General features: G+C 63.4%; 64 protein-coding genes and 3 pseudogenes (1 of these 67 only partly in view). 46 read left to right on the top strand and 21 right to left on the bottom strand.

Annotated features, from left to right (window positions below; translation table 11 throughout):
• On the bottom strand, positions 1-585 hold the 5' portion of the coding sequence (locus ABE459_RS03890) for a LexA family transcriptional regulator (protein WP_346647954.1). 303 nt of this gene lie to the left of the window's left edge; only the first 585 of its 888 coding nucleotides appear in the window; it begins with the start codon at positions 583-585; its stop codon lies off the left edge, out of view.
• A gap of 104 nt (positions 586-689) precedes the next feature.
• Here ABE459_RS03890 and ABE459_RS03885 point away from each other — a divergent pair, with 104 nt between their 5' ends.
• From ABE459_RS03885 to ABE459_RS03700, 38 genes are all read left to right on the top strand, one after another.
• Positions 690-914 (top strand): Cro/CI family transcriptional regulator, encoded by a 225-nt coding sequence (locus ABE459_RS03885; protein ID WP_346647953.1) that lies wholly within the window; start codon positions 690-692, stop codon positions 912-914.
• A gap of 303 nt (positions 915-1217) precedes the next feature.
• Positions 1218-2039, top strand: coding sequence for a replication protein (locus ABE459_RS03880; protein ID WP_346647952.1), 822 nt, complete (start codon positions 1218-1220; stop codon positions 2037-2039).
• Positions 2036-3433, top strand: a complete 1398-nt coding sequence (locus tag ABE459_RS03875) for a DnaB-like helicase C-terminal domain-containing protein (protein WP_346647951.1) — start codon at positions 2036-2038, stop codon at positions 3431-3433. Before ABE459_RS03880 ends, ABE459_RS03875 begins: the two co-directional genes overlap by 4 nt.
• Positions 3433-3636, top strand: coding sequence for a hypothetical protein (locus ABE459_RS03870; protein ID WP_346647950.1), 204 nt, complete (start codon positions 3433-3435; stop codon positions 3634-3636). Before ABE459_RS03875 ends, ABE459_RS03870 begins: the two co-directional genes overlap by 1 nt.
• A complete protein-coding gene (locus ABE459_RS03865) occupies positions 3618-3914 on the top strand; it encodes a DUF1364 domain-containing protein (RefSeq protein ID WP_346647949.1) in 297 nt (98 codons plus the stop codon). The genes ABE459_RS03870 and ABE459_RS03865 overlap by 19 nt, the downstream gene beginning before the upstream one ends.
• Positions 3911-5197: a site-specific integrase gene (locus tag ABE459_RS03860; protein WP_346647948.1), complete on the top strand. Its 1287-nt coding sequence runs from the start codon at positions 3911-3913 to the stop codon at positions 5195-5197. Before ABE459_RS03865 ends, ABE459_RS03860 begins: the two co-directional genes overlap by 4 nt.
• Positions 5194-5514, top strand: coding sequence for a hypothetical protein (locus ABE459_RS03855; RefSeq protein WP_346647947.1), 321 nt, complete (start codon positions 5194-5196; stop codon positions 5512-5514). The genes ABE459_RS03860 and ABE459_RS03855 overlap by 4 nt, the downstream gene beginning before the upstream one ends.
• An 11-nt stretch (positions 5515-5525) precedes the next feature.
• Positions 5526-6212 carry a hypothetical protein gene (locus tag ABE459_RS03850; RefSeq protein ID WP_346647946.1) on the top strand — a complete coding sequence of 229 codons (687 nt, stop codon included), beginning with the start codon at positions 5526-5528 and terminating at the stop codon, positions 6210-6212.
• Between the two features lie 205 nt (positions 6213-6417).
• Entirely contained in the window at positions 6418-6921 is a 504-nt protein-coding gene (locus ABE459_RS03845; RefSeq protein ID WP_346647945.1) for an SHOCT domain-containing protein, read from the top strand.
• Between the two features lie 91 nt (positions 6922-7012).
• Positions 7013-7336 carry a phage holin, lambda family gene (locus tag ABE459_RS03840; protein WP_346647944.1) on the top strand — a complete coding sequence of 108 codons (324 nt, stop codon included), beginning with the start codon at positions 7013-7015 and terminating at the stop codon, positions 7334-7336.
• Positions 7337-7339: 3 nt separating this feature from the next.
• Positions 7340-7660, top strand: coding sequence for an HNH endonuclease signature motif containing protein (locus ABE459_RS03835; RefSeq protein WP_346647943.1), 321 nt, complete (start codon positions 7340-7342; stop codon positions 7658-7660).
• A 295-nt stretch (positions 7661-7955) separates the two neighbouring features.
• Positions 7956-8264, top strand: a complete 309-nt coding sequence (locus ABE459_RS03830; RefSeq protein ID WP_279846451.1) for a phage terminase small subunit P27 family — start codon at positions 7956-7958, stop codon at positions 8262-8264.
• Complete coding sequence (locus ABE459_RS03825) at positions 8224-10032, top strand: terminase TerL endonuclease subunit (protein ID WP_346647942.1); 1809 nt, start codon at positions 8224-8226, stop codon at positions 10030-10032. Before ABE459_RS03830 ends, ABE459_RS03825 begins: the two co-directional genes overlap by 41 nt.
• Positions 10029-10217 (top strand): hypothetical protein, encoded by a 189-nt coding sequence (locus ABE459_RS03820; protein ID WP_346647941.1) that lies wholly within the window; start codon positions 10029-10031, stop codon positions 10215-10217. The genes ABE459_RS03825 and ABE459_RS03820 overlap by 4 nt, the downstream gene beginning before the upstream one ends.
• A gap of 104 nt (positions 10218-10321) precedes the next feature.
• Positions 10322-11491 (top strand): phage portal protein, encoded by a 1170-nt coding sequence (locus tag ABE459_RS03815; protein WP_346647940.1) that lies wholly within the window; start codon positions 10322-10324, stop codon positions 11489-11491.
• On the top strand, positions 11488-12459 hold the full coding sequence (locus ABE459_RS03810; protein WP_346647939.1) for a S49 family peptidase: 972 nt from the start codon (positions 11488-11490) through the stop codon (positions 12457-12459). The genes ABE459_RS03815 and ABE459_RS03810 overlap by 4 nt, the downstream gene beginning before the upstream one ends.
• 61 nt (positions 12460-12520) lie before the next feature.
• Positions 12521-13834: a phage major capsid protein gene (locus tag ABE459_RS03805; RefSeq protein WP_346647938.1), complete on the top strand. Its 1314-nt coding sequence runs from the start codon at positions 12521-12523 to the stop codon at positions 13832-13834.
• A 53-nt stretch (positions 13835-13887) separates the two neighbouring features.
• Positions 13888-14142: a hypothetical protein gene (locus ABE459_RS03800; protein WP_346647937.1), complete on the top strand. Its 255-nt coding sequence runs from the start codon at positions 13888-13890 to the stop codon at positions 14140-14142.
• Positions 14143-14144: 2 nt separating this feature from the next.
• Positions 14145-14696 (top strand): hypothetical protein, encoded by a 552-nt coding sequence (locus tag ABE459_RS03795; protein WP_346647936.1) that lies wholly within the window; start codon positions 14145-14147, stop codon positions 14694-14696.
• A 26-nt stretch (positions 14697-14722) separates the two neighbouring features.
• Positions 14723-15100 (top strand): phage head closure protein, encoded by a 378-nt coding sequence (locus ABE459_RS03790; RefSeq protein ID WP_346647935.1) that lies wholly within the window; start codon positions 14723-14725, stop codon positions 15098-15100.
• Positions 15078-15605 carry a hypothetical protein gene (locus ABE459_RS03785; protein ID WP_346647934.1) on the top strand — a complete coding sequence of 176 codons (528 nt, stop codon included), beginning with the start codon at positions 15078-15080 and terminating at the stop codon, positions 15603-15605. Before ABE459_RS03790 ends, ABE459_RS03785 begins: the two co-directional genes overlap by 23 nt.
• Before the next feature lie 7 nt (positions 15606-15612).
• Positions 15613-16209 (top strand): hypothetical protein, encoded by a 597-nt coding sequence (locus ABE459_RS03780; RefSeq protein ID WP_346647933.1) that lies wholly within the window; start codon positions 15613-15615, stop codon positions 16207-16209.
• Positions 16206-16397: a DUF2635 domain-containing protein gene (locus tag ABE459_RS03775; RefSeq protein ID WP_346647932.1), complete on the top strand. Its 192-nt coding sequence runs from the start codon at positions 16206-16208 to the stop codon at positions 16395-16397. Before ABE459_RS03780 ends, ABE459_RS03775 begins: the two co-directional genes overlap by 4 nt.
• Entirely contained in the window at positions 16394-17899 is a 1506-nt protein-coding gene (locus ABE459_RS03770) for a phage tail sheath subtilisin-like domain-containing protein (protein ID WP_346647931.1), read from the top strand. Before ABE459_RS03775 ends, ABE459_RS03770 begins: the two co-directional genes overlap by 4 nt.
• Before the next feature lie 57 nt (positions 17900-17956).
• Positions 17957-18304, top strand: a complete 348-nt coding sequence (locus ABE459_RS03765) for a phage tail tube protein (RefSeq protein ID WP_346647930.1) — start codon at positions 17957-17959, stop codon at positions 18302-18304.
• The gene (locus ABE459_RS03760) at positions 18304-18615 is read left to right on the top strand and encodes a phage tail assembly protein (RefSeq protein WP_346647929.1); all 312 of its coding nucleotides are present in this window, start codon (positions 18304-18306) and stop codon (positions 18613-18615) included. Before ABE459_RS03765 ends, ABE459_RS03760 begins: the two co-directional genes overlap by 1 nt.
• Before the next feature lie 129 nt (positions 18616-18744).
• The gene (locus ABE459_RS03755; protein ID WP_346647928.1) at positions 18745-20712 is read left to right on the top strand and encodes a phage tail tape measure protein; all 1968 of its coding nucleotides are present in this window, start codon (positions 18745-18747) and stop codon (positions 20710-20712) included.
• Between the two features lie 3 nt (positions 20713-20715).
• Positions 20716-21987, top strand: a complete 1272-nt coding sequence (locus ABE459_RS03750; RefSeq protein WP_346647927.1) for a DNA circularization N-terminal domain-containing protein — start codon at positions 20716-20718, stop codon at positions 21985-21987.
• 3 nt (positions 21988-21990) lie between these two features.
• Positions 21991-23097: a phage baseplate assembly protein gene (locus tag ABE459_RS03745; protein ID WP_346647926.1), complete on the top strand. Its 1107-nt coding sequence runs from the start codon at positions 21991-21993 to the stop codon at positions 23095-23097.
• A 5-nt stretch (positions 23098-23102) separates the two neighbouring features.
• Positions 23103-23705, top strand: a complete 603-nt coding sequence (locus ABE459_RS03740) for a phage baseplate assembly protein V (protein WP_346647983.1) — start codon at positions 23103-23105, stop codon at positions 23703-23705.
• Positions 23706-23708: 3 nt separating this feature from the next.
• Complete coding sequence (locus ABE459_RS03735) at positions 23709-24104, top strand: phage GP46 family protein (protein ID WP_346647982.1); 396 nt, start codon at positions 23709-23711, stop codon at positions 24102-24104.
• A complete protein-coding gene (locus ABE459_RS03730; protein ID WP_346647925.1) occupies positions 24094-25122 on the top strand; it encodes a baseplate J/gp47 family protein in 1029 nt (342 codons plus the stop codon). Before ABE459_RS03735 ends, ABE459_RS03730 begins: the two co-directional genes overlap by 11 nt.
• Positions 25113-25712, top strand: a complete 600-nt coding sequence (locus tag ABE459_RS03725) for a putative phage tail protein (protein ID WP_346647924.1) — start codon at positions 25113-25115, stop codon at positions 25710-25712. Before ABE459_RS03730 ends, ABE459_RS03725 begins: the two co-directional genes overlap by 10 nt.
• 4 nt (positions 25713-25716) lie before the next feature.
• Positions 25717-27189 (top strand): tail fiber protein, encoded by a 1473-nt coding sequence (locus tag ABE459_RS03720; RefSeq protein ID WP_346647923.1) that lies wholly within the window; start codon positions 25717-25719, stop codon positions 27187-27189.
• Positions 27186-27584: a phage tail assembly chaperone gene (locus tag ABE459_RS03715; protein ID WP_323831013.1), complete on the top strand. Its 399-nt coding sequence runs from the start codon at positions 27186-27188 to the stop codon at positions 27582-27584. The genes ABE459_RS03720 and ABE459_RS03715 overlap by 4 nt, the downstream gene beginning before the upstream one ends.
• A 40-nt stretch (positions 27585-27624) precedes the next feature.
• The gene (locus ABE459_RS03710; RefSeq protein ID WP_323831014.1) at positions 27625-28254 is read left to right on the top strand and encodes a glycoside hydrolase family 19 protein; all 630 of its coding nucleotides are present in this window, start codon (positions 27625-27627) and stop codon (positions 28252-28254) included.
• Between the two features lie 11 nt (positions 28255-28265).
• The gene (locus ABE459_RS03705) at positions 28266-28748 is read left to right on the top strand and encodes a DUF2514 domain-containing protein (RefSeq protein WP_323831049.1); all 483 of its coding nucleotides are present in this window, start codon (positions 28266-28268) and stop codon (positions 28746-28748) included.
• Between the two features lie 272 nt (positions 28749-29020).
• The gene (locus ABE459_RS03700; protein WP_323831050.1) at positions 29021-30058 is read left to right on the top strand and encodes a sensor domain-containing diguanylate cyclase; all 1038 of its coding nucleotides are present in this window, start codon (positions 29021-29023) and stop codon (positions 30056-30058) included.
• A gap of 297 nt (positions 30059-30355) precedes the next feature.
• On the opposite strand, the gene ABE459_RS03695 is transcribed toward ABE459_RS03700, so the two are convergent.
• The 3 genes from ABE459_RS03695 to ABE459_RS03685 all read right to left on the bottom strand — a co-directional run bounded on the left by ABE459_RS03695 (position 30356) and on the right by ABE459_RS03685 (position 32926).
• Positions 30356-31096 carry a hypothetical protein gene (locus tag ABE459_RS03695; RefSeq protein WP_346647922.1) on the bottom strand — a complete coding sequence of 247 codons (741 nt, stop codon included), beginning with the start codon at positions 31094-31096 and terminating at the stop codon, positions 30356-30358.
• A 218-nt stretch (positions 31097-31314) separates the two neighbouring features.
• Positions 31315-31767 (bottom strand): hypothetical protein, encoded by a 453-nt coding sequence (locus ABE459_RS03690; RefSeq protein ID WP_258704309.1) that lies wholly within the window; start codon positions 31765-31767, stop codon positions 31315-31317.
• Positions 31768-32077: 310 nt separating this feature from the next.
• Positions 32078-32926, bottom strand: a complete 849-nt coding sequence (locus tag ABE459_RS03685; RefSeq protein WP_323831015.1) for a hypothetical protein — start codon at positions 32924-32926, stop codon at positions 32078-32080.
• A 380-nt stretch (positions 32927-33306) separates the two neighbouring features.
• Here ABE459_RS03685 and ABE459_RS03680 point away from each other — a divergent pair, with 380 nt between their 5' ends.
• Entirely contained in the window at positions 33307-33516 is a 210-nt protein-coding gene (locus tag ABE459_RS03680; RefSeq protein WP_258704307.1) for a hypothetical protein, read from the top strand.
• Positions 33517-33534: 18 nt separating this feature from the next.
• The gene (locus tag ABE459_RS03675) at positions 33535-33744 is read left to right on the top strand and encodes a hypothetical protein (RefSeq protein WP_346647921.1); all 210 of its coding nucleotides are present in this window, start codon (positions 33535-33537) and stop codon (positions 33742-33744) included.
• A 576-nt stretch (positions 33745-34320) separates the two neighbouring features.
• Here the strand turns inward: ABE459_RS03675 and ABE459_RS03670 are convergent.
• A pseudogene (locus tag ABE459_RS03670) lies at positions 34321-34741 on the bottom strand (integrase).
• A gap of 898 nt (positions 34742-35639) precedes the next feature.
• Between ABE459_RS03670 and ABE459_RS03665 the strand changes: the two are divergent.
• Entirely contained in the window at positions 35640-35912 is a 273-nt protein-coding gene (locus tag ABE459_RS03665) for a hypothetical protein (protein ID WP_258704302.1), read from the top strand.
• A gap of 193 nt (positions 35913-36105) precedes the next feature.
• Here the strand turns inward: ABE459_RS03665 and ABE459_RS03660 are convergent, their stop codons facing one another.
• The 5 genes from ABE459_RS03660 to ABE459_RS03640 form a co-directional block, all read right to left on the bottom strand.
• On the bottom strand, positions 36106-36804 hold the full coding sequence (locus tag ABE459_RS03660; RefSeq protein WP_125464162.1) for an anti-sigma factor: 699 nt from the start codon (positions 36802-36804) through the stop codon (positions 36106-36108).
• Positions 36801-37349 carry a sigma-70 family RNA polymerase sigma factor gene (locus tag ABE459_RS03655; RefSeq protein ID WP_258704301.1) on the bottom strand — a complete coding sequence of 183 codons (549 nt, stop codon included), beginning with the start codon at positions 37347-37349 and terminating at the stop codon, positions 36801-36803. Before ABE459_RS03655 ends, ABE459_RS03660 begins: the two co-directional genes overlap by 4 nt.
• Positions 37350-37452: 103 nt before the next feature.
• Positions 37453-37980 carry a DUF3455 domain-containing protein gene (locus ABE459_RS03650; RefSeq protein WP_323831017.1) on the bottom strand — a complete coding sequence of 176 codons (528 nt, stop codon included), beginning with the start codon at positions 37978-37980 and terminating at the stop codon, positions 37453-37455.
• Between the two features lie 219 nt (positions 37981-38199).
• Positions 38200-38616: a hypothetical protein gene (locus ABE459_RS03645; RefSeq protein ID WP_125464159.1), complete on the bottom strand. Its 417-nt coding sequence runs from the start codon at positions 38614-38616 to the stop codon at positions 38200-38202.
• Between the two features lie 74 nt (positions 38617-38690).
• Complete coding sequence (locus ABE459_RS03640; RefSeq protein ID WP_323831018.1) at positions 38691-38897, bottom strand: hypothetical protein; 207 nt, start codon at positions 38895-38897, stop codon at positions 38691-38693.
• A gap of 265 nt (positions 38898-39162) precedes the next feature.
• Here ABE459_RS03640 and ABE459_RS03635 point away from each other — a divergent pair, with 265 nt between their 5' ends.
• Positions 39163-39519: a hypothetical protein gene (locus ABE459_RS03635; protein ID WP_125464157.1), complete on the top strand. Its 357-nt coding sequence runs from the start codon at positions 39163-39165 to the stop codon at positions 39517-39519.
• A 94-nt stretch (positions 39520-39613) separates the two neighbouring features.
• Complete coding sequence (locus ABE459_RS03630) at positions 39614-40117, top strand: methylated-DNA--[protein]-cysteine S-methyltransferase (RefSeq protein WP_346647920.1); 504 nt, start codon at positions 39614-39616, stop codon at positions 40115-40117.
• A gap of 6 nt (positions 40118-40123) precedes the next feature.
• Here ABE459_RS03630 and ABE459_RS03625 read toward each other — a convergent pair whose 3' ends face one another.
• Complete coding sequence (locus ABE459_RS03625) at positions 40124-40366, bottom strand: hypothetical protein (RefSeq protein WP_125464155.1); 243 nt, start codon at positions 40364-40366, stop codon at positions 40124-40126.
• A 136-nt stretch (positions 40367-40502) separates the two neighbouring features.
• On the opposite strand from ABE459_RS03625, the gene ABE459_RS03620 reads away from it, so the two are divergent.
• Positions 40503-41012 (top strand): DUF2867 domain-containing protein, encoded by a 510-nt coding sequence (locus ABE459_RS03620; RefSeq protein WP_323831019.1) that lies wholly within the window; start codon positions 40503-40505, stop codon positions 41010-41012.
• Positions 41013-41015: 3 nt separating this feature from the next.
• Here ABE459_RS03620 and ABE459_RS03615 read toward each other — a convergent pair whose 3' ends face one another.
• On the bottom strand, positions 41016-41528 hold the full coding sequence (locus tag ABE459_RS03615) for a DUF3016 domain-containing protein (protein WP_323831020.1): 513 nt from the start codon (positions 41526-41528) through the stop codon (positions 41016-41018).
• Between the two features lie 75 nt (positions 41529-41603).
• Between ABE459_RS03615 and ABE459_RS03610 the strand changes: the two are divergent.
• A pseudogene (locus tag ABE459_RS03610) lies at positions 41604-42293 on the top strand (metallophosphoesterase); the annotation flags it as partial.
• Here ABE459_RS03610 and ABE459_RS03605 read toward each other — a convergent pair.
• On the bottom strand, positions 42277-42897 hold the full coding sequence (locus ABE459_RS03605; RefSeq protein ID WP_346647919.1) for a LysE family translocator: 621 nt from the start codon (positions 42895-42897) through the stop codon (positions 42277-42279). The pseudogene ABE459_RS03610 and the gene ABE459_RS03605 overlap by 17 nt on opposite strands.
• A gap of 62 nt (positions 42898-42959) precedes the next feature.
• Positions 42960-43775 carry an AraC family transcriptional regulator gene (locus tag ABE459_RS03600; protein WP_258704296.1) on the bottom strand — a complete coding sequence of 272 codons (816 nt, stop codon included), beginning with the start codon at positions 43773-43775 and terminating at the stop codon, positions 42960-42962.
• A 309-nt stretch (positions 43776-44084) separates the two neighbouring features.
• Between ABE459_RS03600 and ABE459_RS03595 the strand changes: the two genes are divergently transcribed.
• Positions 44085-44708, top strand: a complete 624-nt coding sequence (locus ABE459_RS03595; protein WP_125464150.1) for a LysE family translocator — start codon at positions 44085-44087, stop codon at positions 44706-44708.
• Here the strand turns inward: ABE459_RS03595 and ABE459_RS03590 are convergent.
• From ABE459_RS03590 to ABE459_RS03560, 7 genes and pseudogenes are all read right to left on the bottom strand, one after another.
• Positions 44705-47142, bottom strand: a pseudogene (locus tag ABE459_RS03590) (autotransporter outer membrane beta-barrel domain-containing protein). The gene ABE459_RS03595 and the pseudogene ABE459_RS03590 overlap by 4 nt on opposite strands.
• Before the next feature lie 130 nt (positions 47143-47272).
• Positions 47273-47548, bottom strand: a complete 276-nt coding sequence (locus ABE459_RS03585) for a peptidylprolyl isomerase (protein WP_110994954.1) — start codon at positions 47546-47548, stop codon at positions 47273-47275.
• A gap of 36 nt (positions 47549-47584) precedes the next feature.
• A complete protein-coding gene (locus tag ABE459_RS03580) occupies positions 47585-49543 on the bottom strand; it encodes an acetoacetate--CoA ligase (RefSeq protein WP_323831022.1) in 1959 nt (652 codons plus the stop codon).
• A 76-nt stretch (positions 49544-49619) separates the two neighbouring features.
• Positions 49620-50099, bottom strand: a complete 480-nt coding sequence (gene eco, locus ABE459_RS03575) for a serine protease inhibitor ecotin (RefSeq protein WP_323831023.1) — start codon at positions 50097-50099, stop codon at positions 49620-49622.
• A 55-nt stretch (positions 50100-50154) separates the two neighbouring features.
• The gene (gene hbdH / locus ABE459_RS03570; RefSeq protein ID WP_323831024.1) at positions 50155-50925 is read right to left on the bottom strand and encodes a 3-hydroxybutyrate dehydrogenase; all 771 of its coding nucleotides are present in this window, start codon (positions 50923-50925) and stop codon (positions 50155-50157) included.
• A gap of 10 nt (positions 50926-50935) precedes the next feature.
• The gene (locus ABE459_RS03565; protein WP_125464145.1) at positions 50936-52327 is read right to left on the bottom strand and encodes a GntP family permease; all 1392 of its coding nucleotides are present in this window, start codon (positions 52325-52327) and stop codon (positions 50936-50938) included.
• Between the two features lie 322 nt (positions 52328-52649).
• Positions 52650-54035: a sigma 54-interacting transcriptional regulator gene (locus ABE459_RS03560; protein WP_323831025.1), complete on the bottom strand. Its 1386-nt coding sequence runs from the start codon at positions 54033-54035 to the stop codon at positions 52650-52652.
• Between the last annotated feature and the right edge of the window lie 130 nt (positions 54036-54165).

Raw genomic sequence — 54165 nt, 5'->3', positions numbered from 1 at the left:
TTTCTCGCGCAGCACCTCTTCTCGGATGACCACATTCCTGATGACTTCGCTGTACTCAGCCGGCACTTGGCCATGGCCCATGGCTGCTCGGATGTCGTACTGGGGAATGGAAATATCGCCATGGCCTGGCGTGACCATGATCGCAGCCTGGCTGGTGGCCACTAAAGGAGTCGAGGCTTCGGATAGGCTGTCAGCGACCGCTTTCGCAATCTTATCCTGAGCTGTGGCATCCAATGACTTGCCGCCATGCTTGCGCAGCATCTCCAAGACCTTTTCAGCCGCGGTGCTCCGGGAGCCTTCAGCGCTCTTCACCTGGGCGCCCTGCATTTGTGCGAGCTCAGCAGCCAGCCGAGGACTGAATCGATCCACAGGTTCTTGAAGCAGCCTGGACAGTACTACGGCGAATTTCGCATTCAGGGGGTTGGTGCCATTCAGGTACATGGCTACGCCGGCCGGGGAGATGTCAGCAGCCTCGGCCACCTTTGCCTGCGTCAGGCCAAGCGCATTCTTCTTCTGAGTGAACAGCCTTTTGGCTGCCTCGCACTCGGCCTTCAGTTCGGGGGAGAGATCTTTCTTTTTCGTCATGCGCGGAATTTAACCGGAGGTTAATTTAACTGCCTCAACCGCCGGTATTGAAGAATTACTAACCGGCGGTTAACATCGTGCGCATTCACCACTGAGGCAATGCCATGAACCGAACACTGCTGCCTGAGCTTGTTGAGCGAATCGGCCAGACCGCTGTCGCCAAGGGGCTTGATGTGAGCGCTCCAGCCATCGCCAAGGCGATGAAGGCTGGTCGGGTGATTTTTGTCATCGAGAACGAGGACGGGACGTTGACGGGGGAGGAGGTGCGTCCGTTTCCGAGTCGCCCTGTACTGCACCGCCCAGCTCCTGACGAGGCGAACTATGCGTGATCTGGCGCTGCGCCAGTAGATGGTTGAAACACCTGCGAATCCATCCAGTAGTCGAATCGCAGACGAAAAAAAACCGCCTGGCAGGGCGGCTTCTCTACATCAAAAATCGAGGTCGATTATGCACTCTGCAATGGATGCAAGCAACACCGCACCCTTGGCCGTTTCGCACCAGAAAGCCTACCACCAGTCCGCCGCACTCCATGCCGCGCGAATGATTCGCCTCCAATACGCAGCCTCCTCGAAGTCCGCACTCCGTCGCGAGTGTGTCGAGCACCTGCGGGCATCGCTGTGCGGAGGTGAGGCGTGAGCACCGTCACCCACATCCAATCGAAAAGCGGATTCACCCGAATGGACAACGACCTGTACGAGGCCCTGATCGGGGCTGAGCTGTCAGGCCGCGAGCTTCGTGTCGCCCTGGCAATCCACCGCCAAACCGCTGGCTATAACCTGGAGAGCGCCTGCATTGCGGCGTCCTACATCGCCCAGATGTCAGGCATTCGTCGCGAAGACGTGTCCCGCGCTATCTCCGAACTGATCCGCCAGGGCGTGATTTACCGCGATGGCGGCAGCCGCAGCCCGATCGGTTTTTCACCTGTCAGCGAGTGGAAGATCGACAAGAAAAACACCCATCCGAACAAGCCAAAAGAAGTGCCACAGTGTGGCGTTTCCGACACGTCCAATGTGGCGTTTCTACCACACAATAAAGACAGAAATACAAATACCAATGCTAACGCATTGGTTGTCGACGCATCCGCATCGACCGCCGGCGAGGAAGGTCGTCACGGCAACGGCAAGGCCGCTACTCCACCTGACCAGGCTAAGGCAGTCAGGGCTGAGAAGATCCCGTATTCCCGGATCGTCGAAATCTACAACCAAACCTGCGGACATGCGCTCCCGCAGTGCCTGAAACTCAACGACAAGCGCAAAACCAACATCCGTGGCTGCTGGAACCTGAAGATCAACGGCGTCCAGCCATTCCGTGCGAGCGAGTTCTGGGTGGCGTACTTCCGTGATTGCCTGGCCGTGAAGCACTACGTGGGCGATAACGACCGCAGCTGGAAGGCGGATATCGAGTTCCTGACTCGCGAATCCACCGTGCTCAAGGTGCTGGAGGCGCAGCAATGATCGCCACTCGCCCGCTCGTTGCCGAGGAAGCCGAGTTCGGCGTCATCGGATCACTGATGATTCGCCCGGAACTCACCGAGTCAATCGGTGCAAAAGTATCCCCTCAGCACTTCTACCATCAGGATCTCGCCGAGCTGTACAGCATGATCCTCGCCGCCCGCTCTGCTGGTCGCCCCGCTGACCCCGTCTCGCTGGCTGACATCCGTGCCGAGCTGTGCAGTGGCGAACTCACCCTCATCCGCGCAGCAGAAATTATGCGCAACACGCCCAGCGCGGCCAACGCCCATGAGTACGCCAGGATCGTGGTGGAGCGCTCCAAGGCGCGGACCATCAACGAGCTCGGCCAATCCATCATCGACCTTGCGTCCCACGCCCGCCCTGTTGCAGAGATCATCGCCGAGGTTCAGGAAGCGGCGCTGTCACTGAACAGCGAAGACGACGAGCCAGACGTGATCACCCTTGCCGAAGCGCTTGGCCCTGTCATCGACGAGATGGACGACCGATTCAATGGGCGCGGTATCAACGGCCTGTCCACCGGACTGGTCGATCTGGATGGGCTTGTTCAGGGCCTGCGCGGTTCGCACGTCATCATCGTCGCCGGCCGCCCAGGCACTGGCAAAACCACCTTAGGCCTTGGCATTGCCGAGCATCTGACTATTCGCGAGGGCAAGTCCGCCCTGGTGTTCTCGCTGGAGATGGCCGGTAAGGAACTGGCCAAGCGCAGCCTTTCTTCGGCCTCGTCGGTTACCACTGGCAGCATCGACACCGGCAAGGCCATGGGCGATGGCGAGCAGATCCAGAAGATCACCGCCGCCGTCAGCCGCATGCGTAACGCCGACCTGCGAATCTGCCAGAAGGGCGGCCTCCCACTGAGCCGCATTCGCAACATCGCCCGGTTCCAGCACAAGGCCAAGCCGCTCGACCTGATCGTCATCGACTACATCGGCCTGATCGCGGCAGAGCCAGGCAGCCGCCAACAGAACCGAAATCTCGAACTGGGTGCTATCAGTCGCGGACTCAAGGCCATGGCCAAGGAGCTGGACGTGCCGGTAATCGTCCTGGCCCAGCTGAATCGAGGCATCGAGACGCGCTCTGCCAAGAAGCCCCAGATGTCCGACCTTCGCGACTCCGGCGAGATTGAGCAAGACGCCGACATCATCCTGATCGCGCATCGCGATGCCGACTCAGACCTTGGTCAGAGCGGCGTTACCGAGATCGATGCGGTCAAGCATCGGCATGCACCTGTCGGGCACTGCCTACTGCAGCACCAGGGCGAGTTCGCCCGGTTTTCCAACTACGCAGGATCCCGCGAGCAGCAACAGGCTGCCGCCCGGCCTCCGCGCCAGTCGTCGCGCTCCCTGCTAAACACCTTCAGCCCAACGGAGCGATTCTGATGCTGCCACCAGATCCCGCCGAGTACCGCTATGCCCTGTACTGCCGTGGCGACCTGCTTGGCCTGGCCATTTCGCAGCAACCACCCATTGCGCTCTACCGCGACGAGGCCTCGGCAATCGCCCACGGCCAGCTCATGTGGCCGAGCGCTTACAGCGTCATTGACCTTCATGGAGAAGACAGCCCATGCGGCAGACCAAACTGACCAAGGCCGCCCGCGGCCGGGAGTGCCAAGTGCGTATCCCAGGCGTCTGCAACGGCAACCCCGAAACCACGGTGCTCGCACACTATCGCCTGGCCGGCACCTGCGGCGTTGGCAAGAAGCCGCACGACCTGCAGGGCGCCTGGTGCTGTAGCGCCTGCCATGACGCCTGCGACGGTCGTAGTCGGGTCATCGACCGCGACACCGCACGCCAATACCACGCCGAGGGCGTGATGCGCACCCAGGCCGCCCTGCTCAACGAAGGGGTGCTGGTTGCATGACTTCGGTTATCGCATTCTCCGACGCCGAGCTGCGCCGCCGTGGTGACGACCTTTCCGCCGTGCTGCTCCGCGATCCGCGCTATCCCGGCCTGCGCTTCCGGTTCACCGAGGCCCGCCCGCGCGGCACCTGGTACCTGGTGGTGCGTAAGCGCTGGCACCGGATCGGCGCTTACCCCGACCAGTCCGCCAAGGTGGTGCTGGCCGCGCTGCCGGAGATCCGCCAGCGCCTGGCCGCCGATAGCGTGGCCACTGTGTCGGGCTGGGAGCAGGTGGGCGAGCTGCTGGCCTGGTTCGCCGATCGCCTGGAGCGCACCCGCAGCCTGTCGACCAAGCGCAAGGCCACGTCCAAGTCGGCTATCACCCGCCACCTGATCCCGCGCCTTGGTGGCATGGCTCTGGCCGATGTGAGCCGCAGCACCCTGGACCGCGATCTGGTGTGGCCGCTGCAGGAGCAGCTGTCGCTTGAGTACGTGCGCCTGGTGTTCGGCCTGCTGGCCGATGCGTTCAAGAAGGCCCAGGCCCTGGGGATGATCGCCACCAACCCTATGGCGGGGATGCGCTTCGGTGACTTCACCAAAGCGCGCATCAAGCCCAAGGCCGCCCGCCTGCGCGCTGAGCAGATCGAGCACCTGCTGACCTTGCTGGCCGAGGCCAACGCCCAGGCGCCCGCCGATGCCATGCTCGCCCTGCTGATGCTGTGCCATGGCAACCGTGTCGGCGAGACCCGCATGGCGCAGTGGCCGCACATCAGCCTGGCTGCCCGCCGCTGGTACCTGCCTGCAGAAAACACCAAGACCCGGGTGGAGCACTCGCTGCCGCTGACCGACCAGGTGTGCGCATTGCTGAGCGGGTACCGCGAGTTCCAGCAGGCCCAGGGCTACACCGGCCGCTTCCTGTTCCCGGGCAGGTCCGGCCGCTGCCTGAGCGAGAAGCAGGCCGCCGAGGTGTTCACCCGCCTGGGGCAGGGCGAGTGGACCAGTCACGACCTGCGCAAGCTGGCACGGGGCTGCTGGGCAGACCAGGGCATCGACTTCCTGATAGGCGAGCTGCTGATCAACCACGCCATGGGCCACAACGTGCAGGTGTACATCCAGACCACCGCCGAGGAGCGCAAGCGCGATGCCCTGGAGCAGTGGCATGCGTTTCTCGACACCAAGGGTTTCGAGCGCATCCACGGGAAGAAGGAGGGTAGAAACGCAGATTCGGGTAATGGCCCACAAGCCACACAGCACAAGGGCTGCGACGGGATTCAGGAAACAACCATAGGCGAGGATTCGAAATGACAGGGAAGAGCCACGGGCCGTCCTTCAAGAAGCACATGATCAAGCTTGGCGAGTGCCCTGCCTGCAATGGTCGCGGGGTGGTGCAGGGAGTCTTTTACGAACTGGATTGCGGTGCCTGCAGCGCTTCCGGCTGGATTGACCCATGGCTCGGCCAGCCCCTTCCACTGGAAGAGTTGGCGGCACAGCTGGGCATGAACCTGCGGGCCGCGCTGAAGAGGATCGAGCAATTGAAGACCCCTCGGGCCACTGGGCCGGAGGCGCAGTATCAGGAAGGCAACCGGCTGGGCGCCGGGAGCAGCAACTACACCGGGGATTGAGGGGAAAGGACATGGTTTACAGCAGCGTATCGGGTGCAGTAGTTGCCGCTCTGGCGGCGGGCGAGAAGGGATCGGCGAAGGCCCAGGCCTGGCAGAAGCTTTACAAGTCGGCAGAGGAGGAGGGTGGTTGCCTGGCGTCACTGGGTGGCCGCTCTGGCGGTATCGACCGCACCCAGGTCGATTACTGGCTGTCGGCCCGCCTGCACCGCATGCTCAAGGGGCGGCACTGGGATGCCTTGGTCGCCAAATACAGCACCAACAAGGCGAAGAAGGTTCAGGCCATTACGCTGGTCCGGCCACTGATCGCGAGCCCGGCGCCGACACTCTTCATCTACAAGGCTGTAACTGCCTGGGCTATTCCGAAGCTCAAGGGTGTGCGCCGCAAGGCCCCGCAATCTGTTTCGGTGAACATCCCGCTGGATGCGTCGCCGTGGCGGCGCGAGGCCACCGTGAATGCTGCGGTCGCCGCCGGCCATGCCGCAAAGAAGCGCATCGAGGCGCTCGAACAGGATGTGATCATCCTGCCGGACAGCTTCTACGACATGAACACCTGGGATCTCGATGCCACGCCCGAGCCGACGCGCCGACGTTGGAGACAGGGTATCAACGAGAAGCTCGACGGCATGATCGACGACGCCCTGGCGGAGGTACGGGTGATTTTGGAGGCAGAAGGGCTGCTGATGAGTGAGGCCGCATGATTGCCTGTTGACATCAGTGAGCGACTGAGCGAGATTATCCCCATCCTGTCATTCCTGCGCGTGTTGAGGAGTGACCACCGAAAGCCCGGCCAATGTGTCGGGCTTTTTGTTTTTCTCACCGCTATTTCCGAGATGGCATTTGGCTGGTACGCCAAGTGCCTGTTGGCTATGATCCGCCCGATAGCCAACCATAAGGAGCGTCGAAGTGGCTGCAGAATCGAAGCACGTTACAAAATTCAGAGCCAAGCACCTCAAGCAAGGTGAGCAGGTAGTTGCTTGGGGTGAGGGATACATCGGCGAGATGATGGGTAGTGGCAAGAAGGCTCAGCAAAACGGCGCATTGATTGTCACTGGTGGCCGTGTCGCTTTTTATCGAAAGGGCTTCTTTGGTGAAGTAATTGAGACCATCCCTCTCAAGGCGATCACTTCAATTGAGCGCAAGTCCTTCATGGGGCACCGCTCCATTAGGCTTCACACTTCTCATGACGCCTTAGAGTTCAAGTCTTTTAAGAAGGAGCAGGACCAGGCCTTGGTCGACGCGATCGAGGATGGCCGACACGGCGGAGCGCAGCCCGTTGCAGCAGTGGCTGCAGCGCCTGAGGGTGACGCCATGGCTGCACTGGCCAAGCTTGGTGAGCTCAAGGCTGCCGGTGTTCTCACTGAAGAAGAGTTTTCCACGAAGAAGAGCGAGCTTTTGGCGCGTCTCTAAAGCCCCAGGCGTGAACGCCCCTAAAAATCCTTGAAGCCCCGGCATTTGCTGGGGCTTTTTATTTGCGCTCCCTGCAATGGGAGGAATCGAGATGCCCTCTATGCAGGAAAAGGACCCAACGCTATGGGCTGCGGCACTGGCCTGGCTGGTGGCGCACCAGCCCCAGCTTTACACCGGCGGTATCGCTGCTGCCGTGGCAATGTGCCGCGTGATCTATGGTGGTGGCCGAGGTCGCAAAGTGGTGCTTGAGGGCGCCATCTGCGGCCTGATCGCAATTAGCTTGCTGCCCGTTCTGGAGTATTTTGCGCTGCCGCCCAACCTGTCGGTCTTCGCTGGCTGCATGGTTGGTTTCATGGGCGTCGAGAAGTTGCGTGAGTATTCGGACCGCTTCATGAGCAAGAAGGCGGAGGGCTAACGCATGGCCCTCGTAGATCAAGCCAAGGCTCCGAGTCCTTATGGCTATCGCTGGCAGCAGGCCCGCAAAGGCTGGCTTCGCAAGCACCCGCTCTGCATTCGCTGCAAGCAGGCAGGTATCAACAAGCCAGCCAACGTCGTCGACCACATCCAGCCACACCGCGGCGACATGACTCTGTTCTGGGATCGGACCAACTGGCAGTCGCTGTGCACCAATTGCCACAGCTCCTACAAGCAGCGCCTGGAGAAGTCAGGGCGTGAAGCAGGGTGCGACGTCAGCGGCAGGCCGCTGGACCCACGGCACCACTGGAATCGGCCCTCCTGAGGGCCTTGTGGGCGCTGCAGGGCCTCATCCCAGAGGGTAGGGGGGGGGAAATGTTTTTCGCGATACCTTTCCTGACCAATCGCCCTTCTCTGTGCGCATACCCGCGAAATGAAAAGATTTTTTTTGAGAGCAAAAAATGGCCGGGAGAAGACCCACTCCGACAGAGCTGAAGCTTGTCAGAGGGAACCCCGGCAAGCGCGCTATTAACAAGAAAGAACCCCAACCAGCCAGGCGCATCCCCAGCGCCCCGGCACATTTGACTTGTGAAGGGCAGGTGGCCTGGGGGCGCCTGACGGTGCTGCTTGACCGTATGGGGGTGCTCACCGAGGCAGATGGTTTTGCCTTGGAGCGACTCTGCGACTGCTACGCCGAAATCCTCGCTCTGCGTGAAACGGTCGATGCTCAGGGGCGCACCTACGAGACGACCAGCACACAAGGTGAGCTTGTCCTCAAGGCAAACCCTGCCGTTGCAATGCTCGCCGACGTTGACCGTCGCTTCAAAAGCTACTTGGTCGAGTTCGGCCTAACTCCAGCCGCCCGATCCAAGGTCCAGGTCAAAACGAATGACGACGAAGAAGACCCGCTCGCGGAGCACTTCGGTTGACGATCCTGCGACCCAATACGCGAGAGAAGTGCACTCAGGCAAGCGAATTGCCGGCCCCGACATCCGAAACGCATGCGCTCGCCATCTACGAGACCTAGAGGAGGGCCCAAAGCGTGGTCTGTTCTGGGATCTTGAGGAGGCCAACAAGGCCATACGTTTCTACCGCGCCGTGCTGAAACTCAACGGTGGGGAGTTCGAAGGGCAGCCCTTCGAGCTACTGCCCTGGCAGAAATTCATCGTCGGCAGCATTTTCGGCTGGAAGGGTAGTGACGGTTACCGCCGTTTTCGCGTGGTCTACGTCGAGAGCGGCAAGGGGTCAGGTAAGTCGCCACTGGCCGCTGGTGTCGGCCTGAAAGGCCTGGTCGGTGATGGCGAGGCTCGCGCCGAAATCTACGCTGCTGCAACCAAAAAGGATCAGGCCATGATCCTGTTCCGCGACGCTGTCGCGATGGTGCAGCAGTCGCCGGAGCTGACCAAGCGCCTTGCCTGCAGCGGTACCGGCCAGAACATCTGGAACCTGGCGTACCTGAAAGCGGGCTCGTTCTTCCGTCCAATCAGTTCGGATGACGGTCAGTCCGGCCCACGGCCTCACATGGCCCTGATTGACGAGGTTCATGAGCACAAGACCAACCTGGTCGTGGAGATGATGCGCGCCGGCACCAAGAGCCGGAAACAGGCGCTGATCTTCATGATCACTAACAGTGGCTCCAACAAGCGCGGCCCCTGCTGGGAATACCACGAGTACGGCTCTCGGGTGGCTTCGGGTGCGCTCACCGATGACGGCTTCTTCGCCTACATCTGCTCGCTGGATGAAGGTGATGACCCCATCCAGGACGAGAGCTGCTGGTTCAAATCCAACCCCTCATTGCAGGACGCTGACCTGCCGGGCATCAAGTACCTGCGTGAGCAGGTGACCGAGGCCAGGGGCATGCCGAGCAAAGAGGCGATGGTGCGCCGGCTGAACTTCTGCGAGTGGACCGGTGCCGAGTCGCCATGGATTTCGTGGGATGTCTGGAGCCAAGCCGAAGAGCGCGTACCCATGTCGCTGCTCAAGAATAGGTCCTGCGTCGGCGGCTTGGACCTGTCCAGCACAACCGACCTCACGGCCTTCGTCCTGCTGTTCTATCCGACCTACGAGGATCCGCACTGGCGGCTGTTGCCGTACTTCTGGATTCCCGATCATGAGCTGGACAAGCGCGAGGCGCGCGACAAGGTGCCCTACGCAGCCTGGATCAAGTCGCGTGAACTTGAAACAACGCCGGGGCGTGCCATCAGCAAGCTGCATGTGCTGCGGAGGATGCAGACCATTTGCCACTTCTTCCAGGTGGACAAGATTGCCTTCGACCGCTGGCGGATCGAAGACATGCGTCAGTTGATGAGCGAGTACGACATCACGCTGCCGGAACTGGTCGAGTTCGGGCAGGGCTTCAAGGATATGGGGCCGGCAGTGGACGAGTTTGAGCGGCGCCTGCTCGGCATGGTCCAGTCCGCTGATGAAGGCAGCGGTGCATCCGCCGAGCTCTTTGACGATGCGCGCTCAGTGGAGGCGGTGGAATCGCTGCGTCATGACGGCAACCCCGTGATGACCTGGTGCGCCGGTAACGCCGTGATCGTTTCCGACCCGGCGAATAACCGCAAGGCCGACAAGGCAAAGGCAACAGGCCGGATCGACGGCATCATCGCCGGGCTCATGGCTACCGGCATCAGCGGCGCTGTTTCAGCCGGCAATAGCGGCACATCCATTTACGACGAAGGAGTCGGGGTTTGAACAAGATCGCAGTCGCTGCGTGGGTTGCCGGCTTGGCTGGCTTCGGCTTGCTGGTCACCGGCATTGCCCTGATCCATACCCCCAGTGCTTTCATCACGGCGGGCTTCGGCTTGATCGGCTGGGCCTGGCTTGCTGACAAAGCGGCAGCCCGCATCCCGCCCAAACGTAATCCCGAAGGGGGGTGAGCATGTTTTTCAGCAATTTGCTCGGCGCCAATGAGGGCTTGGTCTCTGATGGCAGCAGCGGGTTTTGGCGCGGCCTGATTGGTTCTGGCCGCTCAGCGGCAGGCATGACAGTCACCCCGGACAGCGCCCTGGCGATTACGGTGCTGCAGAACTGCGTCACGCTCCTGGCGGAAAGCGTGGGCCAACTGCCACTCGACTTGTATCGCCGCTTGGGCGACGGCAAGCGCGAACTCGCGACAGCTCACCCGCTCTACGATGTGCTGCGCTATCAGCCAAACCCGTGGCAGACACCCTACGAATACCGCGAGTCCTGCCAGCTCGCTTTGGGCTTGCGCGGCAACTGCTACAGCTACATCGAGCGCAGTGACGACGGTTCGGTCAAAGCGCTGTACCCGATGCACAACGACAAAATCACGGTGCTCAAGGGCGGCGACCTGCGCCCTGTGTACCGCATTGGTGCTCATGAGCCACTGCCCATGCGGCTGATCCATCACGTGCGCTGGCACACCAAGAATCACTACACCGGACTTTCACCCATTGAGCTGCATGCGGATGCGGTGGGCCTGGCGCAGGCGGTCAGGCAGTACGCAGGCAAATCATTTGCAAACGGCACGGCTGTCAGTGGTGTCATCGAGCGCCCGAAGGATGCGCCGCCGATCAAGGAGCAAGCGAGCATTGATCGCATCCTCGATCAGTGGGGCAACAAGTTCTCGGGCATCGACAATGCCAAGAAGGTCGCCATGCTGCAGGAGGGCATGGTCTTCAAGCCGGTTTCGATGAACAACGTGGACGCCGAGCTGCTGGGCATCCTCAAGGCCACTGGCCTGGACCTGGCGCGGATTTACAAGATCCCCCCGCACATGGTCAACGATCTGGAGAAGGCCAGCTACAACAGCCTTGAGCAACTGCTGATTCAGTACGTGATCTTTGCCCTGATGCCGTGGGTAAAGCGTCACGAGCAGGCCATGATGCGCGACTTCCTGCTGCCGACCGAGCGCCGCGACTACTTCATCGAGTTCAACCTCTCCGGTCTGCTGCGCGGCGACCAGAAAAGCCGCTACGACGCTTACGCAATTGGCCGGCAATGGGGGTGGCTGTCGATCAACGACATCCGTCGTCTGGAAAACATGCCGCCCGTGGCCAACGGCGACAGCTACCTGCAACCGCTGAACATGACCGACGTGGCGCACGGCCTGCCCGACATGAACAACCCCAACGTCCGCGCCCAGCTGGAGCAGCAGCGCGACGACATCCTGAGGATGCTTGCCGCATGAAACGACATCTGCGTGCTGCCAGCCTGCTGTTCAATCAGCCGCTGCTGACAACACCCGACATGCTGGACCTGGCGGTACGCTGGGCCAATCAGACCATGAGCCTCAACATCGTCAATCTCAGCATGGGTGGTGCGACAGCCAATCCCTCGATGTACTACGACGATGACGATTACCAGGCGGAGCAGGATCGCCGCGAAGAGCAGCGGCGTGCTGCCATCGCGCTAACCGGCGTGGAAGTGATTGCGGTGCATGGCGTTCTCGTCAGCCGCGGCAGTCACCTGAATGCCTGCGAGACGATGACCAGCTATGAAGGGCTGCGTGCCGCTCTTAGCCAGGCCATCGCCGACCCGATGGTCGAACACATCGTGCTCGACATCGACAGCCCAGGCGGCAGCGCGGTTGGCGCCTTCGAGCTGGCAGCGGACATCCGCGCCGCGACCAAGATCAAGCCCATCACCGGGCTGGTCAACTTCATGGCTTACTCCGGGGGCTACTTGATTGCGTCGGCCTGCACCGAGGTCGTCGTCAGCCTGACCTCGGGCGTGGGCTCCATCGGCGTGGTGGCCAGTCACATGGACCGCTCGAAGATGATCGAAGGCATGGGGGTCAAGGTCACCACGGTCTACGCCGGGGCGCACAAGAACGACCTGAGCCCAAACGAGCCGCTTACCGAACAATCCCTGCAGGTGCTCAACGACGTCGTGCAGGAGAGCTATCAGCTCTTCACCACTCACGTTGCCGAGTACCGCGGCCGCGATGTGACAGACATCATCGCCACGGAAGCCGCCTGCTACCGTGGCGCATCCGCCATTGCCATTGGCCTGGCTGATCGCCTGGAATCGCCGCAGCTCGCGGTAGACAACCTTTCGCGGGCGGTTGCCCTCAGTCGTGCACAGCGCCAAGGCGCACAGCCACAGCAGCGCATCAGCGTGCGGGCTTCGGCCTTCGCCATTCAGTCTCAACTCTGACCGCGTTCGCGGCAGTGATCCCAACCGCCTGATGGCGGTTTTTTTATGCCCAGGAGGCAGCATGTCCCTCGTAACTCAATTGCGTAGCGAACGCGCCACTATCAATGGTCAGATCCAGGCGCTGGCCCAGCTCGAAGCGGCGGGCACCTCGCTCAGCGCCGAACAGCTGGCCCAGTTCGAGCAGCTCAGCACTCAGTTCAACGCCCTGACGGAAAAGCTCGCGCGCGCGGAGGCTGCTGAGCGTATGGCGACTGCCAGCGCCGTGCCGGTCAACGAAAGCGCTCAGGGCATCAATGGACCGCCCAGCCACATCAGCGGGCCATTCACCGCCAAGCCTGTACCAGGTGCCAACATGGCCCAGATGGTTCGTGTGCTGGCTGCCTCCCGGGGTGACCAGCAGGCCGCCGCGAAAATGGCCGCCGACTCCGGCTACAACCCCGAAATCGCCATGGCGCTCAGCACCGTGACGCCGGGTGCCGGTGGTGTGCTGGTGCCGCAGAGCTTCTCCAGCGAAGTCATCGAGCTGCTGCGGCCGAAGTCTGTGGTGCGCAGCCTCGGCGCAGTGTCCCTCCCGCTGCAGAATGGCAACCTCACCGTGCCGCGCATCAAGGGTGGCGCAGTCGTTGGCTACATCGGCACCGAAGAAGACATGCCGACCACCGACATGCAGTTCGACGACCTGAAGCTGTCGTCGAAAAAACTCGCCGCCCTGGTCCCAATCAGCAATGACCTGCTGGCTTACTCCGGCACCAACCCCAGCGTCGACCGCCTCGTCGTGAACGACCTGGTGGCTTCGGTAGCGACGGCAGAAGACCTGTCGTTCCTGCGCGGTGCCGGTACCGGAAACCTGCCCAAAGGCCTGCGTTTCTGGGCGCCGGCCTTCAATGTGTTCGCTGCCCCTGCTGCTGTGACGCTGGAGGCAGTGGAGCTTGCGCTGTCCGCGCTGATCCTGCGCCTGGAGAACGCCAACTCCAACATGACCGCCCCAGGCTTCGCCATGGCCCCTCGCACCAAGCGTTGGCTGTCCGCTCTGCGTGATGGCAATGGCAACAAGGCTTACCCCGAGCTGGATCAGAACATGCTGAAGGGGTTCCCGGTCGGCTCCACCACCCAGATCCCGATCAACCTGGGCGCTGAAGGTGATGCCTCGGAAATCCACTTCGCTGACTTCGCGGACTGCTTCATCGGCGAAGACGACGCCATGGTCATCGACTTCAGCAAAGAGGCCACCTACAAGGACGCCGGCGGCAACGTCATCAGCGCATTCCAGCGTGACCAGACCCTGGTGCGCGTGATCGCCAAGCACGACTTCGGCCCGCGCCACGTCGAGTCGGTCGCGGTGATGACCGGCGTCAAATGGGGTAGCTCCCTGTAATGCACCACGCCCGGTACGCCGGGCACTTCATCACTCGATCTAAGGAGCATCCCATGTCCAAGATTATCGTTACCTTCGAAAAAAACTGGCGCGGCTATGCCGCAGGTGAAACTGCTGGCTTCGATGCTGCCGTAGCCGAGAGCCTGGTCGAGGCTGGCTATGCCATCGAAGCGGACAAGCCCGGCGCGAAAAAGGGCAAGAGCGGCGCCGGCAATGCAACATCTGCTGCCAAAAAGACCGATGCCGACGCCGATACTGACGAGGCGGCTAAGTCGGGGGCGCAGGCGGACGCTGAAGGCAAACCGTAGCCATGGCGCGCCGCATCGCCTACACGGGGGCGCCCGTGCTGACGTTGGATCAGGTGGCCTTTCAATGCCGCGCCGAACCGGAGGATCTGCAGCCTGAACTGATCGACCAGATCATCATCCCGGGCGTGACTGCACAGTGCGAGTCGAAGACAGGAGCAGCGATCCGCGAGGCTACCTACGAGGAAGACTGGCCGGCGCACTTCCTGTCGGGCCATGCGCTGGATGTAGGCCAGGCGGTCGCCATCCACTCGGTGCTAATGCTGGGCAATTCGGGTTCGCCAGTGGAGTTTGTCGGCCGGGCCGAGGTGATCCATGCAGGCAAGGAAAGCTACTTGCGGTTCCCTGACGGCCGCCCGGAAGGCGCTTTGCGGATCCGCTACCGTGCTGGTGTCGACCTGCAAGCGCACCCAGGCGTGCTGAGCTGGCTGTTGATGGCCGCAGAAACGGCGTTCACTCACCGGGGGCTTTTGGTCGCGGGTCAATCCCTCGCCGAAGTCCCGTCGAGCTTTGTTGACCACCTGCTGGCGGATATCACCGTCCCCCCGAGGTTCTAGCCATGGCCTCGGGAGGAGTGAGGGGTATGCGTGAGCCAGCTTCGGGCGAGCTGATCCATCGCATGGAGGTAAGGATTCGCGTTGATCGACCCGATGGCGCGGGGCTGACCCCCGAATACACCCCGGTCTGCAAGCGCTGGGTGAAGGTGGAGCCGCTGGGCACCGCTGCGTACACCAATGCCCAGCAGACCGAAAGCAAGGCTACCCATCGCCTCTACTGCCGCCATATCGAAGGCTTGAGCGCTGCACATGAGTTCGTGGCGCGCGGTCGGGTCTACCGGGTGCGACGGCCAACGGAGTTGGGTGGGCGCACCGTTTGGTCGGTGGTCGAGGTGGAAGAACTGGGCCCGGATTTTCCGGTGCCGAGCACAGGAGGCGGCGATGGCCAACTCGGTTTCGGTTGACGGCTATTTGCACTTTGAGGGCTACGAAGCCTTCGATCGCGAAACCTTCAACATGCGCAAGATCCGCGCCGGCATGCGCAAAGTGGGACAGGTGGTCGCCGGTCGGGCGCAGATGAACCTGGCCCTCGGCCGGGGGCAGGCGGGATACCCCGTCAACCGCACCGGCGAGACGGTCGACTCGATCAAGTACCGCGTTTCGCGCCGGGGCTTCCTGGTGCGGATCTCGCCGACCAAGACCGAGGGCATGGAGGAGTTCTATCCGGCCTACCTGCACTACGGCGTGCGCTTGGGGGCGCGCATTGGTCCCGCGGGCCCCGGCGAGGGGCGCGGTAAGAGCGGTCGGCGTGTTCGCGGTGGCCGCCAGGCCTTGAAAGCGGCGCGCGCGAAAAACGGGTGGCGCATCACGCCTCGCGACAACTACATGACCGATGCCCTGCAGGATTCGCGGGCCGAGGTGCAGCAAATCCTGACGCGCGCCTTTGCCGCCGCGTTCTTGGACAACTGAGGGTGACATGCGAATCACGCCAATCATTGAGCACCTGAAAGCAGAGTGCCCGCAGTTCGGGGGGCGCATCGCCGGCGGCCTGGACTGGGACCCGGTGAAGGGTAGTCAGCAACTCGAGGCGCCGGCGGCCTTTGTGATTCCGGTGGGTGATCAGGCCGACGAGCCGATTGCGCAGAACGCCGCCGCCCAGGCGGTGCGCGATTCGTTCGACGTCTGCGTGGTGCTGGACAACAAGGACGAGCGCGGCCAGGCGGTGGCGGATCTGGTCCACCACATCCGCGCCACGCTGTGCCGGGCGCTTATGGGGTACGAACTGGATGACGCCGATCCGATCCGCTACGACCGCGGCGACCTGATCATGATGGACCGGGCCAAGGTGGTCTACGGCTACCGCTTCTACGCGGACAGCCAGCTGGGCGGTTTCGGTAGCGATACCACCGACGACCCGCAGACCTGGCCGGAGCTGGAGCACAGCCGCCTGCCGCCGCTGGAAGGCATCGACACCCGCGTCGACTTCATCGACCCCATGGTCGACCACAACCTAAGCCCGACCGGCCCCGATGGCCGGGCCGAGGTCGCGTTACGCGAGGATATCCCGCAATGAAAATGGTTCAGCTGAAACCGGCGCCGGGGCGTGCGTGCCCGATGCCGGAGAAGGGCGGCGAGATGCTGCCCGAAGCGGGGGATACGGTCCCCCATGACGCGTACTGGCAGCGCCGTATCGATGACGGTGACGCGCTGCTGGTGAAACAGAAGCCGGCCGCCAAAGCCGTGAAGGAGTCCAAGGCATGAGTGTCCCGTTTAGCTTCATCCCTAGCGACCTCAAGGTGCCGCTGTTCTATGCCGAGGTCGACAGCAGCATGGCCAGCAGCGGCGCTGCCGGTGCCTTGCGCCGGCTGATCGTCGGCCAGGTCAACGACGACGCCGACAGCCCGGAAATCGGCTCCCTGGTGCTGGTGTCGCGCCAGGCCGAGGCGGTGGCCATCGGCGGCGCCGGCTCGATGCTCGCAACCATGTTCGCCGCCCACCGCGCCATCGACGTGGCCGGCGAGGTCTGGTGTCTGCCGGTGAAGGTGGCCGAGGGTGTCGCCGCCAAGGCCAGCGTTACTGTAACGGGCACCGTCTCGGCGGGCGGCCTGGTCAATCTATACGTTGGCGGTTCGCGCGTGCGCACCACCGTCACCGCGACCATGAGCGCGGCGGCCGTGGCCACCGCCGTGGCGGCCAGCGTCAACGCCCTGCCGGATCTGCCGGTCAAGGCGACCGCCACCGGTGACGTGGTGACCCTGGACGTCAAGTTCAAGGGCGAGCTGGGCAACGACCTGCGGGTCGAAGTGAACCGCCTGGGGCGTGCCAATGGCGAGGAAACCCCGGCCGGTCTGCAGCTGGCCATCACGGCGATGGCTGGCGGTGTCGGTAGCCCCGACATGGCGGTGCTGCTGGCCGCCCTGGGCGATGAGCCGTTCGAGTTCTGCGCGCAGCCCTGGACCGACAGCGACAGCCTGGACGCCTGGAAAGCCACCATGGACGAAAACAGCGGCCGCTGGTCCTGGTCGAAACAGCTGTGGGGGCATGTATACAGCGCCAAGCGCGGCACGCTCGGCCAGCTGGTCGCCTTCGGCCGGCAGCGCAACGACCCGCACATGTCGGTAATTGGCTTCGAAGTGGGCGTGCCGCAGCCGGTGTGGGTGATGGCGGCCCAGGTAGCGGCGCGCACGGCGGTGTTTATCAGCGCCGACCCGGCCCGGCCGACGCAGACCGGCACCTTGCCGGGCATCGCCCCGGCGAAGTCGAGCGAGCGCTTCATGCTGACCGAGCGCCAATCGCTGCTGAGCAACGGCGTCGGCACGGCGTACTTCGAAGGCGGCTACATGCGCATTCAGCGCGCCGTGACCACCTACCAGAAGAACGCCTACGGCCAGCCGGATGATTCCTACCTGGACAGCGAGCCGCTGCACCAGACGGCCTTCGTGCTGCGTTACCTGGCCGGGACCGTTACCAGCAAGTACGGCCGACACAAGCTGGCCAACGACGGGACGTCGTTCGGCCCGGGGCAGGCCATCGTCACGCCGCTGGTGATCCGGGGCGAGTTGATCGCCGGTTACCGTTACCTGGAAACGCTGGGCATCGTGGAGAACGCCGAGGCGTTCAAGGCGAACCTGATCGTGGAGCGCGACGCGACCAACCCGAACCGCCTCAACGTGCTGTACCCGCCGGACCTGGTGAACCAGCTGCGCGTGTTCGCGCTGCTCTACCAGTTCCGCCTGCAGTACGCGGCCGACGCAGCCGCTTAAGTCACGCACTATTCCACCCAAGCCCGCCAAGTGCGGGCTTTTTTGTGAGGGCCTTTTATGGGTCAGAAAGTTGCGGGCACCTGTTACATCAAGGTGGACGGTGCCCAGCTGGTTATCACCGGCGGCGTGGAAGCGCCACTGTCCAAGGTCAAGCGCGAAACCATCGTGACCGGTTACTTCAAAGAAGAAGACCGCACGCCGTTCCTCAAGGTCGACGCGGTGAAGGTCCCGGGTTTCCAGTTCGAGAAAATCACAAGCGGCGCCAACATGACGGTTACCGCTGAGTTCAAAGACGGCAGCAGCTACGTGCTGTCCGGCGCTTACACGGTGGATGACGTCAATGTCACCGCCGACGACGGCAAGGTTCCGCTCAATTTCGAAGGCAGTTCAGGAGACTGGCAGTAATGACCACCATCGCACTCAGCACCCCCATTCAGGCCCATGGCGAGCAGATCACTGAACTGACCCTGCGCCGCCCGACCTCGCGCGAATGCCGGCAGATTGGCCAGCTGCCGTACCGCATTGAGAAAGACGAGTCGGTCGGCCTGAACCTCGACGTGGCAGCGAAGTACATCGTCGTGTGTGCCGGCATCCCCAGCAGCTCGGTCGACCAGCTGGACGTCACCGACCTTAACGGCCTGGCCTGGGCGCTGGCCGGTTTTTTCATGGTGTCCCCGCAGAAGACGGAAGCGAAGGCGGAAGCCTCGGCGGACTGACGCAGCTGATCTATGACCTCGCCTGGTACTGGAAGCTCAGCCCCGAGCACGTCAAGGACTGGGCGCTGGATGACCTGCTAGAGGGCTACGCCAACGCGAGCCGGATACAAAGCATCGTAGGGGCAGGGGATGGCGGATAAATTCCAGCTCAAGGCGCTGATCACCGGCGTCGACAAGTTGTCGCCGGTGCTGACCGGCGTGCGCAAGAACGTGGCCACGCTGCGCAAGCAGCTGAACTCGTCGGGCCTCGGCAAGATCACCTTCGCCGATGCCCTGCAGGGCGGCGCGCTGGCCGCGCCGTTCGTGATGGGCGTCAAGGCGGCTATCAACTACGAAAGCGCCATGGCGGACGTAAAGAAGGTCGTCAACTTCGAAACGCCCGAACAGTTCCAGGCAATGAGCAAGGACGTGCTCGACCTGTCCGAACGCTTGCCGATGGCGGCCGATGGGATCGCCAAGATCGTAGCGGCGGGTGGTCAGTCCGGTATTGCCCGGGAAGAGCTGACCAAGTTCGCCGAGGACGCGGTGAAAATGGGCGTTGCCTTCGATCAGACCGCCGACGAGTCCGGCAGCATGATGGCGACGTGGCGCACGGCATTCCGCATGACCCAGGATGGTGTTGTCGAGCTGGCCGACCAGATCAACTACCTAGGCAACTCGGGGCCGGTCAATACCAAGCAGCTTTCCTCAATCGTGACTGAGGTGGGCGCGCTGGGCGAGGTGGCGGGCCTGTCTTCGGCACAGATCGCGGCGATTGGCTCCACCATGGTCGGCGTTAAGTCTGATGTTGCGGCCACCGGCATCAAGAACTTCATGTTGGCAATGACCAAGGGTACGGCAGCCACGAAGTCGCAGGCACAGGCCTTCAAGTCGCTGCGCCTGGACTCCAAAACAGTCGCGGAGGGTATGCAGAAGGATTCGAAGGGCACCATGCTGGACCTGCTCAAGCGGATTTCTGAGGTCGACGCGGCCAAGCGCCCGGCGTTACTGACCAACCTCTTCGGCAGTGAGTCGGTCGCGGCGATCACGCCGCTGCTGACCAACCTGAAACTGTTGGAAAGCAACTTGGATAGCGTGGGCGACGCGACGAAGTATGCCGGCTCGATGCAAGGGGAATACGCGTCTCGGGCGGCGACGACGGAAAACGCCATGCTGCTGCTGAATAATCGGGTGACCCGGCTGGGGATCTCGGTAGGCTCGATCCTGCTGCCGCCGTTCAATGACTTCTTGGCATTCGTGGGGCCGCTGGTGAGCGACGTGGCCGCGCTGGCAGCGGCGCACCCGGGGCTGATCAAGGGCATCTTGGGCGCCGCTGTAGGTTTCACCGTGCTGCGCTTGGCAACAGCTGCAGCCACGGCGGCGCTGGCGGTAATGAACGGCGTCGCCAGCATGAGCCCAATCGGCATGATTGTGCGAGTGATCGCGCTGGCGGCGGGCTTCCTGATTGCCAACTGGGAGACGGTCGGGCCGTTCTTCGAAGCGCTGTGGGAACTGATCAAGGCTTACACGGTGCCGGCCTGGGAGCTGTTCAAGACGGTCGCCGCCTGGACGCCGCTCGGCCTCATCATCAAGAACTGGGAACCCATTGTGGGGTTCTTCAAAGACCTGTGGGAGGAGGTCAGCGGCTTCATCGAACCCATCATGAAGTTCATGGGGATGGATGAGGGCGGGGAGGGCATCACGGCCAAGGTGCAGCGCGCCGCCTATGCGCAGAACGTGCGCAACGGCGAGGCCATGGGCGCCGGCGACGGGGCGCTATTGGCCGCCGGTGCTGGCAAGCAAGCGGCAGCCAACGCTGCAGCGGCGCAACAGGCGATGAATGCCCAGCTCGGTATCCCGGCCACTGCCAGCCTGCTCAAGGCACCTGCGCCGGGGAGTCTGGTGGCGGGCGGCTCGAACAGCCTGTTGCGTGCGCCTGGCCCTGTGCCGGGGTCGCTGGTGCAGCAGGCTGCGCAAGGCCAGCGGCAGAACCTGGAAGGCTCCATTGCGGTGCGCTTCGAGAACGCCCCGCCCGGCATGCGGGTGGAGGAAGCCAAGACCAATCAGCCCGGCGTGTCGGTGTCGCCGAACGTCGGCCGTCGCTCGTTAGGGAATTGATCCATGGCTGACAGAACATGGCGCGACCGCCTGCTGCCCGCGTCATTTCGCGGGGTGGGCTTCTGGGTCGACAATGAAACAACGCCGGCAGGCCGGCGGGTGCAGGTGCATGAATACCCGCAGCGCGACCGGCCCCAGGTGGAGGACATGGGCGCCAAGACGCGCACGCCCAAGATGACCGCCTTTGTCATTGGCGATGACTGTTTCGTGCAGCGCGACAACCTGCTGCACGCGCTCAACCAGCCCGGCCCGGGGGAGCTGGTACACCCCTGGTACGGGCGCATGACGGTCACCGCCGGCGAGGGCTGCGACGTGTCGCACGACCGCCGCGAAGGCGGCATGGTGCGGTTCCAGCTGGAGTTCATTGAAGACGGCGAAAAGGGCTATCCGGTGGGCGTGCCGCACACGGCGCGCCAACTCGAAGACCAGTCGGAAAGCTGGCTGGACTCGGCAATCGCCCGGTACCGCGCCGCCATGGCCGTGGTCAATCGCGTGCGCATCGCGGCGGTGCAGCTGCAGAACGGCATCGCCGGCGTGCAGATGGCTATCCAGGGCGAGTTCAGCCAGATCGCCGGCGCGATCAGCTCGACACGGGCGCTGGCGGACATGCTGAGCAACAGCCCCGACAACCTGGCCACCCTGGTGCAGGCGCAGTTTTCCGGCTTTTCGGACGGCTCGCGCTGGGGCAGCGATGACGACGAGCAGCGTGGCTATGCGCTGTTGGCTGGGCTGGCCAGCAATGCGGCCCAGGCGGCGGTGGGTCTTACCGCCGCGGCTGCCCCAGCCGGCGGGCAGGCGACGGTGGCCACGGTCACCGCCACCCGCGACCTGGTGCGCGATGCGCTGCTGATCAAGGCGGTGCAGCTGGCCGCGCAGATGCCGGTGGTGCAAGCGCCGGCGACGCTGCCCGGGGTGCCGACCCTGGATCAGCAGGTGGCCACGCCAGTCAGTCGGCCGGAGGTGCCGACCACGGACGACGTTCTGGCGCTGCGTGACGCGCTTAGCGACGCGATCTGGCATGCGGGCCTATCAGCCCCGCATGCGCACTTTGTCGCGCTGCAGGACGCACAGAAGAAGCTACTCGCCCACCTGACCAAGGTGGCCATGGCCGGCGTGCGCCTGGTCGACGTGACCCCCAAGGAAAGCGTGCCGGCGGTGGTGCTGGCTTACCGACTGTACGGCGACGCCACGCGCGCCGACGAAATCGTTACGCGTAACAAGGTCGTTCACCCCGGGTTCCTGCCGGCGGACACCTTGCGCTGTGCCCAGGAGTAACCCATGGACCCCTTGAACGCTGTCACGCTGCGCGTGAACGGCATGGATTATGGCGGCTGGAAGAAAGTGCGCATCAGTGCCGGTATCGAGCGGCAGGCGCGGGATTTCAGCCTGGACGTAACGTGGCGCTGGCCCGGCCAGGCGCATGAAATCCCGCTGCGCCCGGGTGACCGCTGCGAAGTGCTGATTGGCGACGACCTGGTGCTAACCGGCTGGATTGATTCCACGCCGGCGCGCTACGACGCCACCCAGGTCAACCGCTCGATCAATGGCCGCTCGCTGACCGCCGACCTGGTTGACTGCTCGGCGCTCAATCAGCCGGGGCAGTGGCAGCAACAAAGCGTGCAGCAGATCGTCACTGCCCTGGCGGGCGAGTACGGCGTCAGCGTGCGTAGCCAGGTCGCCGAAACCGGCAAGCTGGCCGACCATAGCATCGAGCCCGGGGAAAGCGTGTTCGAGTCGATCGACCGCCTGCTGACCCTCTCGCGCCTGCTCTCGACCGACGACACGCGCGGGCGGCTGGTGATCATCCAGCCGGGCAGCGCGGGCCGCGCCGTCGACAGCCTTGTGTTGGGTGAAAACCTGCTGACCGGTGACGCCGGCCTCGACTTCGCGGGGGTGTTTTCCGAGTACCGGGTGACCGGCCAGCGCTCGGGCAGCGACGCCGAGCACGGCACCAAGGCCAGCGAGGTCAAGGCCTCGGTCACTGACCCGCGTGCGGCGCGCCGGCGCGTGCTGCTGATTCACGAAAGCGGGCAGATGACCCCGGAGCTGGCCGCCGCGCGGGCCAACTGGGAGCGCGGTAACCGCATGGGCAAGGCCCTGACGATCAAGTACACGATCCAAGGATGGCGGCAATCCAGCGGCGCGCTGTGGCTGCCCAACATGCTCGTGCGGATTGTCGACCCGGTGATTGGCATCGACCGCGACATGCTCATCAGCGAAATCGAATACAGCCTCGACGCCGGCACCACTTGCAACATCACCGTCGCGCCGCCGGATGCCTTCGACCCCGAGCCGAAAGACCCGCACAAGTCGCGCAAGCTCAAGAAGGGCGGCAAGGCCGACAACTTCGAATTCCTGATACCCGCCGACTGGAAGCCGTCATGAACCCGATGAGACAGATCCGCAACATGATTGCTCGCTGCGTGGTGTCCCTGGTCGATCCCGGGGCGCTGATGCAGGCGGTGCAAGTGCGGCTGACCGCCGACGAAGTGAAAAGCAGCATGGAGCACTTCGAGCCGTATGGCTTCACCGCCAACCCGCACCCCGGTGCCGAGGGCCTGGCGCTGTTCTTCGGCGGCGACCGCTCGCACGGCGTGGTGATCAACATCGCCGACCGTCAGTATCGGCTCAAGGCGCTCAAGTCGGGCGAGGTGGCCATGTACACCGACGAAGGGGATTACATCCACTTCAAGCGCGGCCGGGTGATCGAGGTCAAGACGCTGACGCTCAAGGTCGACGCGGCCGATGCGGTGGAGTTCGCCACCAAGGCGTTTTCCGTCTCGGCGAGCGAGCGATTCAGCATCGATACCACGGCGTTTTCCGTGGCGGCCAGCGAGGCGGCGAGCTTCGACACCCCGACGATTCAGGCCACGGGCGAAATCGTCTCGGACGGCGACCAGATCGCCGGCGACGTCAGCCAGATCAATCACCCGCACGACGGTGTGGTGCAGGGGCTGCAGCAGTCGGGCAAGCCCGTACCGCAGGGGGGCTGAATGATGCTGCTGGAGGACGACAGCGAACGCGCCTGGCAGCGCGCCGCCGAAATCAGCCTGATGACTTGGCGCCGCGCCGATCCGGGCGACGCGCTCGATGACGACGAGCGTTACGGCTGGTGGGGCGACAGCTTCCCAGGCGTCACCGACGACCGCATCGGCTCGCGCCTGTATCTGTTGCGCCGGCGCAAGCTGGACGCCGACACGGTGCGCGATGCCGAGGCGTTCGCCCGCGAGTCGCTGGCCTGGATGCTGGACGACGGCCGGGTCAGCGGCGTGGCCGTTACGGTAACGCGTGGCACCGACCGGCTCGACTTGGCCGTCGCTATTACCCTGCGCGATGGTCGCCAGGTGGATTTCACATCGGACAACCTATGGCAGGTGATCAATGCCGTTTAACACTCCCACGCTGCCCGAGCTGATCAGCCAGGAGCGTTCAGCGCTGGCGGGCTCCAGCGCCCTGCAGCGTAGCGATGCCGAGGTGTTGGCCCGTGTGTTTGCCGCCGCTTCCTACGGGCGCTACGGGCATCAGCAGTACATCGCCGACCAGATCCTGCCGGACACTGCCGACGAAGACACGCTGCGCCGCATGGCCCGGGCCAGGCTCAAGCGCGACCGTCTGCCGGCGGTGGAGGCCGATGGGGCGGTGCTCTTCACCGGTGCCGCCAATGCGCCGATTGACGCCGGCGTGCTGCTGCAGCGCGACGATGGCGTGCAATTCAAAGTGGCCACGGGCGGCCCGGTCGGCGCCCTGGAGGTGGTGGCCGTGGACGCCGGGCAGTTGGGCAACACCCCGGCCGGCACGGTGCTGCGTCTGGTGTCGCCGGTGCTCGGGGTCAACGACACGGCCACGGTCACCGCCCCGGGGATCGAGGGCGGCACCGAGCAGGAAAGTATCGAGGCCCTGCGCGCGCGGGTGATTCGCTCGTACCGCGTGATTCCTCACGGTGGCAGCAAGAGCGATTACGAGACCTGGGCACTTGAGGTGCCGGGGGTTACCCGGGCGTGGATCGTGCGCCACTGGATGGGGCCGGGCACCGTGGCGGTGTTCTTCGTGCGTGACAACGACGTGGACCCGATCCCCTCAGAAGAGGCCTGCGCCGACGTGAAGGCGTACATCGAGCAGGAGCGGCCGGTCACCGCTGAGCTGTACGCGCTGGCCCCGGTCGAAAAGCCGGTGCAGTACGAAATCAAGGTCAGCCCCGACAGCTCGGCCGTGCGCCGCGCGGTGGAAGCTGAGCTGGTGGAGCTGCACCAACGTGAATCGGAGCTGGGCGCTGAGCTGCTGCTGTCGCACATCCGCGAGGCGGTCAGCAGCGCCGCCGGCGAGCGCGACCATGAGGTGCTGAGCCCGCCCGGCAACGTCACGGCGGCGGCGAATGAACTGCTGACCTATGGGGGTGTGCTGTGGCGGTGAGAACAGCAAGCGACTACCACGCCCAGCTGCGCGGCCTGCTGCCGCCGGGGCCGGCCTGGGAACTGGAGTTCAACCCGGGGCTGGATCAGCTGCTGCAGCGCGGCGCGGCGGTCCTGGCCGCCGAGGATCTGCGCGCCGCCGACCTGCTGGCCGAATCGAACCCGGACACCGTGCGCGAACTGGTGCCGGACTGGGAGCGGGTCATGCAGCTGCCTGACCCCTGCATGGGTGAGTCGCCCAAGTTCGAGGACCGCCAGTTGGCCGTGCGCCGGCGCCTGGTCGAGGTGGGCGGGCAGGCGCCGGCCTACTTTGTCGAGCTGGCCATCGCCCAGGGCTACCCGAATGCCAAGGTGATCGAGCACCGCGCGCCACGCTTCGGCCGCTCGCGCTTTGGCTCGGCCCGCTTCGGCACCTGGGCGGCGCAATTCATGTGGACGCTGGACACCGGCCCGCGCCGGCGGATCGGCCGACGCTTCGGTGCGGCCTACTTCGGAGAGACGTTTGGGGGCAGCCCCAGCGGTGCACTGGAATGTTTGTTGAGGCGTAGCGCGCCTGCGCACGCCCTGGAATTTATCAAGTACGGGGATTGATCGGATGGATTATCCAAAGAGTACGCCAGGCATTGGCCTGGTGGACGGGCTGTTCGTGGACGAAAATCCAAGCACGGGCCAGCCTGGGTCGCTGATCCCGGCCGCATGGGCGAATGCCCTGATGGCCGAGCTGTTGGGCGTGATCAAGGCCGCAGGCATCGTGCCCAGCGAAGAAGACAATGCCCAACTGCTGCGCGCTATCCAGACCATGGCGGCGTCGGACTACAAAAAATCGGTGCGCTGCGCCACCACTGGGCCTATCGCCCTGAGCGGTCTGCAGACCATTGATGGTGTGCAGCTGGCCGCCGGTGATCGGGTGCTGGTCAAGGATCAAGCGGCCGCCTCGCAGAACTGGATTTACACCGTCTCTCCCAACGCCTGGGTGCGTGCGCAGGACGCCAACGAAAGCGCCGAGTGCGCCCCGGGGCATCTGATCCCTGTGCAGGCGGGCACGGTCAACAAGCTGACGGTGTGGCAACTGACCAACACCGAAACGCCAGTGGTAGGCACCACGGCACTGGCGTTCAGGGTGGTGATCGGCAAGCAGGGCACCACCCTGGCCGACTACGGCATCGGCGACGCCTATCGCAAAGACCAGACCTACAGCCAGGCGCAGGTAGATGCCCTGCTAAAGAACGTCAACGCCATGCCAGTGGGCTCTATTCTGCCCATGCCCAAGGCGACGGTGCCGGCGGGATTCCTTGAGCTGGATGGCAGCGAGCAGGTCATTGCGACTTTCCCTGATCTGGCTGCCTACCTCGGCGGCGCGTACAACAAAGGCAATGAGCAGCCCGGCTACTTCCGCCTGCCTGATACGCGTGGCGAGTTCCTGCGTGGCTGGGACCATACGCGGGGTGTAGATCCAGACCGTGTGATCGGCTCCAGTCAGCTCGGTACTGCCGTTGCCTTTGATGATGCGACGGGCTATGGCGTGGCCGGATGGCGCGCGAATACAACGGCCGACGACGGCAAGCCGGAAATCTTTGGTGCAGACCGCGCGTTGCGCTCTGACTACCCGAACGGCAATACCCAGCTGGTCACGTCTTCTACGTCGACGCTGGTCACCGTAGGCATGGCACGCCCGCGCAACATTGCCGTCATGTGGTGCATCAAGGCATGGAATGCGCCGGTGAACCAGGGAACCATCGATATCGGCGCCTTGGCTGTACAGGTTTCAGGGCTTGAGCAGCGGCAACGAGCGCTCGGCGATGGGCAGTCGAATCAGAACCTGAGCGCCACCCGCTTGATGGGCACGACGTATACGAACACGACGGGTCGCACCATCTGGCTTCAGATCGCTGTCAGTATGCTGCAAGGGGTGTCTTCGACGGTCACCGTAGGCAGCGAGCAGCGTAGCTACATCGCAAACAACGGCACAGGCGGCGTCACTGGCACGCATTCTTTGCCAGTGCTGCATGGAGAGTCTTACAGCGTGTCCGGCGGCACGCTGGTGCGCTGGAACGAGGTGCGTACATGAACATGGGCATGAAGTATTACAAAAGGCCGGACAGCACAGAGCTGCCTTACGCGTATGCGGCGAACGGTTCGCAAGATGCGTTCATTTTGTCCGACCTGGTCTTGATGAGCAATGCCGAGGTGCAGGCGCACATTGAGCGGGTGACAGCGGCGCAGTCCCTGCCGGCTGACAGCGAACGACAGTGGCGTGACGCCGAGCTGTCGGCACTGATCTGGCTGCGTGATCGCCACCGCGACCAGCTGGAGCTTGGCGCAGCCACTACGCTGACGCCCGAGCAGTTCGCCGAGCTGCTGGAGTACATGCAGCAGCTGCGCGACTGGCCCCAGTCCGTAGCCTTTCCCGACAGCGCGCAGCGCCCCGTGGCACCGCCCTGGATCGCAGAACAAACCCAATGAAGCCCCGCACTGTCGGGGCTTTTTCTTGCCTGGAGAGAGCATGACACCACTTACCGAGCAGCAATTGCTGCAGATTCTTCCCAAAGCCCGCCCAGTAGCGGGCATTTTTTTGCCTGCGCTGAACCGCGCCGCACTGCGCTGGAAGATCGACAGTCGCGTGCGCATGGCCGCGTTCCTGGCTCAGGTTGGCCACGAGTCTGGCCAGCTGCGTAGCCTCGTCGAGAACCTGAACTACAGCGCCGAGGCCCTGGTGCGCACCTGGCCAAGCCGATTCACCCCTCAGACTGCAGGCGCATATGCCCGCCAGCCCGAGAAGATCGCCAACAAGGTGTACGGCGGTCGCATGGGTAACGGCGCCGAGGCCTCAGGCGATGGGTGGCGATTCAAGGGGCGCGGCCTGATCCAGCTTACCGGCCGCTCGAACTACCGCGCCGCCGGTACCGGCCTGGGCCTTCCGCTGGAGGATCAGCCCGAACTGCTCGAGCAGGCCGAGCACGCCGCCCAGTCGGCCGCCTGGTGGTGGGCGAAGCACGGCCTGAACGAACTGGCCGACGCCGGCCGCATCCAGGATATCGGCAGCTTGATCAACACCGGCCAGCCTGGCCGGGTGCCGCATGGCGCCGCAGAACGCAAGGCGCTGTATGACTTGGCGCTGAAGGTGCTGGCGTGAACGGCTGGGGCATGCGCGTCATCGCGCTGCTTCTGGTGGTGGCGTCCTACTGGGGCGCCTACGAGCACGGCCGGTCTGTCGAGCGGGCTGAGGCTGGACAGACTTCTGCCGAGCGCGACAGCGGCGATCGCCTGGCTGAGGTGTTGGGCGAGCGCGAAGCCCGGCAGGAAGAACAACGACGCGCCGAGGCGCGGGAAGAGGTGAGGGCGCATGCGCAGGAACAACGAACGATTGCTGATGCTGGTGCTGCCAGCGTTGATGCTGCTGGCCAGCGGCTGCGCGGTGACGCCACCCAGCTCGCCGCCGCCGTCAGTTGCCCCGGCACGGATACCGCCGCTATCGCCAGAGGCCAGACAGCCAGCCGCGCCGCCATGGTGCTCTCCGACCTGCTCGACAGGTCTGTCGACACGAATCGAGAATTGGCGAAAGCATATGACCGCGCCCGAATAGCAGGGCAGCAGTGTGAGCGCGAGCACAATGTTCTTGTGCGCTAAACGGCGACTGCCGCTGTCGACCCATAGCCGCTGTTGAGCCGCACAAGTAGCCAGTTCCCACAGGCTGCACGGCGCTCTCGCGATACCGGTAATCTTGCAGCGGCAACGATGGTCATAGCGTTCTGCCTGCCGTGAGGAGGCCAAAACACCCATGAGCAACCCTTAGCGACTGATGGTTTCGACCTTATCCCTTCAACTGTCTAGAGTAAATTCAGTCTCGGCGCCAAACCTTAGCTTTTGGAGACGCTACCCCCATGGACTGGAGAAAAGACATGCCGGCTTGTCCCATACCGACTGACGAACCGTTGCGCCAGCGTACCCTCGATGAAATGAATGTGCTGGATACACCGGCTGAGCATTACCTCGATACTCTGGTGCGGCTCACTCAAGAAGTGGCGCAGGTGGATACTGTGCTGATCAGCCTGATTGATCACGATCGGCAATGGTTTAAGGCCAGGATTGGGCTAGACGTAAATGAGACTCCGCGCAATGTGTCCTTCTGCGGCTACACCATTCTGGGTGACGACACCCTTCTGGTGGTAGACGCCGAGTGCGATTCGCGGTTCGCCGACAATCCGCTGGTACTTGGCGCACCCTACATCCGCTTCTACGCCGGTCATCCCTTGCGTGCTGGAAACGGCAAAGCGATCGGAACGTTATGCATGTTTGACCCTCGCCCACGCCTGCTAAGCGAGGCCCAGCAGGCCAACTTTAGAGACTTGGCCACGCTCGCAGAGGGTTATCTACAGCTGCGCAGCTTAATACAGGCCAACCACGACTTACGGCTTGAAATGGACCGTGAGCAACGCAAGGCCTTGCTTGATCCGCTAACACAGCTATGGAACCGCGGCGCATTGACCGCCTTCCAGGATCGTGAACGGCGTTTGGCGAAAGAGAAAGGTCTGCCGTTGGGTGCTCTGTATGCGGACCTTGACCACTTCAAGTCTGTAAACGACAAGTACGGTCATGCTGACGGTGACCAGGTGCTTTGCGAGTGTGCGCGTCGTCTGCGAGCTGCCCTTCGCCCGGAGGATTTGCTGGTACGCCAGGGCGGCGAGGAATTCGTCGCATTGCTGCGGGTAAAGGATGGTGACGAGCTGGTGCGGATCGCAGAGCGCGTGCGCCTGCTCGTTGGCAGCAGACCGATTCAACTTTCCAGCTGTCCGCTGAGGGTGAGCCTCAGTGTAGGATGTACTTTAGTCGCCGATAGTGAGCAGATGGATGATGCTCTACGGCGCGCCGACAGCGCACTTTACGCAGCCAAACAGCGAGGGCGCGACCAAGTTGTCTATGTGCCGCCGATCTTGTGAGAATCCATGCTGGGCCATGGCGGTCACACAAGCGCATCAGTGGCATTCCTCCGGTGATTCACTTGATAGCCATCGAGACCAAAGCATGAATTGCGGAGGTGGCCACTTTGGGTCGATTGCGGTCAGTCACGATTGGCTGCTTTCGACCCATTGCGGACATTTAACAGAGGCTACAATACAGCACCAAATCACCAACATGATTTCTCCACGCCGCGGCACGGCGTGATAGAAGGCACGTGTCAGGCGCCCGAAGACCCTCGATAAGTGCTGCCCCTGCCTGAGGGCCTAAAGCATTGGTTAGGGGCCGTCAGCATCCTGCCCCGGGGCGACGGAATGCTGCATCCTTAAAATGAATTGCTGGGTTTCGGGCAATAGTTTCTGGAACACCTCGTCCAGTTCCGGGGCTATCTGGATATCCCCGCTTCGTAAACCCTGGGCAACCTGATCCTGGTAACGCTCAACAAAACGCTGCCGGATGTGCAGTGCCTCGGGGGTATCGTTGGCGACAAGTTCTTCAAGAACCCCTTGCACTGCCTGCATGAACACCAAGCTGCGCTTGTACTGCTGGCCTCGAAGCCTGGATTGCTCGAGCGCTGCTGCATAATGCTCATCCATGACCTCAACCCTTGCCTGCAACAGGTCATTGGTGCTCTGCAACGCCTCAAACGCTTTTGACATTCCAGTCGTCTGTCCGCCCTCGGCGCGCTTGCCCGCTTTCGCGACTTGGGAGAGTTGTTGGTACATCAGGTCAATCATTGTCTCCTGGCGCTCTACAACGGCCCTGAGCTGCACTGCCTCCTCGAAATACTGCCGTAGATGCCCCCTCAGCGGCTCCAATTTTTCATTGGCGCACGCCGCTCCCGCATCCCAGCCTTGCGAGTAGCCGTGGGAATGCCCTTCATCGAAGCCCTCCTTGCGCCCTTCTCGCTGCCCCTGGCTGCGCCCGACATGCAAGTTGGAGATCGCATGGTCCAGCGACCCGGTATAACCGCCATCCAGGCCGCCACCGCGCCTGCCCGCACCCCAGTTGTGATCCATCTGCCACCTCCTTTGATCCGCCTGTCGTTAGCATGCCCACCGGCGAAGTCTGGCACAGGGTGGCGGATGAATGTCAGCGTCGTACAGCGCTCGGAATCGGGCAACATTGGTGTGGGTAGCCTTGGGCTGGCCATGTCCTTGTTGCTGCCAGTACCATCAAAGTGCACCGTGACGTGCAATGAATCATTCATGCCATTTCCCTATGAACATACGTCGGATCAGTCCGCATTCAACTTCAGAATGTGATCACGTATTGCAAACCCGGCCTGGTCGATGAGTGGTTCCCAGAACGCACGCCCCCTGGTCATGAGTGGCGATCCTCGCAAAGCGTCCGCCGAGGCATGCAGTGCAAGCACTCCGAACTCTTCAGCCATGCTGGTGACGCTGCGCTTACGCCTGTCCAGGTTGTCATACGGTTTCTGATACCACGTCGCGATCTGGAACTCGACACCCTGCTCTTCGAACTTGGCGTACAGATGAGAGACCAGTGAAATGATGGTTTCGCGAATCAGGCCAGGGTCAACGCCCTGTGTTTCCAGGAAAGCCTGGGTAGCAATCTGGGCAACCGCAGACAGATCTTCGTGGGTATAGCCAGACATCGGCGGAAAAACGCCATCCGGCAATTCCATCTCGGCACCTAAGTCGTGGCAGGTATTTTCATCATCTTGCATGAAGGGCTCCAGAGCAGTTCAGCTCATGAAAATGAATGCCGACAAAGTGCAGTTGAACACATGCAGCCCTTGCTGGGCGAGTGTGGCCAGGCTTACCCAGCGCTCGTAACGTCGGTCGAGGGCTCCATCCTGGCTCGCGAGTTTGCCCACGAACGTGCCGCACAGCAGGCTGACGTCAGCCAAGACTGGCTGAACGCTGCCGATATACCCACCACAGGGATCATCGAGTCAGCCGCAGACGACATCTGGAACATGAACCCCTAGCCAAAAATGCAGGCACAAAACCGACAAAAGCAGGTGAATTCACGCGCTATCGCGAAGCAGTCTTGAACTGCCGGGTGCTGTCCTTGCACCCCATGGATGCAACCGTGAACAACACCTCATACCGCGTGTATGCACTGGCATAAATGCTCGATGGCCTAGGCCCCTTGTCCACGGTCTTGCTGTATGCAAGCACCGCATCGCACGCGATAGCATCCACGACCTGGTTGCTGACACTAGCCGCACGCTGGCGCATCCCCAGCTCGAACTGCGCATCATCCAGAACAACCGGCGTACGCGCTGGCGTGGTCGCCAATGCAGCGTAAGTCCCTTGGGTTTCCCCCAGCAAACGTACGGCAATCGTGATACCGCCACCGTTCTCGATCCGCGGATACCCGGCAAACCGCGCAGTGAACTTATCCGTAGCCGCCAACTGGCTTACCGTACGACCCACCACTTTGGCCCAGTATTCATTTGGCGGATTGGACGGCTCATAAGCTGGCGCCCCTCGATCATAGGGCTTGCCCGCCATCCTGAGCTGCTCCTGGCGCAAGAAGTAGCTGGAGCGGCATTTATTACTAATCTGCGCCTCCAGCGGCTGACCAGACTTTGCGCTGTAAAGCAAAGCGGATGCGCATTGCAGCTCGAACTGCCCATTGAGGTACAGTGGCTCACCGGTCCCCAGCGGGCTTATAGTGGGGATAAGGTTGACCGCCCCCCCACCTGCACCACCCGCAACCCCGGTGACAAGGGCATTAGGCATCATCGAGGTCAGCGAATTGACAGCCTCGTCCGAAAAGCGAATCTTGGTGGTCCCGTCCGGCATCTGCTCGGTGGTTACACAGCCCGCCATTCCCGCAGTCGCCAGCAGGAGCAGGATGAGTTTGTACTTGGTCATGCTTGTGTCCTTACTTGAAAAATCGAACCAATTTATCAACCCCACCTGCCTTCAAGGTGAGGTCTTAGTTTACCGTGGCATTACTGGCTTACAGTTCCACGGCAACAACGCTTCGAAGTCCTGATAGGGGTCGATGATGTACAGGACATGACAGGTGATCATGAAATCGTTCCTTGATTTGGGGTCGCTATTTTAGGGGGGGGCAACGACGGGTCAAGATCAATGACAATCGCTCACGTGCGGATGTGATTCTTGAGTCGCTCTTGGTTTGGTACCTCGAATGGCTGCAAAGGGTCGATTGCAGTCATCGCAGCCCTTTGAGTCTCATCGTCGTCCTAGGGCCTCCTATACTGCTCTAGTCGAGCTGCCAGGGTAGTGCCATGAAGCGAACCATCGAAGGACTGGCTGAAGCTGGAGAGGAACTGATTCAGAAAGCGATCGATGCGCAGCGCCGCCTGCGGCAAGCCGAGGCAGACGGTGCATCGCCTGAAGAGATCGAACTCTTCAGGGTAGTCGCGGATTTGCGCTATCGATTGGTGACTGACCACCAACTCATCACCCGCAGTAAAGCTCCGCACATCCTGCATTGATGCCTGGGGGAGTGATTCGTGAAGCGAGATATGACGAAAGTTCTTCTTCCGGATCACCAGGCCTTCTCCGATGCGATAGAGGCCATGAAGCGCTACCAGGGAGCAAAGGATACTGGCGCGCCGCCTGAAGAGGTTGAGCGTCTGAAGACCATTGCCGAATCGCTGTTCCAATCCATAAACGACTACCAGTTGCGGGTGCTCGGCGGGCCTGACTATAGGTCTCATTGACTGGATACTACTGGCAGGGCTCTGCTTTGACGGCTAAAGGCCTGCGAGGCCTCCTATACTGCCCTCGTCAGATGATGGGAGCGAGATATGGAGAGGACCATCGAATGCCCGGTGCTTGCCGGCAATCTCCTGCTGCTGGAGGCACTGGCGGCTTTTCGGGCCTACAGGGACGCGGCCAAAGGTGGAGCTCCTATTGAGGAAGTACGCAGGCTTTGGCTCTTGGCGGACTCGCTTTACCAGGCGATCACAGATTTCCAAGTCTTGGTAGTTGGCGAACCTGGTAACCCCACCCATTGACCGGGCGTCGTTTCTCGGACTTTGCTTGCACCCTCGACGCTGGGGTAGTGGCCTCTGGCAGGCCGGCCTCAAAGCAAGGTTATGCGTAATTGGCATGGGGTCCGATAGCAGGACATCGGACCAATTCGCGAACCAACTGGTGCGTTTCTGAGGGGATGGGAGGGGTGTTTCGCCCAGCAAAATCAACACATCACCACCCGCTAAACCCCATTGTATAGCGCATGGTGATGTTAGCGGTAGAAATCAAGTGCTTGTCCTGCGGGGGTTCCAGAGGTGTATTTAGGCCCTCTCGTCAGTTTTGGGCCAATCTTGGGCCAATTCGACTCGGGGCGGCAGCTTCTCCAGCTCCCTCCAGTCCGAGGAGGAGCTGAACCATTTCGCGTAGGTAGAGAGCAACATCTCGACGCTATGGCCGAGCTGGTTCGCGATGAACGCTTCGGTTCATCCCAGCCATCAGGCACATGGTTGCGTAGGTGTGGCGGGTGTCGTACTGCCGGCGTTCACGGATGTCCAGCGCCTTGAGCGCTGATTTGAAGTGGCGGATTGTAACACTTGGTTCGTTGATCCACAGCCCACCTTTGCTCGGCTGGAACACAAATGGGCTTGTAGGGTAGGCCGACTTTGAAGCCATCCTCCTCAAGTAGGCCAGGCGCTGCGCCTGTCGTATGGCATTGAGCGCTCGATCATTCAGCAACACCACTCGGTGATATTTCGTCTTCGTCCGGTCTGCTGGTTGGCGGTCGACAATGATGCGCTGGCGTCGTGTCTGGAGCGCTCGTAGCGTGATCCCCAGTAGTTCAGCCATCCTTTCCTCCGTTACCTTGTCCATTTCCTGGGCAACGGCTTGTTCCTGCCCGGCGTGTTCATCGCCGGGCTTCTTCCTTTTTGAATTCATGTTGGTCTCCACGCCGCCGCGGCAGGTCGGTGCCAGGGCTTGGCGATAGGGGCCCACGGCGTCTTCCAGGTTGGTCGCGTGTGAGGGGATGAGTGGAGCGGCAATGTTTGAACCTGCAATTTTTCGGAGGTCAAAACTATGCAAGGCCTGGCTTCGCCTGGCCGGAGACATTCAAATGAAACGAAAAGCTGCTTGGGTCGCAATACTGTCAGCGGTGGTGCTATTGAGCGGATGCTGGCCGTATTGGCACGATGGAAGGCATCACCGGCATTACTACGATGAGGATCGTGGTGGCCACGAGTATCGCCGGTACTAATCAAACGCCGTCATCACCACCGCAGAGCGCCCTGTGAACTATTTGCCCGAACGGATGGGGCGGGGCGCCCTGTGTAGGTCTTGAGTGCCTGTATTTTCCGGGGCAGTCTCCCTGTTTCCTCGCTTTCCACAGCCGAGATAAGGAAATAAGGAATATTGCAGTGGCTCTGTTCATGGTGATTGCTAACTCGAAGCTCAGCCCTGCGCTGGGCTTCTTGCTATTTCAATCTCCGTCCCAGTGATTGGGCTCGGTTTTCTACTGGCACTGTCCCGCTGATTTCTATCAGCAAGGAGTAGCGCCGAACATTTTCCACCGGTCGCATTTAAGTGAAATGGATATCTATCTCTCTCTTTAGCGCGCCTACTGGAGTCATTAGAGGAGGTAAATATGAGATTTCGCGGCGAGAAATTCCGGGCCTGGGTAGACCCAGCGCTTCACCTTCGTCATCACGAGGAAACCCTTGATGACGGCAGGAGTATCGACGTGCAAACCCGACTTTCGCGGACAGGCGAAACACAGCTCTTTATCGGGGTGTACGCCAAAACCGGGGACCGAATTGTTGAAGAGAGCTATAGCTCCAGACCCAATGAATCAATGATTGGGGCATTGGTCTGGGGAGTGCTCCGGGCAAAAACGTTCGTTGCTGGCGGGTGGGGGTAGGTATGCCGCGCATACGATTTGGCTTTTGGAACCGTGATAACCCTACCGCCATCTGCTGACAGCGACCCAGGTGAGGATATCGAGCTTCAAGTGCGAAGACCGAGTTGCCCTTGCATCGCGAGAATTGCTCCTTCCTCCGTCAACTGCTTCATCTCTGGCTTTGCAGCTGCAAGCACATGCATTTGCTACGCAGTCATATCACTTTCACCGCGCGGCCAATGAACTTCACCGGCCCCGTCGGCAACCCGGTAGGCGAGCCGCCGGCTTTTTCCAGGGTCAGCTCGAACAACTGGTTTGCCTCCAGCGGTGGCAGGCTCTGCAGCGGGACTCGATAGGGTTCACCGGGTTTGACCAGGCCCAGCGAAACCGGTGCGCGCCACTGCTCGCCCTTGGTCCAGAACTGCAGGGCCATGCCTTCGGGGACCGCATCCTGGCCCAGCGGGATCAGCTCGATCATGCGGCTGTCACTGGCCTGCACCACCCAGCCGGCGGCCTGGCTGCTCGGCGCCACCAGCACCACCACGAATTGAGTGCTGGGCGCAGGTCTCGTCAACAGGGCAAACGCCAGCAGCACGCTTGCAGCAAGCCCCACGGCACTAAACCCCTGCCACAGGCCGAGGCGTTGCCAGCCGCGGGCACGCTGTTGGGTGGAAGGGGGGGCCAGTTCGTTCAGGCTGCGCTGGATACGCCCCCACAGGCGGGCACTCGGCGGCTGTGGCTCAGCCAGCGCGGTCAGCTCCAGCAAGCGTGCCTCCCAGGCATCCACGGCGGCGCGCAAGGACGGATCGCGGCTCAAACGCTCGGTCATTGCGGCGTGTTGCGCCGGCGACAAGGTCCCTAGTACGAACTCGCCAGCAAGGGTGTCCAATTCTTCGGCAGTATCCGGCTTCATTCCAGGCACTCCCGCAACGCCTTGAGGCTGCGCTTGATCCAGGCCTTGACGGTACCCAATGGCGCACCCAACAGCCCGGCGATTTCGGCATGGCTGCAGCCGTCCACATAGGCGTGCAGGATGCAGCGCTGCGGTGCGGGTTGTAGTTGTTCGAGGCAATGGTAGATTTTCGCCGAGCCTGACCAGAGGTCAATGTCATCAAGGCCCCCATGCAATGCAGGCGCCGCATCGATATCGGCTTCGTCCAGCACGGTTTCTCGGCGGGTATCGCGGATCGAATTCAGTGCCAGGTGGCGGGTGATGCTGTAGATCCAGCCCCGAGCCGAGCCGCGCGCCGGGTCGAAGCTGGCGGCGCGGGTCCAGATGCGGATCATCGCATCGTGGACGATGTCTTCGGCGCTGGCGTCGTCACGCGCGATGCGCCGGGCAACGCCCAGCAGGCGTGCGCCTTCGCAATCGTAGAGCGCCTGCAGGGCGCGGCGGTCGCCCTGTGCACAGGCCTCCAGGCAGCGGTGGAAGTCGAAGGGGGCGACAGGCGAGTTCAACGTGTGCGGCTTCCTTGTGTCATGCAAGGTACCCCGGCTATCCAGCCGGGGGCTTGCCAACGAGCGTAGATGAACGATTGCGAGGTGTCTGCTCAAGAGCGCTTTACTTGGCGGTCCAGAACACATAGTCGGCCTGGTACTGGACGACTTGCCTGGCACCTTTGTTCTGTGCCGTGCAGCCGCTTGCCGGCGCCACGCCACCGCGGGTGGCCAGGCGCTGGATATAGCTGACTCCCTGCATGGCGCCTTTGCCTTCGGCCGGGTTGGCCTTGACCAGTTGATAGGGCAGGGCGCCCTTGTCCGCCGGCGCCACTGCCAGCTGGGTGCCGGTGACTTTCGAGCCATCCTTGGCCTGCCAGGTGGCGGGTGGGCCGAAGTAGTCGCCCACCGGTTTGCCGGCACGGTCATTGAGCACGGCCTTGGGGCCAACGAAGGTCCATTCGGTCTGGCCGGGGGTGTTGGCCTTGTCACGGCACTCGTAGGTGATCTCGCCGACGCCGACGGTCTCGAGCATGACGCTATGGCCATCGGGGACCTTGACCGCGTCTGGCAGCGCGGACTGGGCGTGTGCGGGCTGCAGCGCCAAGGCGAGGCCGCAGGCGAGCAGGCAGGCGGAGGATTTGAGGTTCATGGGCAGTGCTCCTGACAGGTCATTTGGCTGGGCAGTCAAAGGCCGCCCATTGAGCAATACCCGCCAGCGACCGGATTGGATGCACTGATATGAAAAATAAAACTGCGCCGTGGCCACCCGCGCGACGGTGGCAAAGCAGGCTAGAAAGGTCGCAGACAGCGTCCTCTGCGTCGAGGAGCGCGCCCAGGTCAGCAGTTCGGGCCAAGGGCCTGCATCCATTCATGACGCCTGTTGGCGGCCCCCTCGAGCACGTCGATCAATGGCCACTGCAATACCCGCCAGCAGTATGGCCAGCGTGTAAGCGACAAGGCCCAGATTGACCCCCATGATCATCTTCTCGGAGCCGTCGCTGAGCACCATCGACCCGCCGTAGCCGTCCCGCAACCAATAGGCCAGCAGGAAACCGCCCGTGACGAACAAGGTCAGCAAGCTCGCCAGCCGCAGATCGTTCCTGCCCCAGACCAGCCACACGCTGAAGGCACCCAGCGCGGTATTGGTGAACAGCTGCCAGGTCTCGTGCAGCCGGGCGTGTGGCGCCCAGGCCTGGTTGAACACGTGGGTATCGTTGATTTCAAGAATCGGCACCACGACCGCGTAGAAGACGATACCCACCGTCACCAAAAGCTTCGACAACATCAGCAACCTCCTTGTCAGTGATCTGGCCGCTGCCAGCGTCCCGCACTGTAGCGGCCAGGTACCGGGGCATCCAGCTACGATCTGGCCAAAGTCGCGGTACGCAAGGTCATGACGCCGGTGTGCGGCGGCGTCCTCGGCTGAATTTCGGTGTCCAGGCTTGGCAACCATCGCGCGCATGCGCTGACCGCAGGTGTAAAAGGGGCGGCTTCCAGTCCACTCGGCGGCAGGTGCACGTGCAGTTGATGACGGCGCTGCTGGATGAGCTTGTTGATGCGCTTCATGGCGGCACACCTCGATTGGCGTGTTCAACATCGGGTGACAAGGCCCGAGCACCAGTAGGCGCCTGTTTGCGCACAGTGTGGTCCATGCCCGACCAGCGGGTTTAGCTGTGTCGGCGACATGCACGCAGCGTCTGGCGCCCATAGCAAACCGGCATAACAGCCCGGTGGGGCGGGGCTAACCTTTCCAATCGTAAGCTGACTATTAAAAAGGGTGGTTGCTGTCCGTCACTGTCCAGGGTTTCCTGATGGGGTGATCGGAGGTTGTATGAAGCGCTCGATGAAACCGCTGGTGGCGCTGGCCGCCGGGCTGCTGCTGGCAGGTTGTGCCCATGACCCTGACCTGCGCGCCAGTCACGACAATACTTTTGGCTCGACCGCGAAAAGCCCGCCGGACTACCTGCGCTGCGTGAAATCCGAACTGCCCGACACGGCGAAAACCTATACGGTGCAGAACCAGGACGCCCTCGAGCTGTTCGTCGAGAGCACCGACCCGAGCAAGGCCGATGGCCTGGTCAAGGTCACAGGCTCCGGCGGGCAGCATCAATACTCCGCCTACCAGCGTGATGCCTGGTATGACCATGGGCGTTTGCTCGATGCCGCCCAGATGTGCGCGCGGACCTAGGGCCGGGCTGGCCCAGGGGCATGGCAAGAAAGCGGATGCGCACAAGCGGTGCGGTGGGTAGAGTGCGCAGACTGTGACCTGACCGGAGCCTGCCATGCCCTGCGCCTTTACCTTGATGCACTCGCCCGTCGGCACGTTGACGCTGGTGGCCCGTGGTGCATGCCTGGCCGCAGTGCTGTGGGAGCAGGAGCGGGCCAACCGGGTGCGCCTGGGCGAACTGCAGCGCGACGACCAGCACCCGGTGTTGCGCGAAACGGCCCGCCAGCTCGGTGAATACTTCGCAGGCAACCGCCGCACCTTCGACCTGGCGCTGGATTTTGCCGGCACCGAATTCCAGCGTCAGGTATGGGCGGCGTTGCTGAGCATCCCCTTCGGCGAGACCCGCAGTTACAGCGATATCGCCCGGCAGATCGGCAACCCCGACGCAGTGCGGGCGGTGGGGACGGCCAACGGGCGTAACCCGATCTCGATCATCGCCCCGTGCCACCGGGTAATTGGTGCTTCGGGGAGCCTGACTGGCTTCGCCGGCGGCTTGCCGGCCAAGCAGTACCTGCTGGCACTGGAAGGGCGCCAGAGCCTGGCGCTGGATTTCCAGTAACCGCCGTCAACTCAGCCAGGCACACAGCAACGCCAGCAACAGGGCCAACAGGCTGCCACTGAATAGGGCGTAATGGCGATGGGCGCGCCGGGCATGCTGCTCGACTTCGCGCAGGTACTGGCCTGGCGGCGGTGCGTCCGGGCGATGACGCAGGTCTTCGGCGATGTTTGCCAGCCCGCCCTGGATCAACAGCCCCACCAGGTAATAGCTGGTGGCATAGCTGGCCAGCGTCAGTAACAGGTACTTCATGCGGCGGGTACTTCGGGCGTGGTACAGGTGTTCAAGAATGCATCCATCCTTGGCGTCGGTTCGGGCGCGCAGGATACTATCGGGCAGATCGCCTTCGCCAGCACGAAGGTGCTGATTCCAAGGACGGAAAGCCCTGATGACTTACACCATGACCATTCCAAGCGACTCGTTGATCAGCGCCCACGCCGCCCAGGCCGGGTTCCGCCATTGCCGGGCGATCAGCCTGGCGCAACCGGCACAACCAGCCATGGCGCTGTTCCTGCGGCTGATGGCCGGCATGCCCGGCTGGATCGATGCGCTGATGGTGCTGCGCAACCGCCTGGTGGCGCTGGTCGGCCTCAAGGACCTGGGCCGGCTCACGGCCATCGACCCCGCACGCCCGGCCGCCAGCTACCAGCCCGGCGAGCGCGTGGGCATCTTCACCTTGCTGGCCAATACCGAGGAAGAAGTGCTGCTGGTTGACCGCGACCGCCACCTGGATGTGTACATTGCGCTGAGCCGCCGCCCGGCCGCCGACGGCCAGTGCCAGGTGCTGGTGAGCACCGTGGTGCGCACCCACAACCTGCTGGGCCGCCTGTACATGTTGCCGGTGGCACCGTTTCACCGGCTGATTGCACCGATCGCCCTGCGCCGCCTGCGCGGTTGAGGCTCAGGCGTGCGGCGGCAGGGCAAAGCGCTGGCGGAACCAGTCGCTGAGCATGGCCTTCTCGGCAAACAGGCGGTCGCTGCTGCCTTGGCGCCCCGGGCGGCTCAGGTACATCTTGTCGCTGAGGTGCTCCGCCGCCTGGCGCGCAGGCTGGCCGGGCTGGCTCAGGGTGTAGCTGAGGTCGATGCTCGGCCAGGTGATTTCCCGCATGAAGCGCACATCGTAGGCCTGGCTGTGCCAGGGCTCGTAACGCCCGGCCAGGTCGATGTCGCGGATGTCGATCACCAGTTGCTGGCCAGGTTGCAGGTAACGCTGGCCGAGCTTGCGCAAATGTTCGGTCAACGCCTTGATCACCTGCGGGTCGGCGCCACGCTCATAACCTTGGCTGTCGAGGCTGGCATCGCGGAAGTTTTCCGGGTGATCGAAACGCACCTCGACCTGGGCGGTCGGGGAGCCCTGTGCCATGCTGTCAAATGCCAGCACCATCAGTACGGCACAGGCCAGGGTGGTACGCATGATGCATCTCCGGGTGTGGGTAGCTTGCCTGACCATTTTACGCCGGTGCCGAGGCCGTAGCAGAGGAACGATGCAATGAGCCGCTTCAGGCGGATAGCCGTCAACACCCGCGGGCGCGACCTGGCCGTGGGGGATATCCACGGGCACTTCCAGCGCTTGCAACAGTGCCTGGATGGCGTGGGCTTCAACCCGGCGATCGACCGTCTGTTCAGTGTCGGCGACCTGGTCGACCGCGGGCCGCACAGTGCGCAGGCACTCGACTGGCTGAGCCAGCCCTGGTTCCACGCGGTGCAGGGCAACCACGAAAGCCTGGCGATAAATTACCTCCGCGGTGGCCGGCTTGACCTGGACATGTACCGCGCGGCGGGCGGTGGCTGGTTCCTCGACTTGCCAGAGGATCAGCAGCGGCCTTTTGTCGATGCCTTCCTTGAAATGCCTATCGCCCTGGAAGTGCAGAGCCATGACGGACCGATCGGCCTGCTGCACGCCGACAGCCCCTTCGCGAACTGGGAAGATTTACGCGCGAGCCTGTTGGATGACGACGATCCGCGCATACGTGAAGTGTGCCAATGGTCACGGCGGCGCCTGAAGGAAGGCGACGACGCCAGGGTCGAAGGGCTGCGCGCGCTGCTGGTCGGGCATACGCCGGTGCTCAAGGTCAAGGTGCTGGGCAATGTCTGGCACCTGGATACCGGCGGTTGGAGCAGTGGCTGCTTCAGCTTGCTGGACCTCGCCACGCTTGAGGTGGTCAGCCCCACGCCAGATGAACCAGCACACCGACGGCAAGGGCCATCAGCATCACCCCCGAGGCCCGCTCCAGCCAGGGCAGGGCTTGGGCAAAGCGGCGCAGTACCCGACGATTGCCAATAGCCAGCGCCACCAGCAGGTCCCAGGCCAGCACCGCAGTGAACATCCAGCCGGCGTACAGCCCTTTCAGCAGGACGCTGCTGCTGCCGATCATGCTCGCCAGGCTGGCGTAGAACAGCGCGTTCTTCGGGTTGAGGATGCCTGAGGCGAAGCCCATGCCCAAACTGCCCAGCCAACCCCTGGCCGCCTGCCCGGTGGTTGTTGCGGCAGGTGTCAAACTGCTGTGCCCGGCATGGCGCAAGAACAAAACACCGATGTGCAGCAGGTAGGCGCAACCGGCCAGTTGCAGGGCCACGAACATCGCGCTGCCCGCGTGCAGCACCGCCACCCCGGCGAACGCTGCGCCGATGAACACGCCGTTGGCCAGGGCGATGCCCAGGCAGGCGCCACTGGCTACTCGCCAACCTGCGTTGGCCGAGGTGCGGGCCACCAGGAAAAAGTCCGGGCCAGGCGAGAGCAGGGCAAGAAAATGGGCGGTGGCGACGAGCAGGAACTGTTCCATCAAGCGGGTTTCCGTGTGGGAAAACCACAGTCTGTGCAGGCGCCGGCCGGGCGTATTGAAGATTATTGCAAGCCGCCGCGGTAGGCCCCGGGCGTCACCCCGGCGTGGGCCTTGAACACCCGCTGGAAGTGGCTCTGGTCGGCGAACCCCAGCCGATAGGCGACCTCCGCCAGCGCACAGCCCTGGCGCAGCAGCAACCGCGCCTGGTTGACCCGGGCATTGAGCAGGTAGCTGTGCGGGGTCATCCCGGTGGCCGCGGCGAACGCGCGGATCAGTTGATAGCGACCCAGCCCGGCTTGCCGGGCCAAGCGGTCGAGGCTGAGTTCGGCCAAGCCCTGCTCGTCGAGACAGGCGACCAGTTCACTCAACATCGACGGGGCTAGCGCCGGGGCCGGTGGCAAGGTGGGCAAGGTGCTGAAGTCATGGTCACCGATGAATGCCACCAGCGCCGCTTCCTTCTCCAGTGGCGAAACCTTCGAGAACAGCAGGTCGTTCAGCGCGCAGAACTGCCGGTACAGCGCTGGCGAGCGGGTGATGCGCGCCGGGGCCAGCGGCTCACCTGCCGCCACACCGGACTCCAGGCGCAGACAGCGCAGCCAGTCGGCGTCCAGGTGCAGCATCTGGTAGCTCCAGGCTTTGCCAGGTTCGGGGTTGCAGGCATGCACCCGTTGCGCCGGCACCAGCACCAAAGTGCCGGGCGTCAGCCGCACCACACCTTGGCCTGCGCCGGTGAAGTGGCTGTAGCCGACATCCACCGCGCCGATGGAGAAGCTCGGGTGGCTGTGTGCTTTGTAACAGGCGCGGCTATGGCAGGCGCGACGGCTTTCGACGAAGGGCAGCGCCGGGTCATGCCAGATTTCACTGCGGGGGAAGGGCATGGCAGGCCACCTGGTTGTCACATGGAAGCAACTGTCTTGCGCAGCTTTTCTGTAGGAGCGGCCTTGCCGGGGCGCCGGACCGGCCGGAAAGGGCTGCGCAGCGGCCCCGGCAATCTATGTGGTAACGCTGGGGCCGCTTTGCGGCCCTTTCGCGACACAAGGCCGCTCCTACAACGGGCGTGCAAGTTCATTGTGTGGGAGCAGGCAGTCTACTCACTGCTGACTGTTCCGGCCATTCGCCGTATCACTGTGCTTGACGTGCGGGCAGGCCGGGCGCGACCCTGCTGCGGTCCTTGAAGGAGAACAAGAATGGACCTGTCGAGCCTGCTGCTGTTTATCCCCGCCTGTTTCGCCCTGAACATGGCGCCGGGGCCCAACAACCTGTTGTCGCTGCACAATGCCAGCCGCTATGGCTTGCGCATCGCCTGCGTGGCCGGGGCCGGCCGGCTGCTGGCGTTCAGCGGCATGATCGCGCTGGCGGCCATGGGCCTGGCGGTGGTGCTGCATACCAGTGAATACCTGTTCCTGGCGATCAAGGTGCTCGGCGCCGGTTACCTGTTCTATATCGCCTGGCAGCTGTGGCGCGCGCCGGTGGGCGAGGCGCGGGTGGCGGGCGAGCAGCCGCATGGCACCTGGAAGCTGGCGCGCCAGGAGTTTTGGGTGGCTGCCGGCAATCCTAAGGCGATTCTTATCTTCACCGCCTTTTTGCCGCAGTTCGTGACGGTGGGCGGCAACATGCCGGTCAGCGAGCAGTTCCTGCAGCTGGGGGTGTTGTTCCTGTTGCTGGAGTGGGCGGCCATCGCCATCTATGCCGGGCTCGGCGCTTATCTGCAGCGCTGGTTCGAACGCCCTGGGCCACGGCGTGTGTTCAACCGGGTCAGTGCTTCGCTGCTGGGTTGCGCGGGGCTTGGGTTGCTGGCGGCGCGGCGCTAGAACTGCCAGCGCAGGCCCAGGTTCACACCGCTGGCCTGCTGCTGGCGGCTGTCCAGGTTGGTGCTGTATTGCAGGCCTGCATGCAGGCTCAGCGCCGAACCCAGGCGTGCCGCCAGCCCGCCTTCGAGTTGTAGCGCGGTGTAGCGGTAGTCGGTGTCTATGCGGTCCACGCCGTTGAAGGTCAAGGTGTCGGCGCCGCCGTCGGCATGCCAAAGGCTGACCTGGGCAAAGGGCTGCAGCAGCACCTTCTCGGTGGCAGGAAACATCCCCTCCAGGCGCAAGCCAAGGCGCCCGAGCCATTCCACCTGGGCGTCATGGCTGACCCGCGACGCCCGATCGCGGGCGCTGTCCAGGCTCACCCGCTGGGCGATCAGCTGAGCTTGGGGCTCCAGGGTCCACTGCGCGGTCAGCGCCAAGGGGTAGCCGCCTTCTAGTGAGGCGGCCCAGGCGTGGCCATCGAGGTCGAGACTGTCGCCACGGTCGGAGCGGGCACGGCCATCGAAGTGGGTGTACTGCAGCACCACGTCCACATAGCCCTGGGCCGGACCCACCCAGGTCCAGTAGGCACCCAGGCTGTTGCCCTGCAGTTCAAGGTTGCCCACCGGGCTGTCTTCGCGGCCCAGGGCGAAACCACGGACATCGCCGTCCAGGCGAGCATGGCCCAGGTACAGGCCGGCGTGCTGGCGGTGGCCGTCGTCCGTGGCCCGGGCATAGAGGTCCTGGCCCACCTTGAAACCGTAAAGGTCAGCGTCCAGGGTCGGGCTCACAGTGCCGCTCCATTGCTGGCGAAGGGCGCTGCCGTAGGCCTGGCCCCAACTCGCAGGCGGCGTGGCCGCGGCGTCGAGCCACCGCTGATCACCCTGGCGCTGATGGAAGGTGCCCAGGGCCTGGCGCACGATGATCGCGGCGCCGCGCGGTGCGGCTGCGTAAACCGCCACTTCCGGGCGGTACAGCGGGATGACCCGCCCGGCCACCGGGGCGGGCAACTCGGCCTGGCCAGGGGCGGGCGCGGCTACCGGCGGCGTGCTTAGCGGCTCCACGCCAGGCGCCGGGGCGGGGGGCGCGACCAGGGTCGAGCGCAGGTACCAGTTGTTCTCGCTGCCGGCGCTGATGCCGCCCTTGAACAGGCGATAGTCGTAGGCGCCGGCCGACAGGGTCTGGGTCTGGATGAAGGCATTGGTATTGCCGCTGGCGCCTTCGCGTGCCTCGATCACCTGGATGCCATTGCCCTGGGTGGCCGCGCCCGTGCCACCAAGGTTGCTGACCAAAAGCCCGGTCGAGCCACTGATGCCACCCTGGCTGATCACCAGCCGGTCCGAGGCGGCGCCGTCCTGGCCGAGCACGCTGTTCAGGCGCAGCACACCGTTGTCGCCGTTGTAGTCGCCGATCACCAGTAGCCGGCCTGCGCCGTCGTTGCCTGTGCTCAAGTCAATCGTGCCGGCGTTGTTCAGCCCCACGCGCTGGCCGCTGGCGAAGGCCGAGACCGTGCCTTGGCGCGAGGCCAAGGTGCTGCCGGCAGCAATTTGCAGGGTGCCGGTGGCACTGCCGGCATCCCCGAGCAGCAGCGGGTCGTCGAGCTCGAAACGGCTGCCGTCGGCAAGCTCGATCCGCTCCCAGTTGAGGTAGCGGGCGCCACCTTTGGCCTGGCTGGCGAGCAAGGTCAAGGTATCGCTGCCATTGCCGCCGTCGAGCGGGATGACCAGGGCGTCACTGGCCAGGCCCTGGAGCTGCGCCGTGTCGTTGCCAGGCCCCATGTCCACCCGCGTGCCGATCCGCCCGCCGGTCCAGCTGAACCGGTCGTTGCCGGTGCTCATCAGCACGCTGCCCGCAACCTGGCCACCGTGGATCTGCACCTGGTCATCGCCCCCGCTGACGCTGATATTGCCGCCCACGTTGCCGCCGAAAACCTCCACATGGTCCTTGTCGAAGCCGGTGACGATATTCCGGTCGATGCTGCCAGCCGCAGGATGAAGGTGTTCTCGTCCAGGCGCATGTTGACGTTGCCGATACGCCCGCCGTCCATCTGGGCGAAGTCACCGCTGTCGAAATTGCCCTTGATCCAGCCGCCGGTCATCTGGAAACGGTCCAGGCCATCGCCCTGATTGAGGTCTCCCTCGATGATGCCGCCGCTCATGTTGAAGGTATCGATTTCGGCGCCCTGATTGACGTCGCCGCCGATTACGCCCGAGGCCATGTCGATGGTGTCCTGGCCGGCACCGAAGGTCACGTTGCCGCTGATCGTGCCGCTGCCGCCGGCGGGTAGCAGCAGGCTGTTGTTGCCGACGGTGTCGAGCAGCGAAGCGGCGCTGCCACTGTCGCAGACATAGCTGTCATTGCCTGGCCCGGGGCTGAAACTGCAGGCTGCCTGGGCCTGGGCCTGGGCAAGCAGCAACAGGGGCAAGGGCGCCAGTGTCAGCAACAGACGCATGTGCATCGCTGGGCCTCCGTTGTGCACAGAGCCCGCACGGCGCAAGCGCGATGTGCGGGATTACCCGCGATGTACTGCGTTCAGGAGGAAGGACGCAACTGGCAAAACTGTCAGGCGGCCAAGGGCCAGCATCGGGTCAGTCGCGGTAGAACGTCTGCACCAGGTGGTAGCCGAACTTGCTCTTGATCGGCCCGTGCACCACCCGCAAGGGCTTCTTGAAGATCACTTGGTCGATGGCGCCGACCAGTTGCCCGGGGCGTATTTCGCCCAGGTCGCCGCCACGCTTGCCGGAAGGGCAGGTGGAGAACTTCTTCGCCAGCACGTCGAAGGCTTCGCCATTGGCGATGCGCTGCTTGAGCTTCTCGGCCTCGTCAGCGGTCTTGACCAGGATATGGCGGGCTTGGGCTTTCATGTGGATACCTGTGCTTCGGGGCGAAAAAGGCCGCCATTATGCCTGATCGCGCAGTTCCGCGTGGTCACGGAACTGCGCCAGTGCCTCGGGGTTGGCCAGGGCATCGGTGTTGTTGACAGGCAGCCCATGCACCACATTGCGGATCGCCAGTTCCACCAGCTTGCCGCTGAGGGTACGCGGGATGTCGCTCACCTGGGCGATCACCGCCGGGACGTGGCGCGGGCTGGTGTACCGGCGGATGACCTCGCGGATGTGCTGGCGCAAGGCGTCGTCCAGCTGCAGGCCATCGCGCAGGCGCACGAACAGCACCACGCGCACATCGTTGTGCCAGTCCTGGCCGATGGCCACGCATTCCAGCACCTGCTCGACCTTGTCCACTTGCCGATAGATCTCGGCCGTGCCAATGCGCACGCCACCGGGGTTGAGCACCGCATCCGAGCGGCCGTGGATCACCAGGCCGCCGCCGGCGCGCTGCTCGGCGTAATCGCCCTGGCACCAGGCCCCGTCGAACTGGCTGAAGTAGGCGTCGTGGTAGCGGCTGCCATCGTCGTCACCCCAGAACCCCAGGGGCATCGACGGGAATGCCTGGGTACACACCAGCTCGCCTTTCTCGTCGATCACCGGCTGCCTCTGCGCATTCCACACCTGCACCGCCATGCCCAGGCCGGGACCGGCGATCAGGCCACGGCGTACCGGCAGCAGCGGGTTGCCGAGAACGAAGCAGGAGACGATGTCGGTGCCGCCGGACATCGAGGCCAGGCACACATCGGCCTTGAACTTGGCATAGACGAAGTCGTAACTGTGCGGCGACAGCGCCGAGCCGGTGGACAACAGGAGCCTCAGGGTATCGAGGCGGTGGCTTTTCATCGGCTCGACACCGGCCTGCTCCAGGGTTGCGAGGTACTTGGGGCTGGTGCCGAAGGCGTGGATGCCTTCACTGTTGATCAGGTCGAGCAGCCGCGCCGGGCCCGGGTGCAAGGGCGATCCGTCATACAGCACCAGGGTGGCGCCCACCGCGAGGCCCGAGACCAGCCAGTTCCACATCATCCAGCCACAGGTGGTGTAGTAGAACAGCACGTCGTCGGCTTTCAGGTCATTGTGCAGGCCGTGTTCCTTGAGGTGTTGCAGCAGTACGCCGCCGGCCCGGTGGACGATGCACTTGGGCACACCGGTGGTGCCGCTGGAGTAGAGGATGTACAGCGGGTGATCGAAGGGCAGGGCGACGAAGGTGGGGCTGCCGCCGGGCTGGAAGAAATCATCCCACAGGGTGACCTGGGGCCCGCTGAACTCTTCGCTGCGGGTCTGCGCCCGGGTGTAGGGCACCACCAGCAGGTGTTGAAGTTGCGGCAGTTGGGCGACGACCTGGTTGATCTTGTCGACCTGGTCCACGGTTTTGCCGGCGTAGGTATAGCCCGCGCAGGCAATCAGCAGTTTCGGCGCAATCTGCCCGAAGCGGTCGATGATGCCGTGGGTACCGAACTCCACAGAGCAACTGGACCACACCGCCCCAAGGCTGCTGGCGGCGAGCATGGCTACAAGGGTTTCCCAGGTATTGGGCATCACCGCGCCAATGCGGTCGCCCGGCACGATGCCGGCCTGGCGCAAGGCCCGTTGCATCCCGGCCACCTGGGCGGCCAACTGGTTGTGGGTCAGGCTGTGGCGACTGCCGTCCTCACGTACAGTGATCACGGCGGGGCGATCGTCGCGGCGTTGCAACAGGTGTTCGGCGAAGTTCAGGGTGGCGCCAACGAACCAGCGGGCATCGCGCAGGTGCGGGCCCTCGATCAGCACCTGGCTTGCGGGTGTATGCCAGCGCACGTGGAAGTATTCACTGAGCGTCTGCCAGAACGCTGCACGGTGCTCGATGCTCCAGCGGTGCAAGGCGGCATAGTCGTCGAGCTGAAGGTTGAAGCGCAGGTTGACCCGGCGGCGAAAGGCTTCCATGCGGCTGGCTTCGATCTGCGAGGTGGAGGGGCGCCAGAGTATGTCGTTCATGCTGCAACCCTCGCTGCAGTGATGGCTTTGTCGTGGGGCAAGCCCGCCGCGAAAGCGGGCTTGCCGACGCTGGCGGTTACTCCACTTTAGCCGTTTGTACGTCCGGCGAGGCCGACCATACCCGGTAGCGCACTTCGACACCCTTGGGCACGTAGACCACCACAGGTAGCTTGCTGTTGTAGCGCAGCATGAAGCCTTCACCGACGACGGGTACGAAGGCGTCGGTTTTCTTGTTGTCCGGGCAGGCCATCAAGGTGCTGGCCGGGCCGCTGACCTTGTCCAGGCGGTAGTAGTTGTAGCCCCAGCCTTGCAGCGTGTGCTCTTCGAGCTTGCCGCCAAGGCGCTGGCGGTTGCAGTCCACCTTCAGCGTCTTGCCGGCGAGGACTTCCAGCTGGTGGGCCGATTCATCGGCCTGGGCCGGCAGGTGGATCACCTGCCGGGTGAAGCCTTTTTCCGCCTCGGGGTAGGGCGCGACGTCCTTCAGGCTGGCGGCCATCGCCGGGGCGGCGGCAGCCAGGGTCAGGGACAGTAACGCGGTGAGTCGAGCTTGGCGCATAAGGCCTCCTTGCAGATAAACGAATGCAAGACCGTGCCAGGCTCAACGCCCGCCCTCACTGGGCGAGCCAGCCGCCATCGACGTTCCAGGCGGCGCCGCGAACCTGGCTGCCGGCCTCGCTGCACAGGAACAATACCAGCTCACCGAGGTGACGGGGTGTGACGAAGGCCAGTGAAGGCTGTTTCTCGGCCAGCAGATCGTGCTGCGCCTGCTGTGGATCGGCGCCGTTGGCGGCTCGGTCGTCGATCTGCTTCTGTACCAGCGGGGTCAGCACCCAGCCTGGGCAGATGGCATTGCAGGTGACGTTGCTGGTGGCGGTTTCCAGGCCGATCACCTTGGTCAGCCCGACCACCCCGTGCTTGGCGGCCACATAGGCAGCCTTGCCGGTGGAGCCCACCAGGCCGTGCACCGAGGCAATGTTGATGATTCGCCCCCAACCCCGCGCGCGCATGCCCGGCAACACCAGGCGGCTGCCATGGAACACCGCCGACAGGTTCAGCGCGATAATCTTGTCCCAGGCCTCGACCGGGAACTGCTCCACTGGCGCCACGTGCTGGATGCCGGCGTTGTTGACCAGAATGTCGAGCGCGCCGAACTCGCGTTCGGCGAAGGCGAACATCTGTTCGATCTGCGCCACATCGGACAGGTCGGCCGGGTGGTGGGCAACCTTGACCCCGTGCTGCTTGATTTGGGCGATGGCCGCTGCCGGGTCGCCAAAGCCGTTGAGCAGGATATTCGCGCCGGCCTCTGCCAGTACCTGGGCGATGCCCAGCCCGATACCGCTGGTGGAGCCGGTGACCAGTGCGGTCTTGCCTTTGAGCGTCATGCAGTTCTCCTTAGACGATGCCGGTGGCGTAGAACGTGGCGATGACCACGAACACGGCCAGGGTCTTGATCAGGGTAATACCGAAAATGTCCTTGTACGCTTCGCGGTGAGTCAGCCCGGTCACCGCCAGCAGGGTGATCACCGCACCGTTGTGCGGCAGGGTGTCCATGCCGCCGCTGGCCATGGCGGCCACCCGGTGCAGCACTTCCAGCGGGATATTGGCGGCGTTGGCGGCGGCGATGAAGCTGTCGCTCATGGCCGCCAGGGCGATGCTCATGCCACCCGACGCAGAGCCGGTGATGCCGGCCAGCAGGGTCACGGTGATGGCTTCGTTGACTAGCGGGTTGGGGATCCCGCGCAGGGCGTCGGCCAGCACCAAAAAGCCCGGCAGCGATGCGATCACCGCGCCAAAACCGTATTCCGAGGCGGTGTTCATGGCCGCCAGCAGGGCACCGCCGACCGCGCTTTTGGTGCCTTCGGCCAGGCGTTGGCGAATGGTGCCGAAGGCGCACACCAGCACCATCAGGATGCCCACCAGCAAGGCCGCCTGCACGGCCCAGATCGCCGTGAGCTTGGCCACGTCGCTTTGCACCGGTGCGGCCATGCCCGGCAGTTGCAGGGTATGGCTGGCGCCGTACCACTGTGGGATCCAATGGGTGAACAGCAGGTTCATCACCCCCACCAGCAGCAACGGCGACAACGCCAGCCACGGGTTGGGCAGGCTGATGTCGTCGGCGGTCTCCGGTTCATTGCGCAGGTTGCTGCCATAGCCTTCACCCTTGCGCTGGGCCTTGTTGCGCTGGCGTTGCAGGTAGAGCATGCCGGCGCTGAACACGAACAGCGTGCCGATCAGGCCCAGCCATGGCGCGGCCCAGGCGGTGGTGTTGAAGAAGGTGCTGGGGATGATGTTCTGGATCTGCGGGGTGCCGGGCAGCGCGTCCATGGTGAACGAGAACGCGCCCAGGGCAATGGTTGCCGGGATCAGTCGCTTGGGGATGTCGCTTTGCCGGAACATCTCGGCGGCGAACGGGTACACCGCGAACACCACCACGAACAGCGACACGCCGCCGTAGGTGAGCAGGGCGCAGACCAGCACAATCACCAGCATTGCCTGGCGCGTGCCGAGCAGGCGGATGGCAGCGGCGACGATCGAGCGCGAGAAGCCCGACAGCTCGATCAGCTTGCCGAACACCGCGCCCAGCAGGAACACCGGGAAATACAGCTTGATGAAGCCGACCATCTTCTCCATGAACACCCCGGTGAAGGCGGGCGCGACGGCGGCGGGGTCGGTGAGCAGCACGGCGCCAAGGGCTGCGATGGGCGCGAACAGGATCACGCTGTAACCGCGATAGGCGGCCACCATCAGTAGGGCCAGGGCAGCGAGGGCGATGAGCACGGTCATCGTGGGGGGATCTCCAACTGTTGTTTTTATGGTTGGAAATGCGGATAGCGGGAATCGTGCCAAGCTGCTAAGTCATTGATATATATCAAGAAAATTAAAATCATTAAATCAACAGTCTCTATTTTGAGACACGGCTGCGCAGTAGCGGGCCTGCTCGCCCCCTGTAGGAGCGGCCTTGTGTCGCGAATGGGCCGCAAAGCGGCCCCGGCGATCTTCATCCTATGCACGATAGCCGGGGCTGCTGCGCAGCCCTGTCGCGACACAAGGCCGCTCCTACAAAGACAGTTGCTCCTGTGATCCCTGTTTTGAGATTGAAGTCTCTTTATTGAGACTCTATCCCCAGCGCCACCATCTTCTTGTACAAGGTAGACCGCCCCAACCCCAAAGCCCGCGCTGCCTCCGGCACATTCCAGTCGCTGCGGGCCAAGGCATCGACAATCAACCCGCGCTCGAACTGCGCGCACGCCTGGCGATAGTCCAGCACCGGCGCGGCCGTGGTCACCGGGCTCAACGGCCCCAACGCTTGGATCAAGTCCTGCACACTCAAGCGCAGCTGGTCCGCCAGCAAGGTTGCGCGTTCCAGCACGTTACGCAATTCACGAATGTTCCCCGGCCAGCCATGGCGTCCCAGCAGCGCCTGGGCCTCGGGCTCCAGCTCGTACTGGCTGCCCAGCTCGGCCAGGATCGCCTCGCACAGCGCCGGCAAATCCTCCAGCCGCTCGCGCAACGGCGGCACCTCGATCGGCAGCACGTTCAGCCGGTAGTACAGGTCGGCACGGAATGCCCCACGGGCCATGGCTGCCTGCAGGTCGATGGAAGTGGCGGCGATGATGCGCACGTCGCTGCGCAGCATCTGGTTGGAGCCCACCGGCTCGTATTCCTTCTCTTGCAGTACCCGCAGCAGCTTGCTTTGCAAGGCCAGTGGCATGTCGCCGATCTCGTCGAGGAACAGCGTCCCGCCTTCGGCCAGTTGCAGCTTGCCGCTGCGGCCCTTGCGCTCGGCACCGGTGAAGGCGCCGGGGGCGGTGCCGAAGAACTCGGCCTCCAGCAGGGTCTCGGGAATGGCCGCGCTGTTGATGCTGACGAACGCCTTGTGCGCTCGCGCCGAGGCGGCGTGGATGGCATGGGCCAGCAGCTCCTTGCCGGTACCGGTTTCGCCCAGCAGCAGCACCGGCGAGTCACTGGTCGCGCCGCGCCGCCCGCGGCGCTTGGCCTCAAGGCACGCGGCGCTGCTGCCGACGAACTGGGCGAAGCTGTAGCGCGCCTGGCGCGCGCGCAGTTGCGAGCGGGTACTGGCCAGCTCCTGCTGCATGCTCGAATAACGCTTGAGCAAGGGTGACAGACTGCGCAACTCGTCGAACAGGGCAAAGCCGATGGCGCCGATCAGCGCGCCCTGGTCGTCGTGGATTGGCAGGCGCATCACCACCAGCGGCTCGTTGGGGGTGTCGAGCATGTCCAGCAGGATCGGCTTGCCGTTGCTCACCACCTCGCGCATCAAGCTGCCGGGGATCACCGCCTCGCAAGGCTGGCCGATGGCGCTGGCGGCGTCGGCCAGGCCGAAGCGCCGGGCATAGCGCTCGTTCATCCAGACGATGCGCGCCTGGCGGTCGACGATCACCGTGCCTTCGCTGGACTGCTCGATGATCTCGAACAGCGAACGGATGGCCAGTTGGCGGACCTGGGGGTAGTCCTTGAGGTTGTCGTGCATGGAAACTGTCCGTTGATTCATGTTTGGCGCGAAGACTGTAGGAGCGGCCTTGTGTAGGGGATGGGGGCGCCCCCCGGCCCCCCCCACAATTGGGAAAAACAGAAAAAAAAGGGCCGCGGTGGGGGCCAAG

The sequence above is a fragment of the Pseudomonas sp. TWI923 genome (genome assembly GCF_039673365.1).
GTDB lineage: Bacteria > Pseudomonadota > Gammaproteobacteria > Pseudomonadales > Pseudomonadaceae > Aquipseudomonas > Aquipseudomonas sichuanensis.
The sequence above is the reverse complement of the archived record's forward strand: the minus strand, read 5'-3'. Positions and strand labels throughout refer to the sequence as shown.

Bases quoted from the DNA above. Each gene is read 5' to 3' on its own strand.
- ABE459_RS03715 (WP_323831013.1), top strand. From the start codon at position 27,186: ATGAACATGGGCATGAAGTATTACAAAAGGCCGGACAGCACAGAGCTG.
- ABE459_RS03605 (WP_346647919.1), bottom strand. From the start codon at position 42,897: ATGGAACAGTTCCTGCTCGTCGCCACCGCCCATTTTCTTGCCCTGCTC.
- ABE459_RS03765 (WP_346647930.1), top strand. From the start codon at position 17,957: ATGGGTCAGAAAGTTGCGGGCACCTGTTACATCAAGGTGGACGGTGCC.
- ABE459_RS03780 (WP_346647933.1), top strand. From the start codon at position 15,613: ATGCGAATCACGCCAATCATTGAGCACCTGAAAGCAGAGTGCCCGCAG.
- ABE459_RS03645 (WP_125464159.1), bottom strand. From the start codon at position 38,616: ATGTTGTCGAAGCTTTTGGTGACGGTGGGTATCGTCTTCTACGCGGTC.
- ABE459_RS03640 (WP_323831018.1), bottom strand. From the start codon at position 38,897: ATGAAGCGCATCAACAAGCTCATCCAGCAGCGCCGTCATCAACTGCAC.
- ABE459_RS03735 (WP_346647982.1), top strand. From the start codon at position 23,709: ATGCTGCTGGAGGACGACAGCGAACGCGCCTGGCAGCGCGCCGCCGAA.
- hbdH (WP_323831024.1), bottom strand. From the start codon at position 50,925: ATGACGCTCAAAGGCAAGACCGCACTGGTCACCGGCTCCACCAGCGGT.
- ABE459_RS03795 (WP_346647936.1), top strand. From the start codon at position 14,145: ATGGCGCGCCGCATCGCCTACACGGGGGCGCCCGTGCTGACGTTGGAT.
- ABE459_RS03760 (WP_346647929.1), top strand. From the start codon at position 18,304: ATGACCACCATCGCACTCAGCACCCCCATTCAGGCCCATGGCGAGCAG.
- ABE459_RS03800 (WP_346647937.1), top strand. From the start codon at position 13,888: ATGTCCAAGATTATCGTTACCTTCGAAAAAAACTGGCGCGGCTATGCC.
- ABE459_RS03710 (WP_323831014.1), top strand. From the start codon at position 27,625: ATGACACCACTTACCGAGCAGCAATTGCTGCAGATTCTTCCCAAAGCC.
- ABE459_RS03875 (WP_346647951.1), top strand. From the start codon at position 2,036: ATGATCGCCACTCGCCCGCTCGTTGCCGAGGAAGCCGAGTTCGGCGTC.
- ABE459_RS03615 (WP_323831020.1), bottom strand. From the start codon at position 41,528: ATGCGTACCACCCTGGCCTGTGCCGTACTGATGGTGCTGGCATTTGAC.
- ABE459_RS03630 (WP_346647920.1), top strand. From the start codon at position 39,614: ATGCCCTGCGCCTTTACCTTGATGCACTCGCCCGTCGGCACGTTGACG.
- ABE459_RS03680 (WP_258704307.1), top strand. From the start codon at position 33,307: ATGAAGCGAACCATCGAAGGACTGGCTGAAGCTGGAGAGGAACTGATT.
- ABE459_RS03745 (WP_346647926.1), top strand. From the start codon at position 21,991: ATGGACCCCTTGAACGCTGTCACGCTGCGCGTGAACGGCATGGATTAT.
- ABE459_RS03560 (WP_323831025.1), bottom strand. From the start codon at position 54,035: ATGCACGACAACCTCAAGGACTACCCCCAGGTCCGCCAACTGGCCATC.
- ABE459_RS03870 (WP_346647950.1), top strand. From the start codon at position 3,433: ATGCTGCCACCAGATCCCGCCGAGTACCGCTATGCCCTGTACTGCCGT.
- ABE459_RS03700 (WP_323831050.1), top strand. From the start codon at position 29,021: ATGCCGGCTTGTCCCATACCGACTGACGAACCGTTGCGCCAGCGTACC.
- ABE459_RS03865 (WP_346647949.1), top strand. From the start codon at position 3,618: ATGCGGCAGACCAAACTGACCAAGGCCGCCCGCGGCCGGGAGTGCCAA.
- ABE459_RS03730 (WP_346647925.1), top strand. From the start codon at position 24,094: ATGCCGTTTAACACTCCCACGCTGCCCGAGCTGATCAGCCAGGAGCGT.
- ABE459_RS03620 (WP_323831019.1), top strand. From the start codon at position 40,503: ATGACTTACACCATGACCATTCCAAGCGACTCGTTGATCAGCGCCCAC.
- ABE459_RS03840 (WP_346647944.1), top strand. From the start codon at position 7,013: ATGCCCTCTATGCAGGAAAAGGACCCAACGCTATGGGCTGCGGCACTG.
- ABE459_RS03595 (WP_125464150.1), top strand. From the start codon at position 44,085: ATGGACCTGTCGAGCCTGCTGCTGTTTATCCCCGCCTGTTTCGCCCTG.
- ABE459_RS03825 (WP_346647942.1), top strand. From the start codon at position 8,224: ATGACGACGAAGAAGACCCGCTCGCGGAGCACTTCGGTTGACGATCCT.
- ABE459_RS03790 (WP_346647935.1), top strand. From the start codon at position 14,723: ATGCGTGAGCCAGCTTCGGGCGAGCTGATCCATCGCATGGAGGTAAGG.
- ABE459_RS03695 (WP_346647922.1), bottom strand. From the start codon at position 31,096: ATGGATCACAACTGGGGTGCGGGCAGGCGCGGTGGCGGCCTGGATGGC.
- ABE459_RS03625 (WP_125464155.1), bottom strand. From the start codon at position 40,366: ATGAAGTACCTGTTACTGACGCTGGCCAGCTATGCCACCAGCTATTAC.
- ABE459_RS03580 (WP_323831022.1), bottom strand. From the start codon at position 49,543: ATGAACGACATACTCTGGCGCCCCTCCACCTCGCAGATCGAAGCCAGC.
- ABE459_RS03650 (WP_323831017.1), bottom strand. From the start codon at position 37,980: ATGAACCTCAAATCCTCCGCCTGCCTGCTCGCCTGCGGCCTCGCCTTG.
- ABE459_RS03785 (WP_346647934.1), top strand. From the start codon at position 15,078: ATGGCCAACTCGGTTTCGGTTGACGGCTATTTGCACTTTGAGGGCTAC.
- ABE459_RS03685 (WP_323831015.1), bottom strand. From the start codon at position 32,926: ATGACCAAGTACAAACTCATCCTGCTCCTGCTGGCGACTGCGGGAATG.
- ABE459_RS03750 (WP_346647927.1), top strand. From the start codon at position 20,716: ATGGCTGACAGAACATGGCGCGACCGCCTGCTGCCCGCGTCATTTCGC.
- ABE459_RS03770 (WP_346647931.1), top strand. From the start codon at position 16,394: ATGAGTGTCCCGTTTAGCTTCATCCCTAGCGACCTCAAGGTGCCGCTG.
- eco (WP_323831023.1), bottom strand. From the start codon at position 50,099: ATGCGCCAAGCTCGACTCACCGCGTTACTGTCCCTGACCCTGGCTGCC.
- ABE459_RS03755 (WP_346647928.1), top strand. From the start codon at position 18,745: ATGGCGGATAAATTCCAGCTCAAGGCGCTGATCACCGGCGTCGACAAG.
- ABE459_RS03810 (WP_346647939.1), top strand. From the start codon at position 11,488: ATGAAACGACATCTGCGTGCTGCCAGCCTGCTGTTCAATCAGCCGCTG.
- ABE459_RS03585 (WP_110994954.1), bottom strand. From the start codon at position 47,548: ATGAAAGCCCAAGCCCGCCATATCCTGGTCAAGACCGCTGACGAGGCC.
- ABE459_RS03860 (WP_346647948.1), top strand. From the start codon at position 3,911: ATGACTTCGGTTATCGCATTCTCCGACGCCGAGCTGCGCCGCCGTGGT.
- ABE459_RS03835 (WP_346647943.1), top strand. From the start codon at position 7,340: ATGGCCCTCGTAGATCAAGCCAAGGCTCCGAGTCCTTATGGCTATCGC.
- ABE459_RS03740 (WP_346647983.1), top strand. From the start codon at position 23,103: ATGAGACAGATCCGCAACATGATTGCTCGCTGCGTGGTGTCCCTGGTC.
- ABE459_RS03805 (WP_346647938.1), top strand. From the start codon at position 12,521: ATGTCCCTCGTAACTCAATTGCGTAGCGAACGCGCCACTATCAATGGT.
- ABE459_RS03850 (WP_346647946.1), top strand. From the start codon at position 5,526: ATGGTTTACAGCAGCGTATCGGGTGCAGTAGTTGCCGCTCTGGCGGCG.
- ABE459_RS03665 (WP_258704302.1), top strand. From the start codon at position 35,640: ATGAGATTTCGCGGCGAGAAATTCCGGGCCTGGGTAGACCCAGCGCTT.
- ABE459_RS03855 (WP_346647947.1), top strand. From the start codon at position 5,194: ATGACAGGGAAGAGCCACGGGCCGTCCTTCAAGAAGCACATGATCAAG.
- ABE459_RS03660 (WP_125464162.1), bottom strand. From the start codon at position 36,804: ATGAAGCCGGATACTGCCGAAGAATTGGACACCCTTGCTGGCGAGTTC.
- ABE459_RS03635 (WP_125464157.1), top strand. From the start codon at position 39,163: ATGAAGCGCTCGATGAAACCGCTGGTGGCGCTGGCCGCCGGGCTGCTG.
- ABE459_RS03720 (WP_346647923.1), top strand. From the start codon at position 25,717: ATGGATTATCCAAAGAGTACGCCAGGCATTGGCCTGGTGGACGGGCTG.
- ABE459_RS03690 (WP_258704309.1), bottom strand. From the start codon at position 31,767: ATGCAAGATGATGAAAATACCTGCCACGACTTAGGTGCCGAGATGGAA.
- ABE459_RS03565 (WP_125464145.1), bottom strand. From the start codon at position 52,327: ATGACCGTGCTCATCGCCCTCGCTGCCCTGGCCCTACTGATGGTGGCC.
- ABE459_RS03885 (WP_346647953.1), top strand. From the start codon at position 690: ATGAACCGAACACTGCTGCCTGAGCTTGTTGAGCGAATCGGCCAGACC.
- ABE459_RS03600 (WP_258704296.1), bottom strand. From the start codon at position 43,775: ATGCCCTTCCCCCGCAGTGAAATCTGGCATGACCCGGCGCTGCCCTTC.
- ABE459_RS03775 (WP_346647932.1), top strand. From the start codon at position 16,206: ATGAAAATGGTTCAGCTGAAACCGGCGCCGGGGCGTGCGTGCCCGATG.
- ABE459_RS03815 (WP_346647940.1), top strand. From the start codon at position 10,322: ATGACAGTCACCCCGGACAGCGCCCTGGCGATTACGGTGCTGCAGAAC.
- ABE459_RS03705 (WP_323831049.1), top strand. From the start codon at position 28,266: ATGCGCGTCATCGCGCTGCTTCTGGTGGTGGCGTCCTACTGGGGCGCC.